General features: G+C 66.1%; 47 protein-coding genes (2 of these 47 running past the window's edge). 29 read left to right on the top strand and 18 right to left on the bottom strand.

Annotation, left to right across the window (positions count from 1 at the left end; genetic code table 11):
- Both WS61_RS30915 and WS61_RS30910 read right to left on the bottom strand, forming a co-directional pair.
- Positions 1-96, bottom strand: partial view of an aldose epimerase family protein gene (locus WS61_RS30915; RefSeq protein WP_059506267.1) — the 5' end (the start) only. The gene continues 993 nt to the left of window position 1, outside the view; 96 of the gene's 1,089 nt are visible here — the first part of the coding sequence; its start codon is at positions 94-96; its stop codon lies off the left edge, out of view.
- A gap of 27 nt (positions 97-123) precedes the next feature.
- On the bottom strand, positions 124-1,317 hold the full coding sequence (locus tag WS61_RS30910; protein ID WP_059506265.1) for a DNA-binding transcriptional regulator: 1,194 nt from the start codon (positions 1,315-1,317) through the stop codon (positions 124-126).
- A 264-nt stretch (positions 1,318-1,581) separates the two neighbouring features.
- Here WS61_RS30910 and xylA point away from each other — a divergent pair, with 264 nt between their 5' ends.
- From xylA to WS61_RS30855, 10 genes are all read left to right on the top strand, one after another.
- A complete protein-coding gene (gene xylA / locus WS61_RS30905) occupies positions 1,582-2,904 on the top strand; it encodes a xylose isomerase (protein WP_059506318.1) in 1,323 nt (440 codons plus the stop codon).
- 4 nt (positions 2,905-2,908) lie between these two features.
- Positions 2,909-4,387, top strand: coding sequence for a xylulokinase (gene xylB, locus WS61_RS30900; RefSeq protein WP_059506263.1), 1,479 nt, complete (start codon positions 2,909-2,911; stop codon positions 4,385-4,387).
- Positions 4,388-4,473: 86 nt separating this feature from the next.
- Positions 4,474-5,502 carry a D-xylose ABC transporter substrate-binding protein gene (gene xylF, locus WS61_RS30895; protein ID WP_059506261.1) on the top strand — a complete coding sequence of 343 codons (1,029 nt, stop codon included), beginning with the start codon at positions 4,474-4,476 and terminating at the stop codon, positions 5,500-5,502.
- A 65-nt stretch (positions 5,503-5,567) separates the two neighbouring features.
- Positions 5,568-7,127, top strand: coding sequence for a D-xylose ABC transporter ATP-binding protein (gene xylG, locus WS61_RS30890; protein WP_059506259.1), 1,560 nt, complete (start codon positions 5,568-5,570; stop codon positions 7,125-7,127).
- On the top strand, positions 7,124-8,335 hold the full coding sequence (locus WS61_RS30885; RefSeq protein WP_059506257.1) for a sugar ABC transporter permease: 1,212 nt from the start codon (positions 7,124-7,126) through the stop codon (positions 8,333-8,335). Before xylG ends, WS61_RS30885 begins: the two co-directional genes overlap by 4 nt.
- Positions 8,336-8,720: 385 nt before the next feature.
- A complete protein-coding gene (locus WS61_RS30880; protein WP_059506255.1) occupies positions 8,721-10,211 on the top strand; it encodes a PAS domain-containing sensor histidine kinase in 1,491 nt (496 codons plus the stop codon).
- Positions 10,193-11,569, top strand: a complete 1,377-nt coding sequence (locus tag WS61_RS30875; protein ID WP_059506253.1) for a sigma-54 dependent transcriptional regulator — start codon at positions 10,193-10,195, stop codon at positions 11,567-11,569. Before WS61_RS30880 ends, WS61_RS30875 begins: the two co-directional genes overlap by 19 nt.
- A 430-nt stretch (positions 11,570-11,999) precedes the next feature.
- Entirely contained in the window at positions 12,000-12,548 is a 549-nt protein-coding gene (locus WS61_RS30865) for a hypothetical protein (protein ID WP_059506249.1), read from the top strand.
- Between the two features lie 21 nt (positions 12,549-12,569).
- Entirely contained in the window at positions 12,570-13,832 is a 1,263-nt protein-coding gene (locus WS61_RS30860) for an MFS transporter (protein ID WP_059506316.1), read from the top strand.
- Between the two features lie 37 nt (positions 13,833-13,869).
- A complete protein-coding gene (locus WS61_RS30855; RefSeq protein WP_059506247.1) occupies positions 13,870-15,123 on the top strand; it encodes an arsenic transporter in 1,254 nt (417 codons plus the stop codon).
- 31 nt (positions 15,124-15,154) lie between these two features.
- Here the strand turns inward: WS61_RS30855 and WS61_RS30850 are convergent, their stop codons facing one another.
- Both WS61_RS30850 and WS61_RS30845 read right to left on the bottom strand, forming a co-directional pair.
- Positions 15,155-17,260, bottom strand: coding sequence for a TonB-dependent siderophore receptor (locus tag WS61_RS30850; protein ID WP_059506245.1), 2,106 nt, complete (start codon positions 17,258-17,260; stop codon positions 15,155-15,157).
- Positions 17,261-17,511: 251 nt separating this feature from the next.
- Complete coding sequence (locus WS61_RS30845) at positions 17,512-18,213, bottom strand: FadR/GntR family transcriptional regulator (RefSeq protein WP_034209092.1); 702 nt, start codon at positions 18,211-18,213, stop codon at positions 17,512-17,514.
- Between the two features lie 233 nt (positions 18,214-18,446).
- Between WS61_RS30845 and WS61_RS30840 the strand changes: the two genes are divergently transcribed.
- From WS61_RS30840 to WS61_RS30800, 9 genes are read left to right on the top strand one after another with little or no spacing between them, the layout of a single operon-like run.
- Positions 18,447-19,991: a sugar ABC transporter ATP-binding protein gene (locus tag WS61_RS30840; RefSeq protein WP_059506243.1), complete on the top strand. Its 1,545-nt coding sequence runs from the start codon at positions 18,447-18,449 to the stop codon at positions 19,989-19,991.
- The gene (locus WS61_RS30835) at positions 19,984-21,015 is read left to right on the top strand and encodes an ABC transporter permease (RefSeq protein ID WP_059506241.1); all 1,032 of its coding nucleotides are present in this window, start codon (positions 19,984-19,986) and stop codon (positions 21,013-21,015) included. The genes WS61_RS30840 and WS61_RS30835 overlap by 8 nt, the downstream gene beginning before the upstream one ends.
- Positions 21,016-21,057: 42 nt before the next feature.
- A complete protein-coding gene (locus WS61_RS30830; protein ID WP_059506239.1) occupies positions 21,058-22,005 on the top strand; it encodes an ABC transporter substrate-binding protein in 948 nt (315 codons plus the stop codon).
- Positions 22,006-22,041: 36 nt separating this feature from the next.
- Positions 22,042-23,058, top strand: a complete 1,017-nt coding sequence (locus WS61_RS30825; protein ID WP_059506237.1) for an aldo/keto reductase — start codon at positions 22,042-22,044, stop codon at positions 23,056-23,058.
- Entirely contained in the window at positions 23,055-23,930 is an 876-nt protein-coding gene (locus tag WS61_RS30820) for an amidohydrolase (protein WP_059506235.1), read from the top strand. Before WS61_RS30825 ends, WS61_RS30820 begins: the two co-directional genes overlap by 4 nt.
- A gap of 22 nt (positions 23,931-23,952) precedes the next feature.
- Positions 23,953-24,963, top strand: a complete 1,011-nt coding sequence (locus tag WS61_RS30815) for a zinc-binding alcohol dehydrogenase family protein (protein ID WP_059506233.1) — start codon at positions 23,953-23,955, stop codon at positions 24,961-24,963.
- Between the two features lie 31 nt (positions 24,964-24,994).
- Positions 24,995-26,173 carry a D-mannonate oxidoreductase gene (locus tag WS61_RS30810; RefSeq protein ID WP_059506231.1) on the top strand — a complete coding sequence of 393 codons (1,179 nt, stop codon included), beginning with the start codon at positions 24,995-24,997 and terminating at the stop codon, positions 26,171-26,173.
- Positions 26,170-27,693, top strand: a complete 1,524-nt coding sequence (locus WS61_RS30805; protein ID WP_059506230.1) for a UxaA family hydrolase — start codon at positions 26,170-26,172, stop codon at positions 27,691-27,693. The genes WS61_RS30810 and WS61_RS30805 overlap by 4 nt, the downstream gene beginning before the upstream one ends.
- 55 nt (positions 27,694-27,748) lie before the next feature.
- Positions 27,749-28,045, top strand: coding sequence for a hypothetical protein (locus WS61_RS30800; protein WP_059506228.1), 297 nt, complete (start codon positions 27,749-27,751; stop codon positions 28,043-28,045).
- On the opposite strand, the gene WS61_RS30795 is transcribed toward WS61_RS30800, so the two are convergent.
- Positions 28,026-29,987: a phosphatase PAP2 family protein gene (locus WS61_RS30795; protein WP_059506226.1), complete on the bottom strand. Its 1,962-nt coding sequence runs from the start codon at positions 29,985-29,987 to the stop codon at positions 28,026-28,028. The two genes, WS61_RS30800 and WS61_RS30795, sit on opposite strands and share 20 nt — an antisense overlap.
- A gap of 187 nt (positions 29,988-30,174) precedes the next feature.
- The gene (locus WS61_RS30790) at positions 30,175-31,761 is read right to left on the bottom strand and encodes a methyl-accepting chemotaxis protein (RefSeq protein WP_059506224.1); all 1,587 of its coding nucleotides are present in this window, start codon (positions 31,759-31,761) and stop codon (positions 30,175-30,177) included.
- Between the two features lie 253 nt (positions 31,762-32,014).
- On the opposite strand from WS61_RS30790, the gene WS61_RS30785 reads away from it, so the two are divergent.
- Positions 32,015-33,832 (top strand): methyl-accepting chemotaxis protein, encoded by a 1,818-nt coding sequence (locus tag WS61_RS30785; protein WP_059506222.1) that lies wholly within the window; start codon positions 32,015-32,017, stop codon positions 33,830-33,832.
- 86 nt (positions 33,833-33,918) lie between these two features.
- On the opposite strand, the gene WS61_RS30780 is transcribed toward WS61_RS30785, so the two are convergent.
- The 7 genes from WS61_RS30780 to WS61_RS30750 form a co-directional block, all read right to left on the bottom strand.
- The gene (locus WS61_RS30780) at positions 33,919-35,235 is read right to left on the bottom strand and encodes an MFS transporter (protein WP_059506220.1); all 1,317 of its coding nucleotides are present in this window, start codon (positions 35,233-35,235) and stop codon (positions 33,919-33,921) included.
- A 66-nt stretch (positions 35,236-35,301) separates the two neighbouring features.
- On the bottom strand, positions 35,302-36,504 hold the full coding sequence (tcuB, locus tag WS61_RS30775; protein WP_095211876.1) for a tricarballylate utilization 4Fe-4S protein TcuB: 1,203 nt from the start codon (positions 36,502-36,504) through the stop codon (positions 35,302-35,304).
- Entirely contained in the window at positions 36,491-37,897 is a 1,407-nt protein-coding gene (gene tcuA / locus WS61_RS30770; protein WP_059506217.1) for an FAD-dependent tricarballylate dehydrogenase TcuA, read from the bottom strand. Before tcuA ends, tcuB begins: the two co-directional genes overlap by 14 nt.
- 74 nt (positions 37,898-37,971) lie before the next feature.
- Positions 37,972-38,913: a LysR family transcriptional regulator gene (locus tag WS61_RS30765; RefSeq protein WP_059506215.1), complete on the bottom strand. Its 942-nt coding sequence runs from the start codon at positions 38,911-38,913 to the stop codon at positions 37,972-37,974.
- 284 nt (positions 38,914-39,197) lie between these two features.
- Positions 39,198-40,379 (bottom strand): fumarylacetoacetate hydrolase family protein, encoded by a 1,182-nt coding sequence (locus WS61_RS30760; protein WP_059506213.1) that lies wholly within the window; start codon positions 40,377-40,379, stop codon positions 39,198-39,200.
- Between the two features lie 32 nt (positions 40,380-40,411).
- Positions 40,412-42,193, bottom strand: coding sequence for an IlvD/Edd family dehydratase (locus tag WS61_RS30755; protein ID WP_059506212.1), 1,782 nt, complete (start codon positions 42,191-42,193; stop codon positions 40,412-40,414).
- Between the two features lie 189 nt (positions 42,194-42,382).
- Positions 42,383-43,420 carry a LacI family DNA-binding transcriptional regulator gene (locus WS61_RS30750; protein ID WP_082741971.1) on the bottom strand — a complete coding sequence of 346 codons (1,038 nt, stop codon included), beginning with the start codon at positions 43,418-43,420 and terminating at the stop codon, positions 42,383-42,385.
- A gap of 298 nt (positions 43,421-43,718) precedes the next feature.
- Here WS61_RS30750 and WS61_RS30745 point away from each other — a divergent pair, with 298 nt between their 5' ends.
- Positions 43,719-45,065, top strand: a complete 1,347-nt coding sequence (locus WS61_RS30745) for an MFS transporter (RefSeq protein ID WP_059506207.1) — start codon at positions 43,719-43,721, stop codon at positions 45,063-45,065.
- Between the two features lie 169 nt (positions 45,066-45,234).
- On the opposite strand, the gene WS61_RS30740 is transcribed toward WS61_RS30745, so the two are convergent.
- Positions 45,235-46,398, bottom strand: a complete 1,164-nt coding sequence (locus WS61_RS30740; protein ID WP_059506206.1) for a pyridoxal phosphate-dependent aminotransferase — start codon at positions 46,396-46,398, stop codon at positions 45,235-45,237.
- Between the two features lie 53 nt (positions 46,399-46,451).
- Here WS61_RS30740 and WS61_RS30735 point away from each other — a divergent pair, with 53 nt between their 5' ends.
- The 6 genes from WS61_RS30735 to WS61_RS30720 all read left to right on the top strand — a co-directional run bounded on the left by WS61_RS30735 (position 46,452) and on the right by WS61_RS30720 (position 52,058).
- Positions 46,452-47,102 carry a GntR family transcriptional regulator gene (locus tag WS61_RS30735; protein WP_257127384.1) on the top strand — a complete coding sequence of 217 codons (651 nt, stop codon included), beginning with the start codon at positions 46,452-46,454 and terminating at the stop codon, positions 47,100-47,102.
- Between the two features lie 217 nt (positions 47,103-47,319).
- Positions 47,320-48,147, top strand: a complete 828-nt coding sequence (locus tag WS61_RS30730) for a class I SAM-dependent methyltransferase (RefSeq protein WP_059506202.1) — start codon at positions 47,320-47,322, stop codon at positions 48,145-48,147.
- Positions 48,148-48,589: 442 nt separating this feature from the next.
- Complete coding sequence (locus WS61_RS30725; RefSeq protein ID WP_059506311.1) at positions 48,590-49,201, top strand: ATP phosphoribosyltransferase regulatory subunit; 612 nt, start codon at positions 48,590-48,592, stop codon at positions 49,199-49,201.
- A gap of 240 nt (positions 49,202-49,441) precedes the next feature.
- Positions 49,442-50,017 carry a GNAT family N-acetyltransferase gene (locus tag WS61_RS34525; protein ID WP_095211875.1) on the top strand — a complete coding sequence of 192 codons (576 nt, stop codon included), beginning with the start codon at positions 49,442-49,444 and terminating at the stop codon, positions 50,015-50,017.
- A 451-nt stretch (positions 50,018-50,468) separates the two neighbouring features.
- Positions 50,469-50,693, top strand: coding sequence for a hypothetical protein (locus WS61_RS35095; protein ID WP_157692796.1), 225 nt, complete (start codon positions 50,469-50,471; stop codon positions 50,691-50,693).
- A 354-nt stretch (positions 50,694-51,047) separates the two neighbouring features.
- On the top strand, positions 51,048-52,058 hold the full coding sequence (locus WS61_RS30720) for a hypothetical protein (protein ID WP_059506200.1): 1,011 nt from the start codon (positions 51,048-51,050) through the stop codon (positions 52,056-52,058).
- 194 nt (positions 52,059-52,252) lie between these two features.
- Here WS61_RS30720 and WS61_RS30715 read toward each other — a convergent pair whose 3' ends face one another.
- The 3 genes from WS61_RS30715 to WS61_RS30705 form a co-directional block, all read right to left on the bottom strand.
- Positions 52,253-53,494, bottom strand: coding sequence for a transporter (locus WS61_RS30715; protein ID WP_095211873.1), 1,242 nt, complete (start codon positions 53,492-53,494; stop codon positions 52,253-52,255).
- Positions 53,495-53,497: 3 nt separating this feature from the next.
- The gene (locus WS61_RS34515; protein ID WP_095211872.1) at positions 53,498-54,595 is read right to left on the bottom strand and encodes a DNA glycosylase AlkZ-like family protein; all 1,098 of its coding nucleotides are present in this window, start codon (positions 54,593-54,595) and stop codon (positions 53,498-53,500) included.
- A gap of 88 nt (positions 54,596-54,683) precedes the next feature.
- On the bottom strand, positions 54,684-55,736 hold the full coding sequence (locus tag WS61_RS30705; RefSeq protein WP_059506194.1) for a YncE family protein: 1,053 nt from the start codon (positions 55,734-55,736) through the stop codon (positions 54,684-54,686).
- 256 nt (positions 55,737-55,992) lie between these two features.
- Between WS61_RS30705 and WS61_RS35090 the strand changes: the two genes are divergently transcribed.
- Both WS61_RS35090 and WS61_RS30700 read left to right on the top strand, forming a co-directional pair.
- Positions 55,993-56,277, top strand: coding sequence for a hypothetical protein (locus WS61_RS35090; protein WP_157692795.1), 285 nt, complete (start codon positions 55,993-55,995; stop codon positions 56,275-56,277).
- A 347-nt stretch (positions 56,278-56,624) separates the two neighbouring features.
- Entirely contained in the window at positions 56,625-57,215 is a 591-nt protein-coding gene (locus WS61_RS30700) for a DUF4396 domain-containing protein (protein ID WP_257127383.1), read from the top strand.
- A 306-nt stretch (positions 57,216-57,521) separates the two neighbouring features.
- Here the strand turns inward: WS61_RS30700 and WS61_RS30695 are convergent, their stop codons facing one another.
- On the bottom strand, positions 57,522-57,671 hold the end of the coding sequence (locus tag WS61_RS30695; protein ID WP_059506191.1) for an NAD-dependent succinate-semialdehyde dehydrogenase. Its footprint extends 1,323 nt past the window's final position; 150 of the gene's 1,473 nt are visible here — the last part of the coding sequence; its start codon lies beyond the right edge, outside the window; its stop codon occupies positions 57,522-57,524.

Raw genomic sequence — 57,671 nt, 5'->3', positions numbered from 1 at the left:
CCGCACGGGCTCGCCGTCGGGCAACGCGCCCCACGGCTCGGCATGCACGCGCGCCACGCCGGGCGTCAGGTATGAGGAATCGGTATCGATATGCATGAGTGGATGTCGGATGGGCGGCGGGCGTCAGTTCGTGGCGGCCGCGCGTTCCTGATATTCGCGCGGCGTGCAGCCGAGTTCGCGCCTGAATACCGCGTACATGTACTGAAGCGACGTGAACCCGCAACGGATCGCGACTTCGGCACTCGACGCCTGCCGGCTGGCGAGCAGCGCCTGCGCGGCTTCGAGCTTGTGGCGCAGGATCTCCTGGTGCACGGTGCGCTGCAGTTCGCGCCGGAAGTGCTCCTCGAGCAGCGAGCGCGATACGCCGACATAGTCGGCGACCTGTTCGGTCTTGATGCCCTGGCACGCGTACTGGCGGATGAAATGCCGGGCACGCATCACGTGCGGGCTCGCGAGCGGCTGATGGCGCGTCGATTCGAGCACGTTGATGCCGACCGGCGGCACGAGAATGCGCTGCCCGGGAAAGCGCGCGCCGCGCAGCATCCGGTGCAGCAGGTGCGCGGCGGTGCGGCCCATTTCCTCGGTGCCCTGGATCACCGACGACAACGGAATGCGCGTCAGCGTGCGCGTGAGCGGATCGTTGTCGATACCGATGATCGCCACCTGTTCCGGCACCGCGATGCCGGCGATCAGGCACGCCTGCAGCAGGTGCCGCGCGCGCGCGTCGGTCACCGCGATCACGCCGACCGGCTTCGGCAGCGCATGCAGCCAGCCGACCAGTTGTTCGATCGCGTGATTCCAGCCCGACGCGCTCGTCGACAGCCCGCGGTAGATCGGCGCGTCGAGCCCGTCCGCACGCGCGAGCCGGTCGAACGCCAGTTCGCGCTGCTGCGCCCAGCGGTTCTCCTGCGCGACCGGCAGGCTGTACATCGCGAAATGCGCGAGTCCCGCCCCGATCAGATGCGTGTAGGCGAGCGACACGAGCTTCGGGTTGTCCGTCGCAATATATGGGACGCCGTCCGGGTATTGCGCCGGATCCTCGTACGACGATCCGATCGCGACGATCGGCAGCGGCGAACCGGCGAGCGCGTCGGCGACGGCGGGGTCGTCGAAGTCCGCGATGATGCCGTCGCCGTCGAAACGCTCGATCCCGGTGAGCCGGCAGCGGAAATCGTCTTCGAGGAACAGGTCCCACACGACGCGCGTCGTGTGCAGATACTGGCCGATGCCGCTGATGATCTCGCGGTCGTAGACCTTGTTCGCGTTGAACAGCAGCGCGATGCGGTGCGGTGTCTGGGCGGATGGGGCGCGTGTCATCTCGGTGTCGGGTGAGCGCATCGGGGCGCCGTGCCGTTGTCTCCGGGGCGCGCTCGCGGGGGCGGCGCGCGGTAGTTTGGTGTACGGCGATTGTAGGACGGAACGTGCGCCGCGCGAACGCGGCTGGCAAGAAACATCAAGCGTGCTGCGCAATTTCGCAATTGCCGGCCGGCAGGCGTGCGGGCACGATCCAGCCAACGAATTCGGCCGCGTGCGTCGTCCCGACGTGCGTTGCGCTGCAACAAGAACCTGCACGGAGACGCCATGTCGTATTTCGAACACATTCCCGCAATTCGCTACGAAGGGCCGCAGTCGGACAACCCGCTTGCCTATCACCATTACGACCCCGAGCGACGCGTGCTGGGCAAGACGCTCGCCGAGCATCTGCGCATCGCGGTCTGCTACTGGCACACGTTCGTGTGGCCGGGTCACGACATCTTCGGGCAGGGCGCGTTTCAACGGCCTTGGCAACAGCCCGGCGACGCGCTCGAACGCGCGCGGATGAAGGCCGACGCCGCATTCGAGTTCTTCACGAAGCTCGGCACGCCGTTCTATACGTTCCATGACACCGACGTCGCGCCGGAAGGCGACAGCCTGCGCGAATACGCGGCCAATTTCGCGCGGATGGTCGACTATCTCGCCGAGCGTCAGCAGGCAACCGGCGTGCGGCTGTTGTGGGGGACCGCGAACCTGTTTTCGCACCCGCGCTTCGCGGCCGGCGCCGCGACGAACCCGAACCCCGACGTGTTCGCGTGGGCCGCGACCCAGGTGCGCCATGCGCTCGACGCGACCCACCGGCTCGGCGGCGAGAACTACGTGCTGTGGGGCGGACGGGAAGGCTACGAGACGCTGCTCAATACCGACCTGAAGCGCGAGCGCGACCAGTTCGCCCGCTTCCTGTCGATGGTCGTCGAGCACAAGCACCGGATCGGCTTCAAGGGCGCGCTGCTGATCGAGCCGAAGCCGCAGGAGCCGACCAAGCATCAGTACGACTACGACGTGGCGACGGTGCACGGCTTCCTCGTGCAGTACGGGCTGCAGAACGAAATCCGCGTGAACATCGAGGCGAATCACGCGACGCTCGCGGGCCATTCGTTCCATCACGAGATCGCGAACGCATTCGCGCTCGGCGTGTTCGGCAGCGTCGACGCGAACCGCGGCGATCCGCAGAACGGCTGGGACACCGACCAGTTCCCGAACAGCGTCGAGGAACTGACGCTCGCGTTCTACGAGATTCTGCGCCACGGGGGCTTCACGACCGGCGGGATGAACTTCGACGCCAAGGTGCGGCGCCAGAGCATCGATCCGGAAGACCTGTTCTACGGCCACGTCGGCGCGATCGACGTGCTCGCGCTCGCGCTCGAACGCGCGGCGGTGCTGGTCGAGAACGACCGGCTCGACGCACTGCGCCGGCAGCGCTACGCGCAGTGGGACAGCGAGTTCGGCCGCAAGATCCTGTCGGGCGGCTATACGTTGGAGTCGCTGGCGGCCGACGCGCTCGCGCGGGGCGTGGACCCGCGGCATGCAAGCGGCGCGCAGGAGCGGCTCGAGAACATCGTGAACCAGGCGATCTACGGGCTGCGCTGACGCCATGTACATCGGACTCGATCTCGGCACGTCGGGCGTGAAGGCGGTGCTGCTCGACCGCGACGGTGCGGTGCGCGCGAGCGCGAGCCGCGCGCTCGCGGTGAGCCGGCCGCAGCCGCGCTGGTCCGAGCAGGCGCCGCGCGACTGGTGGGACGCCGCATGCGGCGCGCTCGCCGCACTCGTGTCGGATGCGCGCACTGCCGGCATCGACCCGCGCGACATCGATGCACTCGGCCTGACCGGACAGATGCACGGCGCGACGCTGCTCGATGCCCACGGCGACGTGCTGCGCCCCGCGATCTTGTGGAACGACGGCCGCGCGGATGCCGAGTGCGAGGAACTCGAACGGCTCGCGCCCGCGCTGCGCACGGTGGCCGGCAACATCGCGATGCCGGGCTTCACGGCGCCCAAGCTGCTGTGGGTGCGCCGTCACGAGCCCGACGTGTTCGCGCGCATCGCCTACGTGCTGCTGCCGAAGGATTATCTGCGCTACCGGCTGACCGGCGCGTTCGCGACCGATCCGTCGGACGCCGCCGGCACGCTGTGGCTCGACGTCGCGAAGCGCGACTACGACGACACGTTGCTCGCCGCCTGCGGGCTGTCGCGCGCGCAGATGCCGGCCGTATTCGAGGGCAATCGCATCACCGGCACGCTGCTGCCGGCCGTCGCACGGGCGCTCGGCCTGCGCGAGATCCCGGTGGTGGCCGGCGGCGGCGACAACGCGGCCGGCGCGGTGGGCGTCGGGATCGTGCGGCCCGGCGACGCGCTGCTGTCGCTCGGCACGTCGGGCGTGTATTTCGCGGTGTCGGACGGGTTCCGCGCGAATCCCGAATCGGCGGTGCACAGCTTCTGTCATGCGCTGCCGGGCACGTGGCATCTGATGTCCGTGATGCTGAACGCGGCCGGCTGCGTCGACTTCACCGCGCAACTGGCCGGTTACGACGGCGTCGCGGCGCTGCTCGACGATGCGGAAACGAACGCACGCGCGAGCCGGCCGTGGTTCCTGCCGTACCTGAGCGGCGAGCGCACGCCGCACAACGACGTGAACGCGAAGGGCGTGTTTTATGGGCTCACGCCCGACACGCGGCGCGCGGATCTCGCGAACGCGACGCTCGAAGGCGTCGGCTTCGCGCTGCTCGACGGCATCGACGCGCTGCATGCGGCCGGGCTCGCGCCCGACGGCATCACCGTGATCGGCGGCGGCTCGCGCAGTGCGTACTGGACGCAGATGCTCGCGGACCTGAGCGGCCGTGCGCTGACACTGCGCGCGGGCGGCGAGGTGGGGCCGGCGCTCGGCGCCGCGCGCCTCGCGCATCTCGCGCTCGAACCGGATGCGGCGCTCGCCGACGTGTGTCCGCAACCGCCGGTCGTCGCGGTGCGCGAGCCCGATCCCGCGCGGCACGCGTGGTATCGCGATGTGCGGCGGCCGACGTTTCGCGCGCTGTATCGTGCGCTCGAACCGGTGTTTGCGACGGGCGCGTGACGCACGTTGCCGTGACTCGATGCGGGCGGTGCAATCCGGCGGCCGCCCGCGGTTCGTGAGGTGGTTCCATAACAAGGAGTGGAGACATGAAATCCGTGACGCGTCGTACCGTATTGAGTTCGCTTGCCGGCGCCGCCGCGCTGGCAATGCTCGCGCTGGGCACGCCGCTCGCGCACGCGAGCAAGGACAAGCCCGAGATTGGCTTCTGCATCGACGATCTGCGCGTCGAGCGCTGGTCGCGCGATCGCGACTATTTCGTCGCGGCCGCGACGAAGCTCGGCGCGAAGGTGTCGGTGCAGTCGGCCGATGCAAGCGAGGAGCGGCAGATTTCGCAGATCGAGAACCTGATCTCGCGCGGCGTCGACGTGATCGTGATCGTGCCGTTCAACTCGAAGACGCTCGGCAACGTCGTCGCCGAAGCGCGCAAGGCCGGCATCAAGGTCGTGTCGTACGATCGCCTGATCCTCGACGCGGACGTCGACGCGTACATCTCGTTCGACAACGAGAAGGTCGGCGAGCTGCAGGCGCAGGGCGTGTTCGACGCGAAGCCGAAGGGCAATTATTTCCTGCTGGGCGGCGCGCCGACCGACAACAACGCGAAGATGCTGCGCGAAGGACAACTGAAGGTGCTCAAGCCCGCGATCGACCGCGGCGACATCAAGGTCGTCGGCCAGCAGTGGGTGCCCGAATGGAGCGCGTCGACCGCGTTGCGGATCGTCGAGGACGCACTGACCGCGAACAACAACAAGATCGACGCGATCGTCGCATCGAACGACGGCACGGCCGGCGGCGCGATCCAGGCGCTCGCCGCGCAGCATCTGGCCGGCAAGGTGCCGGTGTCCGGGCAGGATGCGGATCTGGCCGCGGTCAAGCGCGTGATCGCCGGCACGCAGACGATGACCGTCTACAAGCCGTTGAAGCTGATCGCGAGCGAAGCCGCGAAGCTCGCGGTCGATCTCGCGAAGGGCACGAAGCCCGCGTTCAACGCGCAATACGACAACGGCAAGAAGAAGGTCGATACGGTGCTGCTGCAGCCGACGCTGTTGACCAAGCGCAACGTCGACGTCGTCGTGAAGGACGGCTTCTATACCCAGGCCCAACTGGCGAGCCAGTAAGCGTACGACGGGCGCGACGCGCGGTCGCCGCGACGGCGGCCGCGCTTACTGCGAGGCATGAACGAATGACGGAACCCTTGCTGACGATGCGCGGCATCGTCAAGGCATTCGACGGCGTGAAGGCGCTCGACGGCATCGACCTGACCGTGCGGCCCGGCGAATGCGTCGGGCTGTGTGGCGAGAACGGCGCGGGCAAGTCGACGCTGATGAAGGTGCTGTCGGGCGTGTACCCGCACGGCACATGGGACGGCGAGATCCGCTGGGAAGGCGCGCCGCTCACGGCCTCCGGCGTGCGCGACACCGAGCGCGCGGGCATCGCGATCATCCATCAGGAGCTGATGCTCGTGCCCGAGCTGTCGGTGGCCGAGAACATCTTCCTCGGCAACGAGATCACGCTGCCGGGCGGGCGCATGAATTTCGCGGCGATGGTCCGGCGCGCCGAGGAGCTGCTGCACGAATTGCGGATCGACACGATCAACGTCGCGCAGCCGGTGATGAACTACGGCGGCGGCCACCAGCAGTTGATCGAGATCGCGAAGGCGCTGAACAAGCACGCGAAGCTGCTCATCCTCGACGAACCGTCGTCGTCGCTGAGCGCGTCGGAGACGCGCATCCTGCTCGACATCGTGCGCGACCTGAAGCGCCGCGGCGTCGCGTGCGTCTACATCTCGCACAAGCTCGACGAGGTGGCGGCCGTATGCGACACGGTCACCGTGATCCGCGATGGACGTCATGTCGCAACCGAGCCGATGGCCGCGCTGACCACCGACCGCATCATCGCGATGATGGTCGGCCGCGAGATCCGCGACCTGTATCCGCGCGAGCCGCACGAGATCGGCGACGTCGTGCTCGACGTGCGCCACGTGACGTGCTGCGACGTGACGAACGCGCGCCGCAAGCGCGTCGACGACGTGTCGTTCAGCGTGCGGCGCGGCGAGATTCTCGGCGTGGCCGGACTCGTCGGCGCTGGCCGCACCGAGTTGATGCAGGCGATTTTCGGCGCGTATCCGGGCGCGTGCACGGCGAGCGTGACGATGAACGGCCGGCCATTGTCGATCCGCTCGCCGGCCGACGCGATCCGCGCCGGCATCGCGATGGTGCCGGAGGACCGCAAGCGCCACGGCATCGTGCCGCAGCTCGGCGTCGGCCACAACATCACGCTGGCGGTGCTGCAGCGCTTCGCGGCGCGCGGGCGGATCGACGCGGCCGCCGAGCTCGACGCGATCCGCACCGAGATGCAGCGGCTGTCGGTGCGCGCCGCGCATCCGTTCCTGTCGATCGCGAGCCTGTCGGGCGGCAATCAGCAGAAGGCGGTGCTCGCGAAGATGCTGCTGACCGAGCCGCAGGTGCTGATCCTCGACGAGCCGACGCGCGGCGTCGACGTGGGCGCGAAGGCCGAGATCTACCGGCTCGTCTTCGCGCTGGCCAAGCGCGGCGTCGCGCTGATCGTCGTGTCGTCGGAACTGCCGGAGGTGCTCGGCCTGGCCGATCGCGTGCTGGTGATCGGCGAAGGCGAGTTGCGCGGCGATTTCGTCAACCAGGGCCTCACGCAGGAACAGATTCTCGGCGCCGCGCTGAAGCCCGCGCGGCTGCCCGCCGAACCCACCGCAGCGAGTGCGATATGAATTCCGAACTTTCTTCCTCGACCCCGGCGACGCCGGATGCGGACGCGCGGCGTCCGGACGGCCGCGCGCCGCGGCTGGCGTTGCGCCATGTCTTCACGCGCTACAAGGTGCTCGCGCTGCTGTTCGCGGTCGTCGCGATCTGGGCGTTCTTCTCGGTGCTGACGGACGGCGCGTTCGTCACGCCGCGCAACGTATCGAATCTGCTGCGGCAGATGTCGATCACCGGCATGCTCGCGTGCGGCATGGTGTTCGTCATCATCGCGGGCGAGATCGACCTGTCGGTCGGCTCGCTGCTCGGGCTGCTCGGCGGCGTCGCCGCGATCCTCGACGTCAACCGCCACTGGCCCGTTGCGGCGACGGTTCCGGCCGTGCTCGCGCTCGGCGTGCTGATCGGGCTTTTCAACGGCTGGTGGTCGACCTATCGGCGCGTGCCGTCGTTCATCGTCGGGCTCGGCGGGATGCTCGCGTTTCGCGGCATCCTGCTCGGCGTGACGGGCGGCTCGACGATCGCGCCCGTGTCGGACGGCTTCGTGTTCATCGGGCAGGGCTATCTGCCGCGCCTGGCCGGGGACGGCCTCGCGGTCCTGCTGTTCGCGGTCGCGACGCTGCTGGTGGTGCGGCAGCGCGGCACGCGGCGGCGCTACCGGCTCGCGGTCGCCCCGTTGTGGCAGGACGTCGCGAAGATCGTCGGCGCCGGGGCGGTGCTGTTCGCCTTCGTCGCGACGCTCGATCGTTACGGCGGTATTCCGGTGCCCGTGCTGCTGCTGCTCGTGTTGCTCGGCGTGTTCTCGTGGATCGCGACGCAGACCGTGTTCGGCCGGCGTATCTATGCGGTGGGTTCGAACCTGGAGGCGACGCGGCTGTCGGGCGTCGACACCGATCGCGTGAAGCTCGTGATCTTCGCGCTGATGGGGCTGATGTGCGCGTTTGCCGGCCTCGTCAACACGGCGCGGCTCGCGGCCGGGTCGCCGTCCGCCGGCTCGATGGGCGAACTCGACGCGATCGCCGCGTGCTTCATTGGCGGCACGTCGATGCGCGGCGGGTCGGGCACGGTCTACGGCGCGCTGATCGGCGCGCTCGTGATGGCGAGCCTCGACAACGGGATGTCGATGCTGGACGTCGACGCGTACTGGCAGATGATCGTCAAGGGCGCGGTGCTCGTGCTGGCGGTGTGGATCGACGTGGTGTCGCGGTCGAACCGGCGGTGACGAAGCCGTGTCGGCCGCGCATCGGCTTCACGTCGCGCGCATGGCCGGCGGGGTCGTCGTAGTAGCCGGGTGGGTCGATCGTCCGCACGGGGGCGGCACTTCGCATGCATGGCTGGCGGAGGCCGTGCCGACGAGTGTGCCGACGGCGAACGGGACGGCGGACAAGGTTCGAGCGGAACGGGCGCGCATGGGGGCTCGACGGGGAAGTGTCGGGCGGGACGCTGGACCGAGGGCAGTCTAGCGCCCGGGGCTTTCGCGCGGCTTTCCACGGCGAGCCGTTGCCGATCCGGCCCGGCTGGCCGTCGGTGCGATGCGTCGCAGCCGTGGCGGCTGCGCATGACAGGCAATACGCTATTCTGTCGTCCTCGACCGCCAGCCCGATCCGATGAAGCGTCCGTCGTTCTCCTCCCAACTCGTCATGCTCTGGGCACTCGTCGCGGCGCTGTGCGCGACGCTGGTCGCGGTCGTCTGGGTCACGGCGAGTTCCGCCGAGAGCCAGCAGGTGGCCAGCGCGAAGGCCGCCGGCGCGTCGGCCTGCGAAGCGGTGGCGTCGCGTTACGGCGCGTCTTTGGCGTCGGCGGGCGCCGGGCCTGCCCCGGAGCTGATGCACGCGATCCTCGACATCGTGCTCTCGCGTGCGCCCGATATGGAAGGCGGATTCTGGATGCCCGGCGCCGCCCCCGCGGCGAGCGGCTTTCTCGCGTATTCCTTTCCCACTTACCAGGGCAGCGGCGTCAAACGCGACGTTCCGGAAGCGGAAACGCCGCTGATCCTCCGCACGCTGCGTGCCGCGGCCGCGACCCATGCCGCGACGGCGAACGTCGTCGAAGGCGCGCAGGATGCCGTGATCGCGGCGGCCTGCCCGGTACGCGGCGGATCGGGGCTGTTCGTGTGGATGCTCACACGTGCGCGCCCGCCGCTGGGCCGGCACGGCGAGCTGCTGGCCACGGGCCTCGCGGCCGTGCTCGCCGTGATTCTGGCGATCGCGGCGGCGCTGGCCGTGGCGCTGCGCCGCTGGAAGCGTAATCTCGCGCGGATCGAGAGCGGGCTGGGGCCCGACGGTCGCGAGCATCACCTGCCGTACGTCGGCGAACCCGATCTCGACCGCGTCATCGATGCGTTCAACGAGCGGGCGCGGCGCGCGGACCTGCTGCAGCGGCAGGCCGACGAACTGCGCACGCGCCTCGCGCAGGCCGAGCGCTTCGGCATGCTGGGCAAGCTTGCCGCGCAGGTCGCGCACGAGATTCGCAATCCGATGGGCGCGATGCGGCTGAAGGCGGAAAACGCGCTGGCCGGCGACGGCCGGCGGCAGCAGGACGCGCTGCGCGTGATCCTCGCGCAGATCGAGCGCATCGATGCGCAATTGTCGAGCCTGCTCGCGCTGACGCAGCCGGTGCGCCCGCTTGCGACGCGTGTCGACGTCGACGCGTGGCTCGCGCAGGTCGTCGACGCGCACCGCGAGCTGGCGCAGCGGCAAGCGATCGACCTGACGCTGTCGCTCGCGACGCAGGGCGAACGGCTCGCGCGGCCGTCGGATTTTCCCGCTTTCGATCCCGACCAGATGCGGCGGGCGCTCGACAATCTGCTGCTCAATGCGCTGCACCATGCAGGCGACGGCGGCGCGGTCACGCTCGCCGCCGAGCGGCGCGCGTTCGCCGGGCGCGACTGGCTGCGCATCACCGTATCGGACAGCGGCCCCGGCGTGCCGGTCGCGCAGCGCGAGCGGATTTTCGAGCCTTTCGTGACAGGCCGCGCGGATGGCACGGGCCTCGGTCTTGCCGTCGTCCGCGAAGTGGCGGCGGCGCACGGCGGGCACGCGCGCCTCGACGGGGGCGCCGCATTCGTGATTGAAATTCCATGGCAAACATCCTCGTAGTCGACGACGACGCGGCCTTTCGCGACAGCCTCGCCGAAACGCTCGCCGATCTCGGTCATCGAGCCGTCGAGGCCGCATCCGGCCGGGCGGCACTGAGTGCGCTGCGCGACGGCGGCGACATCGAATGCGTCTTTCTGGATTTCCGCCTGCCGGATCTGGACGGATTGGCCGTGCTGGCGCAACTGCGCGACGATCCCGCGCTGGCCGCGATCCCGGTCGTTATGCTGACGGCCCATGCGACCAGCGACAACACGATCGAAGCGATGCGGCTCGGCGCATTCGATCACCTGACGAAGCCGATCGGGCGTCGCGACATCGCGCAACTGCTCGAACGCATCGTGTCGGCGCATCAGCCGCCCGCGCCGGCGCCATCCGGCGGCGGTTTCGCGGGCGAACCTGCAGCGGACCGACCGCGGTTGCTGGGCGTGAGCGCGGCGATGCGCGACGTGCAAAAGCAGATCGGCCGGGCCGCGATGAGCGACGCGACCGTGCTCCTGACCGGCGAGACGGGCACGGGCAAGGAAGTGGCGGCCCGCGTGCTGCATGCCGCATCGGCCCGGCATGCGGGGCCGTTCGTCGCCGTCAACTGCGCGGCCATCCCGGCCGATCTGCTCGAAAGCGAGTTGTTCGGGCATCGTCGCGGCGCGTTCACGGGGGCGCATGCCGATCGCGCGGGGCGCCTCGTCGAGGCCGACGGCGGGACGCTCTTTCTCGACGAGATCGGCGACATGCCCGCCGCGATGCAAGCCAAGCTGCTGCGTGCGCTGCAGGAGCGCCAAGTGGTGCCGCTGGGCGCGGATCGCGCGACGGCGATCGACATTCGCGTCGTGGCGGCGACGCACCGCGACCTCGCCGCGGCCGTCGCGAACGGCACGTTCCGCGAAGATCTCTTCTATCGGCTGAACGTCATTCCGCTGCACCTGCCGCCGCTCGCGGAGCGTGTGGCGGACATCCTGCCGCTGGCCGCGCATTTCCTGGGCAACGCGGCAGGCACGCGCTCGCTGCACCTGACGAACGACGCCCAGCGCGCACTGCTCGATCATCGCTGGCCGGGCAATGTTCGGGAACTGCGCAACGTGATGGAGCGGGCGGCCGCGCTCGCCCCCGGGCCGGCCGTCAGCGCGGCCGATCTCGGCCTGGCCGTCGTGCCGGCACGCCAGCCGGGCGCCGATGCGGTGCCGGCCCACCTGCTCGACATGCCGCTGCCCGAGGCGCTGGCGACCGTCGAGCGCGCGGCGATCGTGCATGCGCTCGAGCGCGCGAACGGCAATCGCGCGGAAGCCGCGAGGCAGCTCGGGATCGGCCGCCAGTCGCTCTATGCGCGCATGGCGAATCTCGGGATCGAGCGCGACGACTGATCGCGCGGTTTCGACTGTCGGGATCGGCGACATCCGGTGAGGCGACGTGTCGGGAAATCCGACAGGTTGGGTGTGTGTCGCCGTCCGGTGCACGGCCACGCGATGCTTCCCGGGTTGGCACGGGTGTTGCAAATATCGATGCATCGCAACCCGTCGCCGGAGCCGTCATGAAGCCCTGCCTGTCGTCCGAGCGCGGCCGCCGTGCCGCGCCGCCGCTCGCCGGTCGTATCGCACGCTCTACGCCGCCGCGCTCGTTGCCGTCGCAACGGTCAGTGTCGCGCAGGTGCCGCCGGCGCCGCGCGCGGATGATCGACGTGAATACCACCTGCGACTACCGGCGTGGCACGGCGGCCATGTCGTGAATCTTCATGACGATGTCGCGCGCTGATCGCGCGACGTTGTTCTCCCATCCATCGAAAGGAGTCCTGTCATGCACTGGATCGATCCCGCTTGTCTTCCCGAAACGCGCGGCCGCGTCACGCAGTTCCTGCTCGACCCGCACGGAGAAATCGACGGCCTGATCCTGAACGGCGACCTGCAGGTTCACGTGCCGCCGCATCTGGGCCGCGAACTGGCGCGCCATGTCGCGGTCGGCGACCGCATCCGCGTGCGGGGCGTCAAGCCGCGGCGCGCGGCGATGATCGCGGCCGTGCAACTGACCGGGCGCGACGGCGTCGACATCGTCGACGACGGGCCCGCGCACGCCGCGCCGCCGAAGCCGACGCACGCTGCACGGGAACCGATGGAAGCGAGCGGCGAAGTCGCGTTCGCGCTGCACGGCCCGAAAGGCGAGCTGAACGGCGCGGTGCTGACGAGCGGCGTCGCGCTGCGGGTGCCGCCGCATGCGACTGACGCCCTGCACGATTATCTGCGTCCCGGTATCCACGTGCAGGCGTGGGGGCACGGCGTCGTCACGCGGCACGGCACGACGCTCGACGTGAACGAGATCGCCGAACTCGTCGATGCGGACGCCGAATGAACGCGCGACGCTGAGGTGACCGTGAGGCCGGCACGCGCGCTCGAAGCGCTCAACTTCTTCCTGGCCGACGTGCAAGCCGGCATCGGCCCGTTCATCGGCGTCATCCTGCTGTCGCGCGGCTGGGGCGCCGATGCGATCGGCACGGTCATGACGCTGGCCGGGCTCGCCGCGATGGCCGCGACGCCGCTGGCCGGCGCGCTCGTCGACGCGGTGCGCGCCAAGCGGGCGCTGATCGTCGTCGCGGCCGCCGCGACGGCACTGGCGTCGCTGGCGCTGATGTTCGTCCGCGGCTATCCGGCGGTGGCGGCGTCGCAGATCCTGGCGGCGGTCAGCGGCGCGGTGCTGGCGCCGGCCGTCGCGGGCGTGACGCTCGGCATCGTGCGGCGGCAGGGGTTCGACCGGCAGTTCGGGCGCAACCAGATGGCGAACCACGCCGGCAACGTCGCCGGTGCTGCGCTCGCGGGATGGCTCGGCTGGCATGTCGGATTCGATGCGGTGTTTGCGCTCGTCGGCGTGTTTACGGTCCTCGCCATTGCGAGCACGTTGGCGATTCCCGGGCACGCGATCGATCATGCGAGCGCACGTGGTCTCGATCCTGCCGCCGCACCGGGAACGGATGCTGCGCATTCGCATGCGTTCGACGCGGCGTCGGCGTCGCGCGTCGGCGGCCTGCGCACGCTGGCGGGGAACCGGCCGCTGGTTCTGCTCGGTGCGTCGCTCGCGCTGTTTCATCTCGGCAACGCCGCGATGCTGCCGCTCTACGGGATGGGTGTCGTCGTCACGCAGCGCAGCAACCCGAGCGCGTTCACCGCACAGACCATCGTTATCGCGCAGTGCGTGATGATCGCGGCGGCCTGGCTCGCGCCCCGGCTGATTCGCTCGCACGGCTACTGGCGGGTGCTGCTGTTCTCGTACCTCGTGCTGCCGGTGCGCGGTGTCGTCGCCGCGGCGTGGATGAGCGAAGCGGGCGTGTGGCCGGTGCAGGTGCTCGACGGTATCGGCGCCGGCCTGCAAAGCGTCGTCGTGCCCGCGCTCGTGGTTCGCCTGCTGCATGGGTCCGGCCGCGTGAATGCCGGGCAGGGCGCCGTCGCGACCGCGCAGGGTATCGGCGCGGCGCTCAGCCCGGTGCTGGGCGGCGTGCTCGCGCAGCACTTCGGCTATCCGGCCGCGTTCGTCGTGCTGGGCGCCGTGTCGACGGGCTCGCTCGCGCTGTGGCTCGGTCATGCGCGCTCGTTGAGCAGCGTGTGCGGCAAACCCGCCGACTTGTCGGCGACGTCGTCTTGAAAGCCGTTTCGATTCTCATGCCGTTGTCGACTTGCCCATGAATCCTGTTTCGCTTGCCTGGCTGATTTCCGCGCTCGCCACCGCGGGCGTCATCACGCGTCCGTTCGGCTGGCCCGAGGCCATCTGGGCCGTGAGCGGCGCGCTGCTGCTGGTCGTGTTGAACCTGTTGCCCGTCGCGCAGGCGCTGGACGCCGTCGCGAAGGGCGGCGACGTGTACCTCTTTCTGACGGGCATGATGCTGCTGTCCGAGGCGGCCCGTCGCGAGGGGCTGTTCGACTGGGTCGCGACGCACGTCGTCAATCTCGCGCAGGGGTCGTCGCGGCGGTTGTTCGCGCTGATCTACGGGGTCGGCGTCGTCACCACGGCGTTCCTGTCGAACGATGCGACCGCCGTCGTGCTGACGCCCGCGGTCCTTGCCGCCGCGCGCCGCGCGAAGGCCGACCCGATGCCGCTGCTGTACAGCTGCGCGCTCGTCGCGAATGCCGCGAGTTTCGTGCTGCCGATTTCGAATCCGGCGAACTTGGTGCTGTACGGCGCGCACATGCCGTCGCTCGGCCCATGGCTCGCGCACTTCGCGGCGCCGTCCGTCGCATCGATCGCGTGCACGTTCGTCATGCTGCGGATCGTGCAGCGACGTGCGCTTTCCGGCGGTTGCGAGTCGGGGCTGCCGGTGCAGCCGCTGACGCGCGGCGGCCGCATCGCGCTGGCGGGCATCGCGGTAACGGCCGTCGCACTGATGGTGGTATCGGTCCTGGATTGCCCGCTTGGATTGCCGACCGCACTGGCGGGGGGCGTCACGGTCGCGTGCGTGGCGATGCGTGATCGTGCGGCATGCATGCCGATCGTTCGCGGAATTTCGTGGAGCATGCTGCCGCTCGTCGCGGGGTTGTTCGTCGTCGTCGAGACGCTCGACCGGACCGGCGCGGTGCGCGTCCTGACGGGGCTGCTGCACGCGCTGATGCAAAGCGGCGAGCACGTCGCCGCGGCGGCGGCGGGCGTCGCGGTCGCGCTGGTGTCGAACGGGGTCAATAATCTGCCCGCCGGGCTGATCGCGAGCTCGACGGTCCAGGCCGCGCACAGTCCGCGAACGGTGGTCGATGCGATCCTGATCGGCGTGGATCTCGGCCCGAACCTGTCGGTCACCGGTTCGCTCGCGACGATTCTGTGGCTGGCGGCGATCCGGCGCGAAGGGCTGCAGGTCGGTTTCCGTACGTTCCTCGCGGTCGGGGCGTGCGTGATGCCGCCGGCGCTGCTGCTCGCGCTGGGCGCGCGGTTCGTGGTTGGCGGCTGACGCGCGATGCCGGTCAGCCGCCACGCGCGACTCAGAACGAGTAGGCGAGCGACGCGAACAGGCTGCGCGGCGCGCCCGGCGTGACCCACAGGCTGTTGTACGAGCTGACGTAGGTCGTGCGATTGAACAGGTTGTTCAGCACGACCGACGCACGCAGGTGCTTGTTGACCTGAAGATAGCCGTTGAGTTGCACGGTCGCATAGGCCGGCAGCTCGAAGCCGTCCTGCGTGTTGGCGGTGTTGCCCGCGCGGCGCCCGACGTAGATCACGCCGGCACCGGCGCCGGCCTTGTCCGCGAACGGCAGGGTCGTCTCGTACATGAGCAGCGCGCTGCCGCTCAACCGCGGTACGTCGACGAGGCGCGAGCCGGGCGCCAGCACGGTATCGTGCGTGACCTCGGCGTCGACGTACGCGAAGTTGGCGATGCCGCGCAAGCCGTGACCGAGATCGCCGCTCCATTCGAATTCGACGCCGCGGCTGCGCACTTCGCCGGCCGCGCGCGAGAAGCCGGCATTGGCCGGATCGGCGGTGAGCACGTTGCGCTTGGTGACGTAGAACGCCGAGACGGTCGTGAGCCAGCGTGTGCCCGCCCATTTCGCGCCGGCTTCGTAGCCGCGGCCCTTTTCGGGATCGAACGCACGGCCGCCGACGTCGGCGCCGTTGTTTGGCCGGAACGAATACGCGGTGTTCGCATACAGCGACAATGCCGGGCTCATTTCGTACACGACGCCGAGACGCGGGCTCACCGCAGTCTGCAACTGGCTCGTCGTCACGCCTTTCAGGCGGTTGTCGATCGACTGGTGGAAGCGATCCCAGCGCAGCCCGGCCAGGATCTTCCAGTGCGGCCCGAACGCGAGCGTGTCCTGCGCGTAGACGCCTTGACCGTCGTCGCGTTCGAGCAGGTTGGTCGCGGTGCGCGGCGTCGGCGCGGGCTGGCCGTAGACCGGATCGAAGATGTCGATCGCATACGGCGCGGCGGCGGTCGGTGTGGAGCGGGTGACGAACTGGTCGTAGTTGAAGCGGTACGCATCGACGCCCATCACGAGCGTATGGCCGATGCCGCCCGTGCGGAACGAGCCGGCCGTCTCGAGGCGGCCTTGCAGGTCGTTCGAGTGAAACGCGACTTGCCGGTAGCGGCGCCACAGCGTGCGGCCGTCCTTCTGCAATGCGAAGGCTTCGGACGAGCGCCCCGACAGGTCGGTGTTGCGTTGCGCGACGCCGGCATTGATCGACCAGCTGGAATCAATGCGATGCTCGAGCGTGAACTGGTGGCCCGTGTTGCGCACGTCGTAGTCGCCGTCGCGCGGCTCGCCGAGGAAGCGCGACGCGGGGATCGCGCCAAGCTGCCCGTTGACCGCGAGCACGCCGCGATCGAGCGGCGCGCGCTGACGCGCACTCTCGAACTCGTAGTGGAGCGTCGTGTCGGCGCCGATGTCCCAGGTGAACGATGGCGAGAACAGGTAGCGCTTGCTCGACACCGTGTCGCGAAAGCTGCCGTTGTTCTCGTTCATCGCGACGAAGCGGTACGCCAGCGATTTCGTGACGGGGCCGGTCGAATCGAGCGTCTGGCGCAATGCGCCGTAGCTGCCGGCCGACACGCCGATGGTGTTCGCGCGTGCGAATTGCGGCTGCTTCGTCGTGTAGCTGATGATCCCGCCCGGATCGCCGCGGCCATACAGCGCGGACGCCGGCCCCTTGAGCACTTCCATGCGCTCGAGGTTGACGGTGTCGCGCGGCACGCTCATCCCGCGATTCCACGAGAAGCCGTTGACCAGATAGTCGGTGCCGGACGTGTTGCCGTCGCCGGCGAAGCCGCGCACCGCGTAGTTGTCCCACAGGCCGCCGAAGTTGTTCTGGCGCGAGACGCCCGCGACCCAGTCGTAAAGATCGTCGCCGCGCGTGGCGGCCACCGTCTGGATCAGCTTCGTATCGACGCTGCTGACCGCGAACGGAATCTCCATCACGTCCGCCTCGCTACGCGTCGCACTCGTCGATTCGCGCGTGCGAAACGGCGCCGTCGCGCGTTGCGCGGACACCTCGATGGTCGGCAGCGCCGCTTCCTGCGCGTCGGCGGCGCCCATGCCGGCCGTGCCGACGACGATGGCCATCGGTGCGGCCGCCCAGTTCCTCCTGCTCATACTCCTCCCTTTTTGGTGTGTTTCGCGTTCGGGCACGGCGGGCGGCCTCGCGCCGACATCGGTGTTCCAAACAGTACATTTGCGCGGCAATTTAATGCAAATGAGAGGCATTTGCAATCGTAATTTGGAGATAAGGCGGGGGAAGGGAAGCGGAGTGTTACCAGCCGTTCAATGAGGGGAAGGCAGGGACGGAAGTCAGGCCGGCCTCGCGTGACGACGCGCTCGCCGACGCGTGCGGCGAGCGCGTGCGCTCAATCCGGATCGGCTTTGAGCCCGCCTTCGATCCACCGCGCTTCTGACGCACGAAGATGCGCGCGGATCGCCGTCTGCGCGGCGATCGGATCGCCGGCCTGCAACGCGAGGAGCACGTCCTCGTGCTCGCGCACGGCGGCGGTCCAGGTCTGAGGATTCTCCGCGTGGCCGCGCATGGCCGTCGCGATCGGGTCGTGGCGGCTGTCGAACAGCTCGCCGACGAAGCGGGTGAGCACCGAATTGCCGGCGGCTTCCGCGATCAGCATGTGGAACTGCCGGTCGGCTTCGACCGGGGATTTGCCGGCCTCCGCGAGCCGCTTCATGCGCTGCACCGTGCGGCGCAGGCGCTCGAGCATCGCGGCCGTCATCCGCGCGGCGGCCAATGCGGCGACGCTGCCTTCGACGGCCGCGCGGGCCTGCATCAATTCCGACGGGCTGTCGCCGAGCGTGGCCATCGGGCCGACCGCATCGGCCGCCGTGTCGCGCACATACACGCCGGAGCCCATCCGGATCTCGATCTGGCCGCCGATTTCCAGTGCGATCAGCGCCTCGCGAAGCGACGGGCGCGAGACGCCGAGCGTCAGCGCCAGCTCGCGTTCCGGCGGCAGACGCTCGCCGATCGCGAACTCGCCCTGGCGAATCAACGCGACGATCTGGGCCGCGACCGATTGGTAAAGCCGCTTGGGTTCTGTCGATTTCATCCGATGCAGTGGGATCAATGCGCTTTCGGCGCAAGCGCGTGTCGCGGAGTCTATCACGCGCGCCGCTTCGCCCAGTGTGGCGGCCCGTCGATCCCGATGTCCGGGTTTTCACCATTGGTAAGATCGGATGTGAATAGTTAAATTGGCTTGACCAAAATTGGTTTGATTGCTGTAATTCGTCTAAATTGGACTGACCAGAGGATGCCGAGGTCGATCCACCCCAAGGAGACGCAATGGCATTGCCTCGCAATCTGCCCGATCAGGTCGTCCAGGACGAAGCGGACCGGGAGATCCTGTGCCTGGAAGGGATTCGCAAGCGCTTTCCGGGCGTGCTGGCGCTCGACGGCATTCGCCTCGACCTGCGCCGCGGCGAAGTGCATGCGGTGTGCGGCGAAAACGGTGCGGGCAAATCCACGTTGATGAAGATCATCAGCGGTCAGTACCTCCCCGACGAGGGCGTCGTTCGCTATCGCGGCGCGCCGGTGCGCTTTCGTTCGGCCTCCGAAGCGCAGGCGGCCGGCATCGCGATCATTCACCAGGAGCTCAATCTCGTCCCGCACCTGAGCGTGGCGGAGAACCTGTTCCTCGCACGCGAGCCGCGGCGCGGGCCGTTCGTCGATACGACGCGCATGAACGCGGAGGCGGCGCGCTGCATCGCGCGAATCGGCCTGAACGTCGCGCCGACGACGAAGGTCGGCGTGCTGTCCATCGCGCAGCAGCAAATGGTCGAGATCGCGAAGGCGCTGTCGCTCGATGCGCGCGTGCTGATCATGGACGAACCCACGTCGTCGCTGACGGAAGCGGAAACGGTGCAGCTCTTTCGCATCATCGAGGAACTGCGCGCCGACGGCGTGGCGATTCTGTATATCTCGCACCGGCTCGACGAAATGGCGCAGATCGTCGATCGCGTGACGGTGTTGCGCGACGGGCGCCATATCTCGACGGACGATTTCGCCGACGTGAGCATCGACGACATCGTCGCGCGCATGGTCGGACGCTCGCTCGACGACGCCTATCCGTCGCGGCAGTCGGCGCCGACGGACGACGTGCTGCTCGACGTGCGGGACCTGCGCCGCGACGGCGTGTTCGGGCCGGTGTCGTTCGTATTGCGCCGCGGCGAGATCCTGGGTTTCGCGGGATTGATGGGCGCCGGGCGCACCGAGATCGCGCGCGCGATCTTCGGTGCGGACCGTCCCGACGGCGGCACGATCGCGCTGCACGGCCGGCCCGTGACGATCCGCTCGCCGCGCGAGGCGATCCGGCACGGCATCGCGTATCTGTCGGAGGACCGCAAGACGGAGGGGCTCGCGCTGTCGATGCCCGTCGCGGCGAATCTCACGCTCGCGAACGTGCGCGGCATCGCGTCGCGTCTCGGGTTCCTGCGCTTCGACGACGAATTGAACGTGGCGCGCCGCTACGTGCAGGACCTCGCGATTCGCACGCCGTCCGTGCATCAGCGCGTGCGCAACCTGTCCGGCGGCAACCAGCAGAAGGTCGTCATCGGCAAATGGCTTTACCGCGGCTCGAAGATCCTGTTCTTCGACGAGCCGACGCGCGGCATCGACGTCGGCGCGAAATTCGCGATCTACGGGCTGATGGACCGGCTCGCCGCCGACGGCGTCGGCGTGGTGCTGATCAGTTCGGAACTGCCGGAGCTGCTCGGCATGACCGACCGGATCGCCGTTTTTCACGAAGGTCGATTGACCGCATTGCTCGACACGAAACACACCAGTCAGGAGGAGATCATGCACTACGCGTCGGGGCGTTCCCATGCTTGAAATGACATCCGATCGAAGCCAGGCCGACGAACGGGCGGCGCGACAGCGGCGGCGCGACCTGATCCAGAAGTTCGCGGCGCTGGGCAGTCTCGTCGTGCTCGTGTTCGCGTTCTCGATCTCCAGCGCGGCGTTCTTCTCGGTCGACAACCTGATGACGGTCGGCCTGCAGGTCACGTCGATCGCCTATCTGGGCGTGGCCGCCACCTGCGTGATCATCACGGGCGGCATCGACCTGTCGGTCGGCTCGGTGCTCGCGCTGGCCGGCGTGTGCGCGGCGCTGCTGGTCAAGGCCGGCGTGCCGGTGCCCGCCGCGATGGCGGCCGGCATCCTGGTCGGCGCGCTGTGCGGGCTCGTCAACGGCATCTGCGTGACGCAGATGGGCCTGCCGCCGTTCATCGCGACACTCGGCATGATGCTGGTCGCGCGCGGCATCGCGCTGCAGATCACGGGCGCGCGGCCGGTATCGGATCTCGGCGACGCGTTCGGCGCGCTCGGCAACGGCTCGCTGTTGCGGATTTCGCGCATCGGCGCGGACGGGTTCCCCGACACGACCTTTCCCGGCATTCCGTATCCGGTCGTGATCATGGTCGTGCTGTTCGTCGTGGTGTCCGTCCTGCTGTCGAGAACGGCGCTCGGCCGTCATATCTACGCGGTCGGGTCGAACGCGGAGGCGGCCCGGCTGTCGGGCGTGAACGTGCAGGGCGTGAAGCTGTTCACCTACGTGCTGTCCGGCGCGCTCGCGGGCGTGACCGGCTGCGTGCTGATGTCGCGGCTCGTCACCGGGCAGCCGAACGAGGGCGTGATGTACGAGCTCGACGCGATCGCCAGCTCGGTGATCGGCGGCACGTCGCTGATGGGCGGAGTCGGCACGATTTCCGGCACGGCGATCGGCGCGTTCGTGATCGGCGTGCTGCGCAACGGCCTGAACATGAACGGCGTGTCGAGCTTCATCCAGCAGATCATCATCGGCGTCGTGATCCTGGGCACGGTGTGGATCGACCAGTTGCGCAATCGCCGGCCCTGACCGGCAGCAAGCAGTCCCTACCAACGAGAAGCGGAGCGAGACATGAACAAATCCATCCTGCTGGCGGCATCGGCGTGCGTGTTCGCGGTATGCAGCAGCGGCGCGCAGGCGGCGGGCGGCGAGATCGCCGTGATCGTCAAGACGGTCAATTCGAATTATTGGCAGAACGTGCAGAAAGGCGCGAAGGCGGCGCTCGACGGAGCCAAGGGCTACACGATGACGTTCCAGGGGCCGGCGGCCGAGTCGGACATCAGCGGGCAGGTCAACATGGTCGACAACGCGGTCACGCGTCATGTGGCGGGCATCGTGCTCGCGCCGTCCGACCCCGATGCACTCGTCCCCGCGATCAAGAAGGCGTGGGAAGCGCACATTCCCGTCGTGCTGATCGACTCGGCCATCGCGGACGCCGGCAAGCCGTATTACCAGGCGTTCCTGTCGACCGACAACGAGAAGGCGGGCGCGCTGTGCGCGAAGGCGCTGATCGACCGCGTCGGGCAATCCGGCAAGATCGCGATCATGTCGTACGTGCCGGGCGCGGGCTCCGAGGTCAGCCGCGTCGGCGGGTTCCGCAAATATATCGAGAGCCATTCGAAGCTGCAGATCGTCGGTCCGTACTACTCGCAATCGCAAATGGCGACCGCGCTGAACCAGACGACCGACGTGCTGTCGGCGAACCCGGACCTGAAGGGCATCTTCGGTGCGAACGAGCCGACCGCGGTCGGGATGGGCCGCGCACTGAAGCAGTCGGGCAAGGCGGGCAAGGTGGTGGCGATCGGGTTCGACGGCAACGAGGATCTGCAGGGCTTCGTGCGCGACGGCACCGTGCAGGCGATCGCCGTGCAGGGATCCTGGCAGATGGGGAACCAGGGCGTGCGCACGGCGCTCGACGTCATCGCGCGCAAGCCCGCGCCGAAGGTGATCGATACCGGTGTCGTGATGGTCGACAAGCAGAACCTCGATTCGCAGGCGGCGAAGAATGTCCTGTACTGACCGGCCGTGCCGCTTTCCCGTATCGAGTCGCGACTCATGAACGCAAACGACACGCGCAGCTTGCCGCGCAGCGGGATGACGATGTCGGCCCTCGGTCTCGGCTGCTCGCAGCTGGGCGGCCTTTATCGCCCGATGTCGGCCGTCGATGCCGCCGCGCTCGTCGACGCCGCGTGGGCGGCCGGCCTGCGCTATTTCGATACCGCGCCGTTTTACGGCTACACGCTGTCCGAGCGGCGCGTGGGGGCGGCGCTCGCCTCGCGCGAGCGCGGCGCCTTCACGCTCAGCACGAAGGTCGGGCGGCTGATGCGCGCCGACGCGAGCGTGCGGCCGGGCGACGACGGCTGGGCCGAGCCTTTGCCGTTCCGGCCGGTCTACGACTACAGCTACGACGGGATCATGCGCTCGCACGACGACAGCCGGCAACGGCTCGGGCTTGCGCGAATCGACATGCTGTACGTGCACGACATCGGCGCGATGACGCACGGCGATCGTCACGCGCACTATTGGGAACAGTTGACTCGCGGCGGCGGGTTTCGCGCGCTGGAGGCGCTGCGCTCGGGCGGCGAGATCGGCGGGTTCGGTCTCGGCGTGAACGAATGGGAGGTCGCAGCCGATGCGCTGAACGAAGCGGCGCTCGACGCCGTGCTGCTGGCCGGACGCTACACGCTGCTCGAACAGACGGCGCTTGAACCGCTGCTCGACGCGTGCGCCCGTGAAGGGACGGGCATCGTGATCGGCGGCGTGTTCAACTCCGGCCTGCTCGCCGGCAACGGCAAGTTCAACTATGCGGACGCGAGCGCCGACGTGATCGACAAGGCCACGCGGCTCGGCACGCTGTGCAACCGCTTCGACGTGCCGCTTCCCGCCGCTGCGTTGCAGTTTCCGTTCGGCCATCCGGCCGTCGTGTCGTGCGTGGTCGGCGCGCGCAGCGTGGCCCAGTTGAAGCAGAACATCGCATGGTTCGAGCGCCCCGCACCGGCCGAACTATGGGATGCGCTGCGCGACGAAGGCCTCATCGCTACGCACGCACCGGCTCCGGGAGCACGCGCATGACCGTTCGCATCGACGCCCATCAGCACTACTGGCGAATCGGCGCGCGAGCCGGCTGCTGGCCGCCGGCCGAACTCGACGCGATTCACCGGGATTTCGGCCCCGCCGATCTGGCGCCGCTGCTCGATGCCGCGCGCATCGACACCACCGTCCTCGTGCAATCGCTGCCGAGCGAAGCCGACACGCGCTTTCTGCTCGATCTCGCGGCCGCCACGCCGAGCGTCGGCGCCGTGGTCGGCTGGGTCGACATGAAGGCCGACGACGCGCCGGCGCGGATCGCCGCGTTCGCCTCCGCGCCGAAGGCGCGCGGCTTGCGGCCGATGCTGCAGGATCTGCCCGACGACGCGTGGATCGACGATCCGCAACTGGATCGCGCGGTCGCCGCGATGCTCGAGCATCGGCTAGGTTTCGATGCGCTGGTGATGCCGCGCCATCTCGATGCGCTGCATGCATTCGCGCGACGCCATCCGGATCTACCGATCGTGATCGACCACGGCGCGAAGCCTTTCATCGAGCGCGGCGTGCTGCAGCCGTGGCTGTCGGCGATGCGCAGGCTCGCGAGCCTGCCGAACCTGCATTGCAAGCTGTCCGGCCTGTGGACGGAGGCCGGGCCGTCGGCCGGCCCGGATGCCGTGCGCGCGCGCACGCGGCCGTATGTCGATGCGCTGGCCGAGCTGTTCGGGCCGACGCGCCTGATGTGGGGCAGCGACTGGCCGGTGTTGCGGCTGGCGTCGGCGTGCGGCGGCTACGGCGAATGGTTGGCTGCATGCGAGGACGACTGCGCGCGGCTGCTCGGCTCCGCTGCGCTGGCCGACCTCTTCGGCGGCAACGCGCGCCGCTTTTACCGGATCGACACCGCACGCCACGACGAATGAACCATAACGAAAGGAACCCGACATGCTCAGCGTGATTTGCGAATCCCCCGGCGTGCTGCGCGTACAGCAGCGCGAGCTGCCCGTGCGCGGCAGCGGCGAAGTGCTGCTGCGCGTGCAGCGCGTCGGCATCTGCGGCACCGATCTGCACATCTTCACCGGCAACCAGCCGTATCTCGACTATCCGCGCGTGATGGGGCACGAGCTTTCCGCGGTCGTCGTGGAGGCGGAACCCGAGTCGGGGCTCGGCGCCGGCGACGTGGTGTACGTGATGCCGTATCTGTCATGCGGACACTGCGTCGCATGCCGTCACGGCAACACGAACTGCTGCGTGAACATCAAGGTGCTCGGCGTGCATCGCGACGGCGCGCTGGCCGAATACCTCAGCGTCCCTGCGCAATTCGTCCACAAGGCCGACGGCATTTCGCTCGACCAGGCGGCGATGCTGGAATTTCTCGCGATCGGCGCGCATGCGGTGCGGCGCGCCGACGTCCGTGCCGGGCAGCGGGCGCTGGTCGTCGGCGCCGGGCCGATCGGCATGGCCGCAATGATTTTCGCGAAGCTGCGCGGCGCCGACGTCACGTGCCTCGACACGCGGGTCGACCGGCTGGCATTTTGCCGCCGGCACCTGGCGGTCGATGCGGCGGTGGAGGTGGGGGAAGACGATGCGGCGCGCCTCGCGTCGTTGACGAACGGCGAGTATTTCGATGCGGTATTCGACGCGACGGGCAACCTCGATGCGATGAATCGCGGCTTCGAATTCGTCGCGCACGGCGGCAAATACACGTTGATCTCGATCGTGCGCGGGCACGTCGCGTTTTCGGATCCCGAATTCCACAAGCGGGAAACCACGCTGCTCGCGAGCCGCAATGCCACCGCCGAGGATTTCGCGACGGTGCTCGACGCGATGCGCGCGGGGCGCATTCCGGATCGCGCGCTGAACACGCACCGGATGCGGCTCGAAGAGGTGCCGGACGCGTTTCCGCGTCTGCTGGAAGCGGGACAGACCGTCGTGAAGGCGCTCGTCGAATGCTGAGCGACCGAATCCGGCACGCGGAGCGCACGCGATGACACCGCCGATCCTGCAATTCGGCACGAGCCGCTTCCTGCTGGCGCACGTCGACCTGTTCGTGTCCCAGGCGCTGGACGACGGCAACGCGATGGGCGGCATCGGTATCGTGCAGACGACCGGCAATCCGGCCAGCCGCGCCCGCATCGACGCGCTGCGCGCCACCGGTCGCTATCCGGTGCGGATTCGCGGGCGCGACCGCGGCGGCATCGTCGACGAAGTCGTCGAATGCCGCGCCGTGCAGCGCGCGTGGGATGCCGAGCGCGACTGGGCCGAGATACGCCGTGCCGCGGTCGAGACGGTGCGCGTCATCGTGTCGAACACCGGCGACGCAGGCTATCGCGCCGATCCGCGCGACGCCGCGGACTTGCTGGACCGGCCGGAGCAAACCCCGCGCGGCTTTCCGGCAAAGCTGCTCGCGCTGCTGCATGCGCGCTGGCAGGTGCGGCCCGACGACGGCATCTCCGTCCTGCCTTGCGAATTGGTGACCAACAACGGCGACACGCTGCGCGACATCGTGCTGGACCTCGCGCGCCGGTGGCGGCTGCCCGACGCGTTCGCCGACTATCTGTGCAACCGCTGCGTGTGGGTCAACTCGCTCGTTGACCGCATCGTGTCCGAGCCGCTGCATCCGGTCGGCGCGATCGCGGAGCCCTATGCGCTGTGGGCGATCGAACGGCGTGCCGGCATGGCGCTGCCGTGCCGGCACGCGCAGATCGTCGTCACCGACGATTTGCGCAGCCACGAGCGCCTGAAGCTGTTCTTCCTCAATCTCGGGCACAGCTGGCTCGCGGAGCAGTGGCTCGCGGCGGGGCGCGACGCATCGGAAACCGTGCTGGACGCGATGCACGATGCGCGGCTGCGCGACGGCCTCGAGGCGGTGTGGCGCGATGAAGTCGCGCCGGTATTCGTCGCGCTGGGCTTGCGCGAAACGGCGGAACGGTACGTCGACAGCGTGCGCGAGCGTTTTCTCAATCCGTTTCTCGCGCATCGCATCGCCGATATCGCGGTCAACCATCGCGAGAAGGTGGCGCGGCGGATCGAGCCGTTGCTCGCGCTCGCGGATTCGCTGACGCTGACGGCCGAACAACCCCGGTTGCGGCAACTCGTCGCCCGCCATGACCCGGCGGCCGGCGATCCGGCGGCCGGCGCAACGACAGGGAGACATGCATCGTGAAGCAACCGGCAATCGTGATCCTTCACGGCGACGACAACGTCGCCGTCGCACTCGACGCACTGGCGCCGGACGTGCCGATCGACGTGCGCGGCGCGCCGTTGCGGCCGGCGGCCGCGGTGCCGGCCGGCCACAAGATCGCCACGGCGCCGATCGCGCGCGGCGACGCGATCGTCAAATGCGGGCAGCCGATCGGCATCGCGCTGCGAGACATCGACGCGGGCGAGCACGTGCACGTGCACAACGTCGGGATGCCCGAGCGACATGCGCATGACGACGCGCGTGCCGGCGACGCGCACGAGGTTCCGGCCGATCGCGCCGATACCTTCGACGGATTCGTGCGGCCCGACGGCAGCGTGGGAACCCGCAACTACGTTGGCGTGATCGCGAGCGTCAACTGTTCGGCGAGCGTCTGTCATGCGATCGCCGATGCATACCGGCACGGCGCGCTCGATGCGTTCGGTCATGTCGACGGCGTCGTCGCGATCACCCATCAGAGCGGCTGCGGCATGTCGGCAACCGGGGACGGCATCGAACTGCTGCGGCGCACGCTCGTCGGCTATGCACGGAACCCGAACTTCGCCGGCGTGTTGCTCGTCGGCCTCGGGTGCGAGGTCAACCAGGTCGGGGCGCTCGCGCAACGGCTCGATGCGGCCGCGCCGGGCACCGTGCGCACGCTGGTCATCCAGGACGAGGGCGGGGTGCGCGATACCGTGGCCCGCGGCGTGTCGATCGTGCGCGAATTGGTGGAGGCGGCCGACGGCGCGCGTCGCAGCGCGGTGCCGGCCTCGCGGCTGAAGGTCGGCCTGCAATGCGGCGGGTCCGACGGCTACTCGGGCATCACGGCGAACCCGGCGCTCGGCGCGGCCGTGGATCTGCTGGTCCGCAACGGCGGCACCGCGATTCTGTCCGAGACGCCCGAGATCTACGGCGCGGAGCATCTGCTGATCGCGCGGGCGGCCTCGCGCGACGTGGCCGAGCGTCTGCGCGGCAGGTTGCAGTGGTGGGAGCGCTACGTTGCCGATCACGGCGGCGAAATGAACAACAACCCGTCGCCCGGCAACCTCGCCGGCGGCATCACGACGATTCTCGAGAAGTCGCTCGGCGCGGTGTCGAAGGGCGGGCGCTCGCCGCTGCGCGCGGTCTACGATTATGCGGAGCCGGTGCGGCAAGCCGGGCTCGTGTTCATGGATACGCCCGGTTACGACCCGGTGTCGGCCACCGGGCAGATCGCCGGCGGCGCGAATCTCGTGTGCTTCACGACGGGCCGCGGTTCGGTGTTCGGCTCGAAGCCGGTGCCGACGATCAAGATCGCGACGACGACCGGCCTGTTCGAGCGGATGCGATCGGACATGGATTTCGACAGCGGCGGGATCGTCGCCGGTTCGCTCACGGTCGACGAAGCAGGCGCGCGGCTGTTTCGGCTGATGCTCGACGTCGCCTCCGGACGACGCTCCCGCAGCGAGGACAACGGCATCGGCGAACGCGAGTTCGTGCCGTGGCTGCGCGGCGCGGTCATGTGACGCGAAAGGCGATGTGCGACCGCGTGCGCAATCGGACAGCGAAGGAGAAGCCGCGATGGAAACCCGCATGAGCGAGCCGGCGATCGGCGAAACCGGCCACGGCGGCTCGCTGTCGGAACTGGAGAAGGGATTGCTCGATGAGGCGCTGCGGCTGCTCGCCGAGACGCGCGCGCGTGCGCTGGAACTCTGTGTCGAGGTCAGCCGGCGGCAGGGCGGCGCCGCGCCGGATGTTCACGATTTCAACCTGCCGACGATCATCGAACTGCAACGGCGCTTCGGTACGCGGTCTTGCCCGTGGGCGGCGCCGTTGCAGGATCGATCTTCGCGGCCGGCTACGCCGCCGACAGCGTGATCGACACGCCCGTCGCGGTGTAGACCGGCGTGGCCTTGAAGCCGTCGACCGTCACCGTCGAGAACTTCGCGGCAGCCGCCGCGCCGTCGATCAGCGCGATGGTGTCGCCGGCCTTCGGCGCGTAGCCGTTCACGAACTTCACGTGCAGCGTGCCGCCCGCGATGGTGAGCGGGCCGCCCACGCGAAGCCGCCCGCCGCCGTTGCCATCGATGTCGAGTTCGAGCGTCGCGTTGTCGAGCTGCGTGTAGCGGGCGGCGATCGTCACCGGCGCGGCGGCCGCGATGCGCACGCTGCCGCCCGGGCCGACGTACACGTCTCCTTTGCCGAACGCCGTCGTCGACGCGGCTGCCAGCGTGCCGCCGCTCACCTGCGTGCCGCCCGTGTAGCCGTTGTTGCCCGCCAGCGTCAGCGTGCCGCTGCCCTGCAGCGTCAGCTTGCCGGCGCCCGCGACGTCGTTGCGCCACAGGTCGGCGGCATTGAAGCCGCCCTGCGACGCATCCATCGACACGATCACGTTGCCGTTGAACGCGCCGTAGCCGTCGGCCGCGGCGAACAGGTTCAGGCGGCCCCAGCCTTCCGCGTCGTCCATGACCGGATAGCCGGACGGCAGCTCGGTCGTTTTCAGCACGACGCGCCGCTGGTCGGCGCTCAGATACGGAAAACGCGTCTGCAGCAGAATCTCCGCGCCTTTCGGTACGACCGGCGGTGCGTTCGTCGATTCGAGCGCGCCGAAGCCGAACGTCATGCGGCGCAGGAACGCGGCGCGGTTCGCCGTGTAGTCGGCGAACCGGTCGGTGGCCGTCGTGCCGGAATGCGCGAATGCGGAGAACGTCGTGGCGCTCGTTCCCGTCAGTTGCTGCAGCGTCTGATGGGCTTGCGTGTAGGCGGCCTGCGCGTCGCCGGCGTACGCGGTCAGGTTCGCCGCGCTGACGGCCAGGGCGAGCATGCGGCCGCCGATCACGTCGAGCGGCGAATGCATGCCGGCCAGAATCCGGTTCTCGCCGAGCTCGAGGCCGCGGCTGACCATTTCCTGGAAGCGTTCCGGCACGAGCCACGCCATCGTCGTCGCATCGCGCACCGCCTCGGCCGTGTGGCCGCTGATGAAGCCGCCGTCGGTCGCGGGCGTCGCGCTTTCGGCCGGCACGAGCGTCGGCGCGACGATCACGCTCGTGCTCCAGCGGTACGGACGCGCGTATTTGAAGAAGCGCTTGGACGGTTCGGTCGACGCGTTGTTGCCCATTTCGTTGAGCAGGTCGACGACCTTGCCGAAGCTGGCGTTGCCGCCGCTGCTGCCGACGCCGACGTTGTTGCCGGCGTCGTTGTACAGCACGGTCGTCGCATCGGCGGGCACGCTGGTGATGCTGGTCGTCTGCTGGGCCGCGGTGCGCCACGCGGCGGTGAGCGGGCCCATGCCGTCGGTCACGCTGTATCCCTTGCCGCGCCGGTCGTCGTAGTACGCGGCATCGGCCTGTTGCGGCGTGCGCGCGGTCGTCGCGTCGATCACGTACTGCACGTTGGCCGACAGCACCGCATCGTTCAGGATCGTGCCGCACGGCACGCCGCTGTTCGGCAGCCCGGAGCAGGTTGACGGCGAGACGGCCGGGAACGCGCCGTTCGCCGGCGCGGACACGCCCGCGTCGACCAGCATCGTCGACGGTTGCCAGAGATCGAGAAAACGGCTCAACACGCGTACCGCGGCGTTGGTCGACAGCGTCGCATAGCGCGCATCGCCGCGCTGGTTGGTCGCGACGTTGTCGACGAAAGCGGGCGCGCTCGGGATCGGCGCGCTGTCGACGAAGCCGGGGTCGGCGGGCGGCGCGGGCACGGCCGCGGCGATCGTGCCGGTCGACGCGACGTCGTCGCCGCCGCCGCAGGCAGCCAGTACGATCGCACTCGACAATGCCGCGACGTGCAGCGGGAAACGGCTTCGTGACGCAAACATGCAAGACTCCATCCTGATGGTCGAAGAGGGAGGATTGTGGTGAGCGATCGTTACGCGGCCGTTACGGAATTGTTTCGCGTCGTCGTCGATACGCGACATTCCCACTATCTGGTTAATTTCCGCTACTTAACATGACGGGTGCGCGAACGCGTGCACCCGTCACCGATACGGGGCGGCGGACGCCGGCCTACGCGCCGGTCGCACGCGCGTCGAGCCGGAACAGCGATACGGCCTCGGCAAGCCGGCTGCCCTGTTCCTCGAGCGACTTCGATGCGGCGGCGGCCTGCTCGACGAGTGCCGCATTCTGCTGCGTGACTTCGTCCATTTGCGTGATGGCCAGATTGACCTGCTCGATGCCGCGGCTCTGCTCGCTCGATGCCGCGGCAATCTCGCCCATGATGTCGGTCACGCGCGAGATCGCATGCGTGACCTCGCTCATCGTCTCGCCCGCATTGTTCGCGATATGCGAGCCGTCCTGGATTTTCCGGACCGATTGCGAGATCAGCTCGCGAATTTCCTTCGCGGCGCTCGACGAACGCTGCGCAAGACTCCTGACTTCGCTGGCCACCACCGCGAAGCCGCGACCCTGCTCGCCGGCGCGGGCGGCCTCCACGGCTGCGTTGAGCGCGAGAATGTTGGTCTGGAACGCGATGCCTTCGATGATGCCGGTGATCTCGGCGATCTTGGTGGAGCTCGTGCTGATGTCCGTCATCGTGTCGACCATCAGGCCGACCGCCGCGCTGCCGCGCTGGGCGACCTCCGATGCGTTGTTGGCCAGGCCGCTCGCCTGCTGCGCATTGTCGGCGTTCAGGCGCACGGTGGATGTCAGCTGCTCCATGCTCGACGCAGTTTCCTGCAACGATGCGGCCTGCTGCTCGGTGCGGGAGGACAGGTCCTGGTTGCCGGACGCGATTTCGCCGGCGCCTGTCGCGACGTTGCCCGATGCGGTACGGACTTCCGAGATCAGGCGGATCAGGTTCGCCTGCATGTCGCGCATGGAAGCCAGGACGCTGCCGGGCGGCGCGGCGCCGGTCGTGGATTCGGCGCCGAGGTTGCCGGCGGCGATATGGCCGGCGATCTCGCTGAGCGCGGCAGGCTCCGTGCCCAGCGCGCGCAGCAGGCCGCGGGTGATGAAGAGGCCCGAGATTGCCGCCGCCGCCGCCGCCGCGATGCAGATGGCGATCAGCATCAGTCGTCGCGAGGTATAGCGGTCGTTCGATTCCGTCACCAGTTGGGCGGCCCGCGAGCGCGTGTACGTCGCATACGCGTCGGTGGCCGCGACGAGTTGGGCCAGCAGCGGGCGGCACTGTTCGTTGATCATCGTGATCGCCTGATCGCGCCGGTTGTTGGCCGCCGCATCGACGATGGCGCGTGCCACGGGGCCGTACTGCGCCTCGACCGCCGCGATTTGCCGAACCAGTTCGCGCGATTTGTCGGACGCGCCGCTTCCCTCGCGGACCGCGTTCGTCAGCTCGCCCAGCAGCGCACCGACGTCGCGGTCGGCCTGCAGTGCCGCTTCCTTCTCGACGTCCGCATCGCGCGGCCCGGTCGCCAGGACCTGGTTGCGGGCGGCGATCGCGCGCCGGTCGACCGCGACGCGAACCCTGTCCGCCAGCATTGCGCGGGCGTTGGTGCCGTTGACGTAATTCTCGAATGTCGCGTTCGCGTCGCCGAGCGACACGATGCCGAGGAGGGAGACGAGCACAACCGTGCACGTAAGCAGTCCGAAAGCGATGATCAGCTTCGTGCGAACCGTTAACCGTCGATCGTTCATGGGGGAATTCCAGTCGTGAGTATCAAATAGCTTTCCTTATTATCGGAATGGTGAATGAACAATTTAGGACCGCCGCCCGCGGCAATCGTTTGCGCGTGCCCGATCATCGCAAAAAATTCGGGCCGCGCGCCGCGCGCATCACGCCGTCGTTCCGACATCGCTCAACTTCCTGCCTCCGGTGCCGTTAAATGGATCAGGATCGGCCTGTTCACCGATCCAGTTCAATTACGCGGTAACGGAGACCCAAGTCATCATGCTGTCATCAATTCGCGCCCGGATACTGGCGACGTGCGTCGCCATCGTAGTGACGGCGCTGGCCGTAACCGGGGGGCTCGTCTATTACGTCGTCAAGACCCACAACGACGAGGCCATCGACCAGAATCACAAGTCGATCCTCGCCGGCCACGCACTCGCGATCGACGAATGGGTGGCGAGCCGGGCGCGCGAAACCCAGGCGCTCGCGGGCACGATCGCGATCGGCGAGGGCGATCCGGTGCCGGCGTTGAAGCTGCTCGGCAAGTCGGGCGGCTTCGAGGTGCTGACGCTCGGCCTGCCGGACAAGACGGCGTTCTCGAACGTGCCGCTCGCACCCGGCTATGATCCGACCGCCCGGCCCTGGTACAAGCAGGCCGTCGGCGCGGGCCGTCTGGTCGTGACGGCGCTTTACCGCGATGCGACGAGCGGCAAGCCGGCCGTGGCGTTCGCGGTGCCCGTGGTGCGCGACGGCGCGGTGAAAGGCGTGCTGGCAGCCAGCCTGTTCATGGAGAACGTGAGCTCGATCGTGACTTCCGTTCACCCGACCCCGGCGAGCTTCGCGTTTCTGGTCGACAAGAGCGGGCGCGTGATCGCGTCGGCCAGGACCGACCTGATCATGAAGCCGGCCACCGGTCTGTCGCCGGAACTCGATGCCGATCGCCTCGGTGCACTGCAGACGGCGTCCGCGCCCGTCGCGGTCGACATCGACGGCGCCGTCAAGCTGATGCGCGCGCAACCGATCGTCGGCACCGATTGGTCGCTGGTGCTCGCGCTCGACAAGGGCGACGTGACGGCCGGCATGCGGGCGGTCGCGACGACGACGCTGCTGGCGATCGCGATCGTCGCCGTCGTCGCGGCCGCGCTCGTCGGCGCGATGACGAACGCGGCCTTCAAGCGCATCCTGATGGTGCGCGATGCGCTCACGGACGTATCGAGCGGCAGCGGCGACCTGACGAAGCGCTTGCCCGCCGACGGCGCGGACGAAGCCGCGCAGATCGCGCGAGCGTTCAACGCCTTCGCCGAGAAGATCAGTGCGATTCTGCTGCAGATCCGCGAGTTTAGCACGTCCGTCAACCTCGCAAGTGCCGAGATCGCGCAGGGCAACCAGGATCTGTCGGCCCGCACCGAACACGCGGCGTCGAGCTTGCAGGAAACGGCCGCCGCGCTCGAGGAGATCGCGGGCACGGCCCGCAATTCGGCCGATGCGGCGAGCCAGGTGAACCGTCTGGCGGAATCGGCGTCGGATGTCGCGCTGCGCGGCGGCACGGTCGTGCGCGAGGTCGTCTCGACGATGAACGACATCACGCAGGCATCGGGAGAGATCGCCAACATCGTCGGCGTGATCGACGGCATCGCATTCCAGACCAACATTCTCGCGTTGAACGCCGCCGTCGAGGCGGCACGTGCGAACGAGCATGGCCGCGGCTTCGCGGTCGTCGCCGGCGAGGTGCGTGCGCTCGCGCAGCGCAGCGCGCAGGCCGCGCGGGAAATCAAGCAACTGATCCACGCGTCGGTCGAGAAGATCGAGGGCGGCTCCGGGCTCGTCCAGACGGCCGGCGCGACGATGGACGAAATCGTCGACGGCGTGCGCAACATCACGAGCGTGATCGCCGAAATCAGCGTCGCCGCGAAGGAGCAGAGCACGGGGCTCGAGCAGGTGAATCAGGCGGTGTCGCAGCTCGACGATACGACGCAGCAGAACGCGGCGCTCGTCGAGCAATCGGCGGCTGCCGCGACGTCGCTGCGCGAGCAGGCGGCCCGGCTCGCGCAGACGGTCGGCGAGTTCAAGCTCGCGGAGCGGCCGGTGGCGGCCTGACGGGGTCGGCGGGCCCGGTTTGACAGGACGCACTGGCGCGGGATGGCGGCGCCGCGAAGCCGATCCGTTCAGGCGAGTACCGCGGCTCACGCAGGCGACGCCGAACGCCGCACCGTCCCGCCTTTGCGATACAGCGACAGCGTCGCGAGCAGCCCGCAGCACGCGGCGAAGCTGAGCCAGTAGCCGGGCGCGGCCTTGTCGCCCGTCACCTCGATCAGATAGGTCGACACCGCGGGCGTGAAGCCGCCGAAAACCGCGGTCGCGAGGCTGAACGCGAGCGAGAAACCGGCCACGCGAACACTGGCGGGCATGATTTCGGTCAGCGCCGCGACCATCGCGCCGTTGTACATGCCGAAGAAGAAGGAGAGCCACAACAGCACGGCCAGCATGTGCCCGAAGCTGGGCGCGGATGAAAGCCACGCGAGCGCGGGATACGACGTCACGATGGCCGCCACGGCGATGGCCACGAGGATCGGCTTGCGTCCGACGCGGTCCGACAGCGCACCGCCGACAGGCAGCCAGAAGAAATTCGACACCCCCACGCACAGCGTAACGATCAGGCTGTCCGCCGTGGACAGTTTCAGTACGGCCCTGCCGAACGTCGGCGTATAGACCGTAATGAGGTAGAACGTCGTCGTGGTCATCGCGACGAGCAGCATGCCGGCAAACACGATGCGCCAGTTCCCCAGCATCGTCGCGAACACCTCGCGTGCACGCGGACGATGGGTGCGCGCCTTGAATTCGTCCGTTTCCTGCAGCGTTCGGCGAAGCAGGAAAATGACCGGCACGATTGCGCAACCGATGAAGAACGGGATGCGCCAGCCCCACGCGCCGATTTCCTGGCTCGTCAGCAAATGATTCAGCAGATAGCCCAGGGCCGCCGCGATGACGATCGCCACCTGCTGGCTTGCCGACTGCCAGCTCGTATAGAAGCCCTTGTGCCCGGGCGTGGCCATTTCCGCGAGATAGACCGACACGCCGCCCAGCTCGGCACCGGCCGAGAAGCCTTGAAGCAGGCGCCCAAGCAACACCAGCGCCGGTGCGGCGAGCCCGATAGTCGCGTACCCCGGCACGCACGCGATCAGGATTGTGCCGCTCGCCATGATCGAGAGCGTCACGATCAGGCCTTTGCGTCTCCCCACTTCGTCGATGTAGGCGCCGAGCACGATCGCGCCGAGCGGGCGCATCAGGAAGCCGGCGCCGAACACGGCAAACGTGAGGAGCAGCGACGCGAACTCGCTTGCCGCCGGAAAGAAGACTCGCGAGATGCTGGTCGCATAGAAGCCGAACAGGAAAAAATCGAACTGCTCGAGAAAATTGCCGCTGGTCACGCGCAGGACCGCGCCGAGCCTCGACGTGCCTGCGGCCGCGCCGTCCGGCGCGGTTGACGGTGAGGGATGCATGGGGTGTCTCCGTTGAATGTATTGTGCGAAGCGGCCCGAACGCCGGACCGCTTCGATGGGATCGGTTCAGTCCGAGCCGAGTTGCAGGCGGTCGGCCTGGCGCTTGTCTATCGACGACTTGAGCAGCGCCGCGCAGCGAAAGATGCCGTGCGCGAATTTCCCGTACGGCAACGTTGCGAAAAGCGCCATCACGATGCCGAGATGAACCGCGAGCAGCGTCGCCATCGCGCGGGTGTCGCGCCACGCCAGCAAAGCCAGTCCCGACATGCTCACGAGCATCAGCAGCGCAATGAAGCCGCGGTCCATCGGGCGTTGTGCCGGATCGGTTCGCGCGGGGTCGCGACGCAGGTTGAGCCACAAGAGGCCGGCAGGCCCGATCAGCAGGCCGATTCCGCCGGCGGTGCCGAGCAGCACGGGCAGGCTCAGGAACGCGTACGGTGCGTGCAGGTCCAGCGCGTAGTGATAGAAGGTCGCGACGAGCGTGGCGGCAAAACACAGCATGAAGCCGTAGAACGTGAAGTGGTGAAACCGGCGCCGCGCGAGCGTGAACGCGTCGTCCGATTCGTTGCAGCCGTCACCGTGGCCGCCGTCGAGATAGGTGAGCGCGAGCGCGTGTTTCGCCGCTTCGGCGATGGCGGGCATGCTTGCGGTACCCGACGACACGTCGCGCCAGAAGCGCGTCACGCCCACCCCGAGCGCCAGCACGGCGAGGCCGAACACCGAGCCGAACATCGCGGCGAGCAGGTTGTGCGGAAAGATCGCATAGAAACGGCCGCCCGACGGGCCATTCAGCAGCGAGCCGTGCATTGCGATGCCGAGCATCAGGAAAAGCGCCAGCCCGATCGCGAGGGCGAGCGCGACGGTCAGGCCGTTGCGCTTGTAAAGCTGTCCCATCGCAGCGGGCCACGCATATTCGACATACGTATCGACCCGGACCTGCGCCATCGCCTTCGGCACGTTCACCGCGAATTCGTGCGGCGGCGCATATTGGCATGCGTGGTAGCACGCGCCGCAGTTGTGGCACAGGTTGGCCAGGTAGTTGACGTCCGCCTTCGCGAACTCGAGCCGGCGCGTCATCGCCGGAAAGACCGCGCAAAATCCTTCGCAGTAGCGGCACGCATTGCAGATCTGCATCTGGCGCGCGACTTCCGCTTCGCTGTCGGTGACGGGCACGATGCGAATCACGGCGGCGCCGCTCGAGCGTGCCGACGTCTGGCCGGCGGGCGCGAGCGCCTGCGCGTCGCGAACGTGTTCTTCAATATCGTGCACGTTGAACTCCAGTCGTTTGCGCGGCCTTCGCCGCCTCGGTGCCCGCGATACGGCCGAACGCGGTGCCGATCGACATTCCGACGCCGGCCGTGTAGCCCTTGCCCAGCACGTTTCCGGCCATCATCTCGCCGGCAACGAACAGGTTGTCGCTCGGCCGTCCGCCGAAGTGGACTTGCGCGCGCTCGTTGACCTTGAGCCCGAGATACGTAAACGTGATGCCCGGACGCAACGCGTAGCCGAAGAAGGGCGGCGTATCGATCGGTCGTGCCCAGTGGGTTTTCGCGGGGCCGATGCCTTCGGTGCGACAGTCGTCGAGCACGGTGTGATCGAACGTGCCTGCCCGGCATGCGGCGTTGTACGCGCGCAGGGTCTCCACGAATGCGCGTTCTGGCAGGTTCAGCAGGCGCGCGAGTTCCGGCAACGAATCGGCGCGGACACCCGGAAATACCGGCGGCATGAAGCGTCCGACGGCCTTGGCATCGATGATCGAGTAGGCTGTCTGCTCCGGTTGCTGCGCGACGAGGCGGCCCCAGATCGCATAACGCTTCGGCCAGAAGTCCTCGCCTTCGTCGTAGAAGCGCTGCGCATCGCGGTTGACGACGATGCCGAGCGATACGCAATCGATCCGCGTGCAGATGCCGCCGTCGTAGAGCGGCGCACGCGCGTCGATCGCGACGCAATGCGACTGCGACGGGTCGCCGATCGCATCCGCGCCGGCGGCGAGCATCGCCTTGAGCAGGACGCCCTGGTTGAACCGCGTGCCGCGGATGAGGAAATTATCGGCGGGCCACTCGCCGCGCTCGTTTTGTCCCCACGCCTCGCGCAGCCATGCGCGGTTCGATTCGAAGCCGCCCGCCGCGAGCACGCAGCTGCGTGCCTCGAAGCGCCGGTTTCCGCTATGCGCGGCGACGAAGCGTTCGCCGTCGAGTTCGATAGCGTCGACGGGCGTGTCGTAGCGAATCTGTACGCCCAGCGCTTCGGCGCTGCGGTAATACGCGTTCACCAGCGCTTTGCCGCCGCCCATGAAGAATGCATTGGTACGCGCCACGTGCAGTGCGCCGGACAACGGCGGCTGAAACCGCACGCCATGTGCGCGCATCCATGGGCGACAGTGCGCCGACGCGCGGATAGCGAGCCGGGCCAACGCCTCGTTCGTGATGCCGCCCGTGACCTTCAGCAGGTCCTGCCAGTACTCTTCTTCCGGATAGGCGCCGACCAGCACGTCCTGCGGGCCGTCGTGCATGCAACGCAGGTTGCGGGTGTGCTGGGAGTTTCCGCCGCGCCACGCCCGCGGTGCCGCTTCGAGCAGCAGCACCGACGCGCCGGCTTCGCGCGCCATCAAGGCGGCGCACAGCGCCGCGTTGCCGCCGCCGATTACGAGAACATCGACCATCTGAGTTGTCTCCTTTGAGACGCACTCTACGGATCGGCCTCGCCTGCCGCCATCAGGGAGCCGGCAACACGTCTTCAGTTTTTGTGAAGAGGCGGCTCGCGCAGCGTGGCGCCGGGCCACCCGCCTGCCGCGACGATCTCGCGCGCCACGTCGGCGAGGACGACCCGCGCCGCGAGCCCGGCGGGCGACAACTCGTCGTCGGAGACGCTTGCGATCAGGTTCGGCCGCGTCGCCTGGGCGTCCGCGACCGGGACGCTCGCGAGCGCCGCGTTCTCGAACCGCGCGAGCGCCGCGCCCGGTTGAATGGTCGCACCGAGCCCGCCGCGCACCGCATCCATCAACATCGCGAGGCCGTCGACTTCGGCGGCAATGCGCGGGATGAAGCCGGTGCGGGCGAAGGCGACATCCAGCAACGCGCGCAGGCCGTGCGGACCGCTCGGCAGGATCAGCGGCACGGCGCCGAGGTTCGCCAGGTGCACGTGCGGCCCGCCGGGCATGCCCGGCAGGCCGGGCGCGCCGATCACGAACAGATGCTCGTCGAGCAACGGCATCACGCTCCAGCGCTGCGCGGGTTCTTCACGAAACAGGATCGCCAGGTCGATTTGCCGCGCACTCAGCATCGCGCCGAGATAGCCCGACAGGCTCTCGACCATGCGCAGCCGGACATCCGGATAGCGCTGTCGCATCGCCTGCATGAACGCGAGACCGAGTACGCCGGTCGTACTGGGCGCAAGCCCGACGCTGACGTGCCCCGACAGGCGCGCCTGACGCGCGGCCAGCGCCGCATCGTCGACGTGGCGCAACGCGAGTTGCGCTTGTCTCCAGAATGCAAGACCGGCGTCCGTCGGAACGACGCCCGTTGAGGTGCGTTGCAGCAGGCGCGTGGACAGCTCGCTCTCGAGCCGGCTGATCTGCTGGCTCAGTGCGGACGTCACCACGCCCAGTTCGAGCGCGGCCTTGCCCATGCTGCCGTGTTCCACGACGCAGACGAAATAGCGCAGTTGCCTCAGTTCCATCGACACCTCGAATTGACTCAGCCGCGGTATTGTCGCAGCCGACGAGGCGCTGGTGGGACGAATCGTGCCCTCCGAACCCGCTGATCGCCGCCGGAAAGACCATGGGGTTGCGGAATCGGCTGGCGGCCCCGCTTGCGGCGGCCGTTCCGGCTCGGCGAGTGTTCAGGTCGCGCAGTGAAGGCCGGCTGCGTGCGTGCCTGCGCGAACGACCACTTCATATCGCTTCGCCTACGATCAGTCGATGTCGTTCGCGCAGGGGCTTCATGTCGCCGCGTGTCCCACTTTCACTCGGCAAGCAGCCCGCGCGCGGCCAGATTCGCATACAGCGCGCGCACGCCGAAGGTCCACGGCGCGATCTCCGTGCAAAGCCGCACGGTGTTGACGAGTGCGCCGAGCGCGGGCGTGGAGATGGTGACGCGATCGCCGAGGTGATGCGTGAATCCGCCGCCCGGCGCGTCGCGATCCTGGATCGGCGAGAACATCGTGCCGAGGAACAGCATGAAGCCGTCCGGATACTGGTGATGCGCGCCGCAGGTCTGCGCGACGAGGTCCGCCGGGTCGCGGCTGATCTCGCGCATGTGGCTGATGCCGTCGAGGACGAAGCCGTCGTCCGCGCCTTCGACACGCAGCGACACGCTGCATTCCCGCACGCTGTCGAGCGTGAAGCCGTCGTCGAACAGCCGCACGAACGGGCCGATCGCGCACGAGCCGTTGTTGTCCTTGCATTTGCCGAGCAGCAGCGCCGAACGGCCTTCGACGTCGCGCAGGTTCACGTCGTTGCCGAGCGTCGCGCCCACCGGCCGGCCGTCGCTGGCGACCGCCAGCACGATTTCCGGCTCCGGGTTGTTCCATGCCGACACGGGCAGCAGCCCCACGTCCGCGCCGAAGCCGACCGCGGACATCGGCTGCGACTTGGAGAACACCTCGGCATCCGGGCCGATGCCCACTTCCATGTATTGCGACCACGCGCCGCGGCGCTCGAGTTCCGCCTTCAGGCGCAGCGCGGCTTCCGAGCCCGGCACGATCTTCGACAGATCGGTGCCGATGGTCGAGGCGATGGTGTCGCGTACCTCGGCCGCTTTGGCCGGATCGCCGCCGGCCTGTTCCTCGATCACGCGCTCGATCAGGCTGACCGCAAAGGTGACGCCGCACGCCTTGATGGCCTGCACGTCGCACGGCGCGAGCAGGTGCGTGGCGCCGGGTGTGCCGTCCAGCGCCGCCTGCAACAGCGGCTCGACGCGGCCGAGCGATTCGCCGGACGCGGTGCGCGCGATGGCGAGCGCATCGCGGCGGTCGAACAGGTCCGCGGTGGTCGGCACGGTGCGCGTGATGTCGAACACTTCGCCGCCGCGCACGGCGACGACGCTCGGGCCCGCGTGGGCGCCGTCGTGCCGCCAGACGCGGCCGATCAGCAGCGCGTGGGCGAGGTCGTGCGGCAGGCAGTCGGAAACGGAAGGAGTACGCATGGTCAGCTCGGCAAGAGTCGGGGGCGGTGGAGTCAGTGCGAATGGCGCGGGTTGCCGCGCTGCTCGATGACCTTCAGGTACAGCGTGGCCGGTTCGAGGCAGCCGCCGGTGGACAACTGGCCGACGAACCGGCGATAGAGTTCCTGCCACGGCGTTTGCGCCTGCGGCACGGTGAAGCTTGCGGTCTCGCGACGGCGCGCGAGTTCGTCCTCGTCGACGAGCACGTCGACGCTGCGGCGATTCAGGTCCACGCGCACGCGGTCGTTCGTGCGCAGCAGCGCGAGGCCGCCGCCCACCGCGGCTTCCGGCGACATGTTCAGGATCGACGGGCTGGCCGACGTGCCGCTCTGGCGTCCGTCGCCCATGCACGGCAACGACGTGACGCCGCGCTTCACCAGCTCGGCGGGCGGCGCCATGTTCACGACTTCCGAACTGCCCGGGTAGCCGACCGTGCCGCAGCCGCGGATCACGAGGATGCAGCGCTCGTCGATGTTCAGCGCGGGATCGTCGATGCGCGCGTGGTAGTCCTCGGGGCCGTCGAACACGATCGCGCGCGCCTCGAACGTATTCTCCGCGCCCGGTTCGGCAAGGTAGGTCCGGCGGAACGCGTCACCCACCACCGACATCTTCATGATGGCGCTGTCGAAGAAGTTGCCCGACAGCACCATGAAGCCGGCGCCGTGCTTGAGCGGCGCGTCGGGCGTACGGATCACGTCGCGGTCGGCGTCCTGCGCGGTGTCGGCGATCTCGCCGATCGCGCGGCCCGATACGGTCAGGCAGTCGCGCCGCAGCAGCCCCGCCGCATCGAGTTGGCGCAGCACGGCCGGCACCCCGCCGGCGCGGTGGAAGCTCTCCCCGAGGTATTCGCCGGCCGGCATGCAGTTCACGAGCAGCGGCACGGCTTCACCGAAGCGCTGCCAGTCGTCCAGGCTCAGCTCGACGCCCATGTGGCGTGCGATGGCGATCAGATGCGGCGGGCAGTTGGTCGACGCGCCGAGCGCCGACGCGACGACGATCGCATTCTCGAACGCCGCGCGCGTCATGATCGCCGACGGGCGCAGGTCTTCGCGAACGAGTTCGACCGCGCGCTTGCCGGTGGCGTAAGCCATCTGACCGCGCTCGCGATAGGCGGCGGGAATGCTCGCGCAACCGGGCAGCGACATGCCCAGCGCCTCGGCCAGACTGTTCATCGACAGCGCGGTGCCCATGGTATTGCAGTGGCCGATCGACGGCGACGAAGCCGTGGTCAGCTGCATGAAGCCTTCGTAGTCGATCTCGCCCGCGGCGAGCAGGTTGCGCGCATGCCAGATCACCGTGCCGGAGCCGACCCGCTTGCCCTCGTGCCAGCCGTCGAGCATCGGGCCGCCCGACAGCACGATCGCTGGCATGTCGACGGTCGCGGCCGCCATCAGGCAGGCCGGCGTGGTCTTGTCGCAGCCGGTCGTCAGCACCACACCGTCCAGCGGAAAACCGTGCAGCACTTCCACCAGCCCGAGGTAGGCGAGATTGCGATCGAGCGCGGCCGTGGGCCGGCGGCTCTGCTCGGCCAGCGGGTGCACGGGGAACTCCATCGGAATGCCGCCCGCGTCGCGAATGCCGGCCTTGGTGCGTTCGGCCAGCTCGATGTGATGGCGGTTGCACGGCGCGAGATCGCTGCCCGTCTGCGCGATGCCGATGACAGGGCGGCCCGACTGCAGTTCCTCGCGCGTCAACCCGTAGTTCATGAAGCGCTCGACATAGAGCGCGGTCATGTCGGCGTGCGCGGGATCGTCGAACCATTCCTGGCTGCGCAAGCGGCGAGGGATTTGTGACATGGCAGGCTGTCTCCTAAGGGGCCTTTCTCATTTTGCGTGCCGGATGGTACCGGTAACATCGCCTGGATGTTAGCACGGGTTTTTTGCATAGCGGAAGGGATTTCGTGCGCGCGTGGCGAAGGAGTGGGGCAGGGGGCCGGTACGAAGCCGCGCGCGTCGCGCGTTGGGGTGCGCGCGGCCGTCGGCTGGTCAGGCGCTTTCCCGCGGGATGATCGTGTAGTCGATACGGATGCTTTTCGCGTCGGTCCGCTCGCCGCCGTCGCGCGCCTGGAGCGCCGCCAGCAATGCTTCGCCGGTGCGCAGCCCGATGCCGTACGCGTCGACCGACACGGTGGTGATGGTCGGGTGGCAGCATGTCGCCACTTCGAAGTTCCCGAAGCCGGCCACGGCGATGTCGGCGGGCACGGCGAGCCCGCGCCGGTGGCACTCCATGATCGCGCCGAATGCCGACATGTCGCTCACGCACATCACCGCGTCGGTATCCGGCCATTGCTCCAGCAGCGCTGCCATTGCGGGGCCGCCATGGCTCATCGTGATCGGCGATTCGCCGAGCCGCACGACGCGCGGTTCGCCCAGGCCCAGCGCCTTGATCTCCGCCTGGTAGCCCTTGAGCCGGTCCAGGCCGCGGCGATCCAGTTCGCTCGCGCCGACCAGAAAGCCGATGCGTCGATAGCCACGCTCGGCCAGGTGGCGCACCATCGCACGGGCGGCGCGCACGTTCGAGAAGCCGACGGCGGTGTCGATCGGGCGCGTGGGCAGGTCCCACATCTCGACCACCGGGATTGCCGAGCGCTCCAATACCTTGCGTGTCGCCTCGGTGTGCTGCGACCCCGTCAGCGCAATGCAGCGCGGCTGGTGTCGCAGCATCGACCGGACGAGCCGTTCTTCGCGTTCCAGGTCGTAGTCGGTGTCGCCGAGCAGCAACTGGAGGCCGTGCGGCTCGAGCGCATCGGTCAGCCCGCGCACGGTGTCCGAGAAGTTGGAGCTCGACAGCGACGGCACCAGCACCGCGACGAATTCCGATCGCCCCGACGACAGCGCACCGGCGGCAGCATCCGCCACGTAGCCGAGCTGCTCGATGGCCTCGCAAACCCGTGCGCGCGTCTCGGCGGCCACGCTGTGGCCAGCGAGCACGCGCGACACCGTCATCTTCGATACGCCGGCGAGGCGCGCTACGTCGGACATGCGGGGCGGCCCGGCGGGCCGGACGGCGGTGGGACTGGGCATCGGAATCGCGATCGGGAGAAAGCCGGAAAGGCTACATCATACCGGGGCGGCGTACCGTGCAGGCTGGCCGCGGCGTGCTCGTCGCGGTGAGGTCCGTACTAGGGAAACCACGCGTTCGGCGGCACTTGTACGCGCGTATCGCAGCGTGCTACCTTCAGTCTTTGTTACCGGTATCAACTTGCCGATCGCTCCCGTCGCCTCGTCGGCTTTTTTTTGCGACCGGATGTTATCGGTAACATCGATGCGCAAGGCGCACGCGACGGTACGAAGAAGACCTACACAATCAGGAGACAGACCGATGCCATCCATTACGCAGGCCGCTGCCGCACCGGCCGCGGCCGACTCGTCCGAAGACGCCCTTTACCGCAAGGTCATGCGGCGCATCCTGCCGTTGCTGCTGCTCTGCTACGTCGTGGCTTACCTGGACCGCGTCAACGTGGGCTTCGCGAAGCTGCAGATGCTGGACGACCTGAACCTGAGCGACGGCGTCTATGCGCTCGGCGCCAGCATCTTCTTCTGGGGCTATTTCCTGTTCGAGATGCCCAGCAACCTGCTGCTGCACCGCTACGGCGCACGCTTCTGGATCGCGCGGATCATGATCACGTGGGGCATCGTGTCGTCGTCGATGGCGTTCATCGTGCCGCTCGCGCAGTTCTTCCACGTGCAGACGACCACGATGTTCTACACGCTGCGCTTCCTGCTGGGGCTGTGCGAAGCGGGTTTTTTCCCGGGCGTCATCCTTTATATGAACTACTGGTTCCCGGCGCGCCGCCAGAGCGTGGCGATGTCGGGCTTTCTGGTCGCGATCCCGCTGAGCCTGACGCTCGGCAGCGTGGTGTCCGGCTGGCTGATGGAGCAGACGCACGGCCTGTCGGGCATGAGCGGCTGGCAATGGATGCTGCTGCTCGAAGGGCTGCCGTCGATCGTGGTGGCGTTCGTCGTGCTGGCCTGCCTCGGCGACGGCCCGCAGTCGGCGAAGTGGCTGTCCGCCGACGAAAAGGCGGTGCTGTCGCGCAACCTCGAATCCGAGGCCGCTCACAAGTCGCACAGCATCGGCGCCGCGCTGCGCAGCCCGCGCGTGTGGCTGCTCACCTTCATCCTGCTCACGTTCAATACCGGCTTCTACGGGCTGGCTTTCTGGCTGCCGTCGATCATTCGCGCGTCGGGCGTGCACAGCCCGCTGCACATCGGCGTGCTGACGGCCATTCCGTACCTGACGGCGATCTTCGCGATGGTGTGGAACGCGTCGCACTCGCGCAAGACCGGCGAACGCCGCCTGCATGCGGCGATTCCCGCGCTGATCGGCGGCGTCTTCCTGATCCTGAGCGCGGCGTTTGCGCAGAACGTGGCGCTGTCGATCGTATTCCTGACCATTGCCACGTGCGGCATTCTCGCGCTGATGCCGATCTACTGGACCTTCCCGGGGCAGATCCTGTCCGGTACGGCCGCGGCCGCCGGCATCGCGTTGATCAATTCGGTGGGCAACCTGTCCGGCTTCACGGGCTCGATGATCACCGGCGTCGCCAAGCAGATGACCGGCGACATCAACAACGGGACCTATGCGCTGGGCGCTTGTCTGCTGATCAGCTGCGTGCTGATCGTGTCGATTCCGCGCGATATTCTGCGGCCGCCGGCGGGGCGGTAGAGCGTTCGCGCGACGTTACGTCCGGCCGGGGCTGCGATATCGTGCCGCCCCGGCGCCGGATGCGTCACGCGACGTGGATTGATCTCTCGTTCGACCATCACGGACGGAATGCCGGATGCCTCCAACCGGCGAGGCCTTGCACGCGACTCGGCTTTCTCGTGGGCGGCCGTCAACCTTCCAGTGCGAAGCGCACCTTGTCCCCGAGCGTGCGTAACCGCTCGACCGGTTCATTCGAGAACACGAATCGGACGTACTGCTCGCCGTGTGCAACGCCCCATCCGGTCATGGCCGTCGCACACACGCCGTGGTTCAGCAACCGCTCCGACATCTGCGATCCGGTCAGGCCGAAATCGGACACGCGCAGCAGCATCGACCAGCCGCCCGCCGGCATGCCGAACGGGAGCCCCGACAGTTCGGCGGCGACGGTATCCCGCCGCCTCTCGAGTTCGCTCACGTAGCCAGGCAGATCGGATGCGGAATGCTCGAGCGCAACCGCCGCGGCCTCCTGAGCTATGCCGACCGGCACCACGACATTGGCGAGCGACACGGCCACAAGATCCGGAATCAGCCATTCCGGCGCGACGATCCAGCCGACTCGCCAGCCAATCATGCGCAGCTCCTTCGACGCGGCGCCCACCGTGACCGTACGCTCGGCCATGCCGGGCAGGCCGGCGGGATGGATGACCGTGCGTCCATCGAAGAGCAGCCGTTCCATCGCGCTGTCGAGGATCAGCAGCAGATCGTTCTGCACACACAAGCTCGCGATCAGTTGCCAGTCGGACGCATCGAAGAAGCCGCCCGACGGCATCGACGGAGACATCAGCAGCATGGCCCGCGTTTTCGGACCGATCGCTGCCCGCAGCGCGGCCCGGTCCAGCTTCCATTCGCCGCCCGGCGTGAAGGCGAACGGGACTTGCCGGGGCACACCGCCCGCAAGGCGGACGCGGTTCAGCAGACCCGCGTACGTCGGATCGGTGACGATGACTTCGTCGCCGGCCTCGACGGTGGCGAGCAGCGTATTCAGAATGCCGGAGAGTCCGCCCGCCGACACCACCACCTGGTCGGCCGTGAAGCGCTGCCCCGAAAGCGCCGACACGTGGGCGGCAGCGCTTGCGCGTAGCCGATCCTGGCCGACGAAGGGCAAATATGAATTGGCCGAGTCCCGCTGGATTGCGTCCCGGGTGAAGGCGAGCGCTTCCGAAGTGGGTGGGATGTCGGTATCGAGATTTTCGAGTCGCAGGAGGTCGACGTCGGCACGATCGGCGATCGAACCCATGCGATCGACGCCGATGCCGGCAATGTGCTGCAGACGCACAGGACGGTGGTGGCGCATCGAGCCTCCGATATTGTTACAATTTAATAGATAATATATGCATGGTGGTCGGCATGAAGGTTGAAGTCAAGGACGATCGCTCGCTGGCCGATCGGATCGCTGCCGCATTGGCGGACCGCATCATCTCGGGCGTCATCGCGCCGGGGGAGTGGCTGCGTCAGGACCACATCGCGGCAGAGTTCGGCGCGAGCCATGTGCCGGTGCGCGAGGCGTTCAGACGGCTGGAAGCGCAGGGGTTGGCGGTGGTGGAACCGCGACGAGGCGTGCGGGCGGCGCCGCTCGAGCCGGCGGACGTGCTTGAGATGGCAAAGATGCGTGCCGCTTTCGAGGCGCTGGCGCTGCGCGAGGCGATGCCCGCTCTCGACGCACGTGCGCTGGAGGAACTCGATGCGATCCTCGATCAGGAGGCGGCGGCGCGTGGCATAGCCGTGCTGGGTACGCTGAATCTGAGGTTTCATCGCGCATTGACCGCGCGGTGCGGGATGCCGCGGCTCGTCGCTGCGATTGGCGACATGCATCGGGCCAGCGCACGGCATTTGTATGCGACGTGGCAGCAACTGGACTGGCAGGATCGCTCGAACGACGAGCATCGGGATATCGTTCGTGCAATACGTGATGGGGATGTGGACGCAGCGTGTGCGGCTCTGTCCGCGCATATTCTGGCTGCGGGGGACGCGCTGGCTCAGGCGTTGTGCAGGCGGTAGGGAGGAAGGTCGAGCCGGGGGCGTCAAGCGGTCTCAAAGCCGGTTTCGGGAATGGCTCGCGTCTTCTGTGCGGGACGGTTATAGCTAAACGCGTCGGGCGGCATGCGGCCATTTTGGAACGTTCGACATCGTGGTCTGGTTCGTCGACAATCCGCCTGGAGTTCAGGCTCCAGAGTCACGAGTGCTCCCAACTAGCGAACAATCGAATGGCGCAAGAATGACCTCGTATGCAGAAATATATTTGAAAGATTTTCACCGCCGCCGGGCAGGAGCAACGCGTCGAGCCTACGGTAATCGACCTGCACGATCTGCGCAGGCAGCATATCCCTCTTCCTATCACGCACTGGCGAATCGTGTACCGAATGAAGCGATGTCGCGGACTGTGCTCGATCTGGCATGTGGTGATGGGCCATTGCTGCAAATTCTGAACGACAGGGGACACGCAGCAACGAAGCTAATTGGCATAGACATCAGCGATGGCGAGTTAAGCGTGGCCCGGGGATTATTGCCGCACGAAATACGGTTGCTCAACGAGCGTGCACAAGAAATGTCGCTCGATAGCGGCTCGGTAGACTACGTGCTGTCGCACATGGCTCTCATGTTGATGGACGATATCGAACAAGTTGTTCGAGAGATTCGCCGGGTATTGTGTAACGGCGGCAGCTTTTCTGCTATCGTCGGGCGGAGCTTTTTGACTGGCAAGGTCGGCGAAGTCTTTTTGGACATCTTCAAGCCAATCGCGAAGGCTCAGCTCACGGAGCTGCGACTCGGTGACGCGCGCACACGCAGTGAAGCGGGTTGGCAAGAACTACTAAAGTCCGATTTTGTTGATGTGGCTTTTGAAGACATCGAAATCGACTGGACGCCTACACCCGAGCAGCTGTGGTTGGACATGCTGGATACCTACGATGCCGATCGGATGTCGGAAGCGGCGCGCGCGCAGTTCAAAAGTGAACTGTTGTCGGCGTTCGCGCCCATGCAAAGCGAAGACGGTACGTTGCAAACTGGATGGAGCCTGCGTCTTGTTCAGGCCACTGCCGCCTAGAGGCGAGCTTGAAGGACGGCTCAGGGTAGCACCGAGCCAGTCGCCTGTAGATGCTCGCGCGGCCAGCGATACAAAACGCATGATTCTGTTGTTGGCCAGAACCGGTCGGTCGGCAACAGAGGATAGACTGTCGACGATCTTTAGCCACGTGACTCGTTTGGGTCCTTGAGATCACGTCGGGGCCTCCGAGGCATGTGGATCGGTTCACTAATCAAAATTAATGTGCCAATATGGACCGTATGGAACTCCGTAACGTCCCGAACCAATCTCATCATTCTCACGGTCGTCACTCGATGCGCCGTGGTTCGTTACGTCCATAGCAGGACATCCGGGATTGCAGTTTCCCCTTCCTGTACAAACGACCAAGGCGCCTACGGCGCCTTTTTTATTTTTTACCCCGAGGAGACTCTCATGACCATGATTCGCGGAACACGCTTCATTGTTGGCAAGGAAGCTGCACAAATTCGCGCTTTGGAGACCCAATTCCGGAGCTATCTTCATTAACGCTGGAGCGGAGGAGGCGATTGTCCCGGCGTTGTGGTCGCAAGATACATTCATTCAAAAAGCAGGGGGTAGCGAGATCATCGGCCAGATGTGGGCCTTTCCCGATAAGAAGGGACGCGCTTGCTGCCTGATTCCTGAGGCAACGGCGCTGTTCCAGGAGCGATGCAGCGAGCTGCTGGGCCGACAACGGGAACGGATGTTGTTTTATATCGCTCGATGCTACCGCTATGAACGACCTCAAGCCGGTCGCTACCGCGAATTCACCCAACTAGGATTTGAGTATCTATGCCCCAACCCGGAATCCGCCCTCAAACGCAGTCGGGAGGTGGCGCTCGGCTTTTTCGATTCACTCGGCCTTCGCTATGAAATCGACGATTCGGCCCGCAGAGGCCTCAGCTACTATCTGAACGGTCGGGGCTTCGAAATACGCTGTACCGAACTCGGCGCACAACAGCAAGTCGTTGGTGGCGGTGCCTATCAGGAGGGAGCCGGTTTCGGCATCGGCGCTGAACGACTATTGTTAGCGATGACCACCCAGGGACTTGCGTAGTGAGGTCCAATGCCGACGCGGCTTGCGGCCCGGGACAGTCGCAGGCTCCATATCGCTGGCTACACGTAGTAAAGTGATGGCACGAACGTCGGCTTTCCGCAATCGCGACTATCCCTTGTGGGTCGGATACAGCCCACCGCTTCGGGTTGAATCCGCAGCCAACACCGGACATTGGATCGGCGGGACTGAATCGACGACAATCTATTGAAACCAAGTGAAACATCGACATAGGGGGCGCATGTGCCCATCAATGGAAGCGAAACGGAACGCACGTTTCCAACACTGACAACTTCCCGGTTGTCACTGCGGGAGCTTTTGCCCAGCGACGTACCGTCGCTGTTCGCGGTGCATGGCGACGCTGAGGGTACGCGCTGGTTCGGTACCGATCCGATGACCGATATAGGAGAGGCCGACAAGTTGATTCGGGCATTTGCCGACTGGCGGCGCAGTGGCTCTGGCGTCCGCTGGGCCGTCGAGAGACTTTCGGACGGCCTGTTCCTTGGTACGTGCGGCCTTTTCCGATGGAATCGAAATTGGCGAAGCTGCGCCGTTGGCTATGAGCTAGCTACGTTTGCTCGTGGCAAGGGATACATGAACGAAGCGCTTTCGGCCGCGATCGATTACGGTTTCGACATGATGCAGATAAACCGCATCGAAGCCCAGGTTCACCCTCAGAACGCATCCTCTATACAAGTGCTGGAGACACTAGGCTTTGTCCGTGAAGGGTATCAACGTCAAGCGGGGTACTGGCGTGGTGCCTATCACGATCTCCTGCAGTTTTCGTTGTTGCGTTCTGATTGCCTACGTCGTGGCTAACGAGCGGGTCAATGCCTTCGGCTGCGAAAATAATCCCTGGTTTCACCACTACGATCGTCTGCGCGAGTTCATGCTTTGCACGACGCATGGCCTTGACAGCGGCACGAATCGTAATCAGAGCATCGCGGGCGCATTGAGAATCGTTTGAAAGCTTTGAGTAATGTGGCATTCTTGGTGAGTACGGGACCCATATGTTCACACCGGAATTTGTAAACGAAGAATTAAGCCAGTTTGTCCTGGTAGCCAACCATAGCTTGGAATCGGCAGAGGCCGCTTGTCTAAGCATCGAGTACAACCGAGCGCGCATCGTGCACGGTCGACCGCACCTGCCGTCGGGTCCCTGGAAATGTCAACTTGTCTATGATGTTCGGGGTCAATCGGTGAGCGAAGTGACGATTGACCAAGTCAGGGCAGCGCTCTACGACGTAGCTACCGTGGAGTTCAAGCGCTGATGGGCATTCAAGTCATAGTTGCCGCTGGGAGTCGAGCAGAGGTGGTTGAGAAATTGGGAAATGCGGCTCCATTCGCGGAGATCTTTCCATTGTCGGAAGGCAATTTCGGCATTTCCATCCCGTTCAAAGTTGTCGACGATATTGGCGAACAGGTCGTGCTCGGCCGCATCTCGGCTCTCAAGTATTTTGATCTCTGGGCGGGCGAGTGGAAGCCATCGCGTTAGATGCCTACGCCCGCTTGCGAAAGAACAGCAATAGCTCGTAAGCCACATCTCGAGGCGTCGCTTTCGGGTACCAAAACGGACGTCGGCATTCTTGTTATTGAACGGCAGCAACGGGTGGCGGATTCAACCGAACGCGTGGGGCTGCATGCGGTCAAAAAGCGTCTTCCCCCGGCCCATCTGGGAACGACCGCTAATGAACGTGGACCAGCCCTCAACGCGATCGCGGCGAAATATTCTCGTCCGGTTGTATCAAGCTTCCCCGATCTCATGCCGTTATTTTTAGCTTGGGCACATGCTTTCTTACCTGCGTAGTGTGGCGCAACTTGCATGGCCATATCAACAAGAGGAGAGGGAATGTTTTCACTACTGGAGGCGAAAACGGAAGTTGCCACGGCACAGCGCAAGCTGGAAACCACGTTCCTGCGTGACTTTCCTCGAAGGGCTGTCAAAAACATTGGCTATCCAGGTGGGACGACCTTCGATGCCAAGGTGTTCAACAATGGGCGCTATTGGTTTTGGTCCGCCGACCACAATGACGCGAACGCGCCAAACCCTCGGCGCCTGAATTGGTTTGGTCTCTTCGAGGAGGACGGGGGCCTTCAAATCTCCGTCGAGATCAATACTGCATATGAAAGTCGTAATGATCAAGTCGCCGGCTTCTTCGCCCGTGACAATGACACGGGGACGGTCTACCTGCTGCACTCGGGTCGCGTCGGCGGTGGTACAAAGGGCGTTAGCAAATCATCACTTCTCGCGTGGAGCAATCAACCCCTGATTGAGGTCGTGGATTCTTCCGGCGGCATCCGAGACGGCGTGCTTGTGATGCCGGTCGAAGGCTTGGGTGCAAGTAGGTCTGCCATCCGTTACATCGATACCATTGCGCGTTTCAAACAGGCTGTGCGGGACGGCGATATTGACTCCCCCGAGTTCCAGCGCAAACAGCGGGAACTGGAAGACTTCTACGCTGAGGCACGGGGGCGGCGTAAGGGACGGCGGTCGAGCAAGATCGACTACGTCTCGCGTCACGGTGAAGTGGTCGATGCACTGTACGAGTGGCGAACTTCTAGCCCAATGCCTAAGCGGGCCCGACTCGTAAAGAACGTTCTCATCGACTTGGGCGTCGCTGTAGGGCGTCGGTTGGTAGAGGTCTTCGAAGTCAAAACCACAACGGCACGCCAAGATGTCTATTCGGCCATTGGGCAACTGATGGTCCACGGGACTGTCGATGACTGCCGGAGAGTGATGGTGCTTCCCCACAGGGAGCCCATCGCCAATGATCTCTATGAGGCGCTGCAACGCCTAGACATTGAGCTACTGCGGTTTAGCCTGGACGAAGAGAAAGCGGTGATTATGGACGCCTCCTGATACACAATTACGTCCGCTGTTGGCCGTTGACGTTTAGTAGAAACGTAGCGTCATACAGTCAGGCGGTCTACCACGCGTTAGCCGGTCCGTCTTTATGCTGCAATGGACAGCTTGGCCGCAAGGTGAGATTGATTACTAGAAAGCTCGAACGCACGAGATCCGACTATGAGCATACCCGCAACCGTTGTCCCAGCCTATTCGTGCAGTGCTTCTTCGACAGGCTGGTCACCTGACTTTGAAATCATCGCGCCGACGAATGATGCCACTATCGGCACGAAAACCGAACAGGCGAACGCCGTGCGAAACTGGCCGTGCTGGATGATCGCCCCGGCGAGAAGCGAACCAAGTCCCGATCCGATATTGTACGCAGCGCCAATCGATGCGTTCGCCTCGTTAAAGTGCCGCTTGCCGAACGTCAAGGGCACGCGAACGTATGCCGCGATAAACATGGGCGTCATAACCAGGCCGCTGACGAGCGCGACACATCCCGCAATCGTTGCTGATGTCGTTAGCAGCATGGGCACTGTGCAAAGACCTACGAAAGCGGGCATCGTAAAATAAAGTCTTGATGCCGTCGAATCCGAAATTTTTGCCTTGCCGTAGACCAGACCGCCGACGAGCCCGCCAGCCGAACTGAGCGATGCGAATATCCCGGTCAACGATGTAGTGTAGTGAGCACTGGACCAGGCGGCATAGGCGATAGTCCCAATTCCCATAGTGAGGGCGAAGGCGAACATTGGAATTGCGATAGACAGCCCTGGACGGGTGAAGATGACAGGCGCTTTCATTTTCGCGAGATTTGAACTCGTGCTGCGCACTCCGTGCTTTTCATCAAACAGAGCATCGACGCCCGCGATTTTGCCAAACCAGAACAGCAAAAACGTCCCCGCGCCGATTGAGCAGCAGGCCAACAGAATCGCCCAGTCGGGTCCTGCGAAAAACCAGATGACCGACACCATGAGCGGGGTCAGCATGTAAATGCCTTCTTCGAGCAATGAATCCAACGCATGCAGCGCCTTGCGTTGCGCCTCGTCAGGAGCGACCCGCGACCAGATCGACCGGAGGACGACGCTGTTTATTGGAGTGAGGCTCGCGCCGACCGATACGATAGCAGCGCCCGCTAGTTTGATTTGCGAATAGTGGATGACTGCGAAGCCGGTTGCGATCAGAACAATCGACGCGATTGAAAAGAAAGGGAGCGTTCGCCTCGCACCGTGACGGTCGATATAACGCCCGCGCCAAGGGGCGGTTATTGACGTAACGAACATAAAACACACGGCCACGACGCCTGCTGCAAGGTAGGATGCGCCCTGCACGAACAAAGCGGCAAGTCCGAAGGGCAGTAGACCGGACGTAAGGCGTCCGACCGATACCGCCAGAAGAAGCCCCGCAAATCCGCGTTTCGCCAGAAGTGCGCGATAGGATGTGTTGCTCATTTATCATTCCGCTGAGAGGGCCGTGAACAGCGTAGCTTCGCTCCACTCGTTCAAAGTCTGAAATGCCAGATCAATGATGGTGGGGTCTAGCTGCATATCGAACTCGCATGCTTCAATCGAAACGTGATGCTTTTTGCGGCGGGGCGCGATGCGGCCTACTATTTCATTGCCGCACAGAACTGGCATAAAATAGTGACCAAAAACGCGCTCATCAGCTTTTTTGTACGCTTCGAACTTGTACGTTTTGCCGAAGAGCCTTTGCAGTCGTGGCCGATACCAGACGAGCGAATCAAAGGGCGAGAGCGGGGCAACGCAATCATCCAGTTTTGTCCCGACTAGCGATTCGGCGCGCCGTGAGAACCAGACAGGTTCGCTCCATCCTTCAACGATGCCGCGTGGACAACCGGTCGCGGTCAGCGCGCGCTCAACCACTTCCTTGCGCAAACGGAAATAGTCTGCAATGTCATCCAAAGTTGCGATGCCTAGCGCGTTGATTGCCGCGCCGACGAGGTATTCAAAGCATTCGTCATCTGATGGCTCAGCGCTTATCAATGGTTCGGGAATCACGTTTGTCGATAACGCATATTCGCGATAGCTTCCGTTGCGAGTTGTCGAAACGGCTTCACCAGTCCACAACAACCATTCGGCTGCAATTCGCCATAGCGACGAACGATTCCATCCGGTGCCGGTGCCCTTGGCAAAATCCTTCACGGTTATTGTGCGGCGTTCCTGTAGCAGCGCGCGGACGCAACGGATCGCTTCATCATCAACTTCGGGGCCGCGCCATCCTTTCGAAAGCATCCGCCGACGACTGAATGCGAACCACGGCCAGAAGGACGCAGGCAGCAGTGCCATTGCGTGCGCAGGATACGCGAATACCTGTATGGATGAGCGCGACGTTATAAGCGATTTGGCCTCTACGAGCGGTACGCCACGTGATAAACAGACGATTTCGTGCGATTCTCGTACCGCCTTCAATGGGTCGATCTGCAAGCAACATACTTGTGAGTAGACCTGCTCCAGGGTCGGACGATTAAGCCCGAAACCCTGACTTGAGACGGCGATTGTCCGTGCCTCATCGAGTGAAAATGCTACTGCCACTTGTCTTGTAGTTCCTTTTATGGCGGTTGCCGGAGAGCGGCATAAACAGGCGCAGGCGTTGTATCGACCGCCTGTGCCTGTCAGGGCGTCACGCGGAGACAGCCAGATCGCTAGTTATGTCGATACGACCGACCGCTTTTTCCGGGTCGAACATAGATACGCTGCAAGGGCCGTGGCCGACGCGAACCTGTTTGTAGATATCGTTCGGAACCGCAGCCGTTAAATCGACGCCGTTCAGATCAACGAATGTCACCGAATGCGGAATCAGCTTCATGGTTGACGGCATCGGAGCACTGCCACCGCTGCGCGAAAAATTGGAAATGACAAGCACGTCGCGATCTTGAATGATACCTCGCGGCGCGGAGCCGACCTGTATGTATCGGATGACGGACATACTGTCCAGTGAAATCGCAACGACCGCGTTCGTGCGCTCCAAGGTGACAAACGCTTTTGTGCCGTCTGCGGAAAAAGCGACAGCGCGCGCACCGCAGGCACCCTCGTCGCAATCGACGGAAATCCGGTGAGCTACTTCATCGGATTCCAGATCGATAACGGGAATATGATCCGTCGCGTTACATGCGACGAAGGCAAAACGCCCGCTCGCATCGATGTTCAAACTATACGGATTGGAGTTTTCGCCAAGGCTGATAGACGCTACCTGACGAATGCCGTCCACGTTGCCGCTTTCGAGACTTGAAATGTCAAGTTTCGCAATATGTCCACCGCCCCAAATGCTGACGTAGGCCGATTTGCCGTCCTTTGTAATCGCCATGTGCCTCGGATCGGCACCTACCGGGATTTGCGCGACTTCCTTACGCGCATTCAGATCGACCACCGACACCGTGTCGGAGCCCGAGTTGGACACCAGGACAAAACGCTCACCCGGTACGATTCCCATACCTCGCGGACCAAGACCGACCGTGATACGACCTACTTCCTTGTGCTCGAACGCATCGAGTTCGGAAATGGTGTTGCCGCTCGTATTTGAGACGAAACCACGTCCGTTTTTCGTGAATTTCACAGAGCCACGCGGCGCATTGCCGACGCGGATTTGCTTGATGACTTCGTAGCCGGTTCCTTCCTGGCGGATGACCGAAATAGTTCCTTGATCGGTATCTGTGGAATAGTATTCGACGCTCATGAATGATCTTCCTTTTTAAGTTTGAAAGATAAACAGCGGACGACTGGACGGCAGAAAATTTGTTCTCGATTGGCCTCGGTTTATTGAAGGCAATAGATATCCCTCAGTCGTGTTTCGGACCGGTCTTTGATTGCTCGCGTAAGAAATTTGCTGCCGTGGTCGTAGGCGACTAGACAGCGGAATCAATCGTATTAAGAAAAAAAATTAAACGCAATCGAAAAAAGTTTGATCGCGTCCGAGCGTCGATTGCACTACTATGACGCTCGCCGTCAAGCCGTCAATCGTGCGTTCACAGACCGCTGTACCGCGTGCAAAAGCCGCAGGGCAAGCAGTTGCCGCGTTCGCTCAAGCGCACCCCGCACCGAAAAATGGTCGCGTTAGGTTCCCGAAGCTGGAACGCTCGTGCTCGGTGAAGGGAAAGGATGGCAAGGAAATTGGGACGATCATTGTGAGCGTCGCTGATGCCGTGTTTTGCGCTGACAACTCTGAGCATGAGGAGGTCGCGAAGGTAACCGACGACAGGCCTTCAGTGACGCTTTAGTAGTGCCCGGCCATGTCGCCCCTTGCCTGCCACCCGAGCGTCCGCTTATGAGAAAGTCAGATGACCGTTCAGGGTCGGCTACAGCCGACCACGTCCGACAGCAGTCGGCCAAGAGACGACACTCGGCCAAGCGAATCGGCCGCCCTAACGACGGAAAACTTCCCCCTGTGAACGGAACGTGCCTTGCTGCGTGTCTGGCATTTGACTCGCCAGCAGGAATATCGATGATTTACGGAGCCTTTCCACCTTGGCTGCATACGCTATCGGCTACCTGGATCATTTTGGGTGCGGTCTGTGCCGTTGCAATCGTCGCTGACGAAGTTCGGCATCCTCAGAAGATGTGGATCATGAACGTCGTCTGGCCCCTGACGGCGTTGTTCGGGACGGTCTTATGGGTTGCCGCCTACTACGTGTGGGGACGGAATGTCGCTGACGCGGGACACGACGCCGACGAACAGCCGTTCGTCGCGATGGTGATGAAGGGTACGAGTCACTGCGGCGCGGGCTGTACGCTCGGAGACATCATTGTCGAGTGGTCGGCTTTTGCCTTCCCCGCCTTGGCAATCTGGTTCGGTTGGCACACGGTATTTAATGAAAAAACGTTTGCCGTCTGGATCCCCGATTTCATCGCCGCCTTTCTGTTCGGCATCGTTTTTCAGTACTTCACGATCAAACCGATGCGCGGGCTTTCGGTAGGTGCAGGTTTGATTGCGGCCGTCAGAGCCGATATCGCGTCGATTACTGCCTGGCAGGTAGGCATGTACGGCTTTATGGCCATCATCCAGTTCCTGTGGTTCAAGCCGGCTTACGGGGGTATCGCGAAAGTTGCGAGCCCCGAATTCTGGTTCGCCATGCAGCTCGCGATGCTGGCAGGGTTCGCCACCAGCTATCCCGTTAACTGGTGGCTGATCAATTCGGGTATGAAGGAAAAAATGTAATGGCCTTGACCGCCAGCACGGCGAACGCGACCCGTGGCGCGACATCTTCGGCAGCGGAGCGGAATGCATGGCGAGCGGGGCGGTGGACGAAGCGTCCGCCGACGATGCGCACACAAATTCCGGTGGGCAATGCGTTTTTACCCGGGGTAGCGAATGCGGGGCCGCCGCGCGCGACGGGACGGCGCGTCGGGCACGCATGATTCGGCATGACGCCCGCGCCGCCCGCTTCGCGGCGCCCGCACCCGCAAGGACAGGCCGGCGGGTGCGGAAAGCGCAACGGGAAATCGAACGTGCGGTGACGCCGGTTCAGTCGAGCCCGCCCTGACACAGATACTTGATCGACAGATAATCGTCGAGCCCATAGCGCGAGCCTTCGCGACCATAGCCCGATTCCTTCACGCCGCCGAACGGCGCGGCCTCGCTCGCGAGCGCGCCTTCGTTGATCCCGACGATGCC

This window comes from Burkholderia sp. ABCPW 11, from assembly GCF_001523445.1.
In the GTDB taxonomy this organism is placed as follows: domain Bacteria; phylum Pseudomonadota; class Gammaproteobacteria; order Burkholderiales; family Burkholderiaceae; genus Burkholderia.
This window is presented reverse-complemented; position numbering and strand designations above follow the sequence as displayed.

Excerpts from the sequence above, each read along its gene's own strand:
- WS61_RS30910 (WP_059506265.1), bottom strand. The coding sequence starts at position 1,317 with ATGACACGCGCCCCATCCGCCCAGACACCGCACCGCATCGCGCTGCTG.
- xylA (WP_059506318.1), top strand. The coding sequence starts at position 1,582 with ATGTCGTATTTCGAACACATTCCCGCAATTCGCTACGAAGGGCCGCAG.
- xylB (WP_059506263.1), top strand. The coding sequence starts at position 2,909 with ATGTACATCGGACTCGATCTCGGCACGTCGGGCGTGAAGGCGGTGCTG.
- xylF (WP_059506261.1), top strand. The coding sequence starts at position 4,474 with ATGAAATCCGTGACGCGTCGTACCGTATTGAGTTCGCTTGCCGGCGCC.
- xylG (WP_059506259.1), top strand. The coding sequence starts at position 5,568 with ATGACGGAACCCTTGCTGACGATGCGCGGCATCGTCAAGGCATTCGAC.
- WS61_RS30885 (WP_059506257.1), top strand. The coding sequence starts at position 7,124 with ATGAATTCCGAACTTTCTTCCTCGACCCCGGCGACGCCGGATGCGGAC.
- WS61_RS30880 (WP_059506255.1), top strand. The coding sequence starts at position 8,721 with ATGAAGCGTCCGTCGTTCTCCTCCCAACTCGTCATGCTCTGGGCACTC.
- WS61_RS30875 (WP_059506253.1), top strand. The coding sequence starts at position 10,193 with ATGGCAAACATCCTCGTAGTCGACGACGACGCGGCCTTTCGCGACAGC.
- WS61_RS30865 (WP_059506249.1), top strand. The coding sequence starts at position 12,000 with ATGCACTGGATCGATCCCGCTTGTCTTCCCGAAACGCGCGGCCGCGTC.
- WS61_RS30855 (WP_059506247.1), top strand. The coding sequence starts at position 13,870 with ATGAATCCTGTTTCGCTTGCCTGGCTGATTTCCGCGCTCGCCACCGCG.
- WS61_RS30850 (WP_059506245.1), bottom strand. The coding sequence starts at position 17,260 with ATGAGCAGGAGGAACTGGGCGGCCGCACCGATGGCCATCGTCGTCGGC.
- WS61_RS30845 (WP_034209092.1), bottom strand. The coding sequence starts at position 18,213 with ATGAAATCGACAGAACCCAAGCGGCTTTACCAATCGGTCGCGGCCCAG.
- WS61_RS30840 (WP_059506243.1), top strand. The coding sequence starts at position 18,447 with ATGGCATTGCCTCGCAATCTGCCCGATCAGGTCGTCCAGGACGAAGCG.
- WS61_RS30835 (WP_059506241.1), top strand. The coding sequence starts at position 19,984 with ATGCTTGAAATGACATCCGATCGAAGCCAGGCCGACGAACGGGCGGCG.
- WS61_RS30830 (WP_059506239.1), top strand. The coding sequence starts at position 21,058 with ATGAACAAATCCATCCTGCTGGCGGCATCGGCGTGCGTGTTCGCGGTA.
- WS61_RS30825 (WP_059506237.1), top strand. The coding sequence starts at position 22,042 with ATGAACGCAAACGACACGCGCAGCTTGCCGCGCAGCGGGATGACGATG.
- WS61_RS30820 (WP_059506235.1), top strand. The coding sequence starts at position 23,055 with ATGACCGTTCGCATCGACGCCCATCAGCACTACTGGCGAATCGGCGCG.
- WS61_RS30815 (WP_059506233.1), top strand. The coding sequence starts at position 23,953 with ATGCTCAGCGTGATTTGCGAATCCCCCGGCGTGCTGCGCGTACAGCAG.
- WS61_RS30810 (WP_059506231.1), top strand. The coding sequence starts at position 24,995 with ATGACACCGCCGATCCTGCAATTCGGCACGAGCCGCTTCCTGCTGGCG.
- WS61_RS30800 (WP_059506228.1), top strand. The coding sequence starts at position 27,749 with ATGGAAACCCGCATGAGCGAGCCGGCGATCGGCGAAACCGGCCACGGC.
- WS61_RS30795 (WP_059506226.1), bottom strand. The coding sequence starts at position 29,987 with ATGTTTGCGTCACGAAGCCGTTTCCCGCTGCACGTCGCGGCATTGTCG.
- WS61_RS30790 (WP_059506224.1), bottom strand. The coding sequence starts at position 31,761 with ATGAACGATCGACGGTTAACGGTTCGCACGAAGCTGATCATCGCTTTC.
- WS61_RS30785 (WP_059506222.1), top strand. The coding sequence starts at position 32,015 with ATGCTGTCATCAATTCGCGCCCGGATACTGGCGACGTGCGTCGCCATC.
- WS61_RS30780 (WP_059506220.1), bottom strand. The coding sequence starts at position 35,235 with ATGCATCCCTCACCGTCAACCGCGCCGGACGGCGCGGCCGCAGGCACG.
- tcuA (WP_059506217.1), bottom strand. The coding sequence starts at position 37,897 with ATGGTCGATGTTCTCGTAATCGGCGGCGGCAACGCGGCGCTGTGCGCC.
- WS61_RS30765 (WP_059506215.1), bottom strand. The coding sequence starts at position 38,913 with ATGGAACTGAGGCAACTGCGCTATTTCGTCTGCGTCGTGGAACACGGC.
- WS61_RS30760 (WP_059506213.1), bottom strand. The coding sequence starts at position 40,379 with ATGCGTACTCCTTCCGTTTCCGACTGCCTGCCGCACGACCTCGCCCAC.
- WS61_RS30755 (WP_059506212.1), bottom strand. The coding sequence starts at position 42,193 with ATGTCACAAATCCCTCGCCGCTTGCGCAGCCAGGAATGGTTCGACGAT.
- WS61_RS30750 (WP_082741971.1), bottom strand. The coding sequence starts at position 43,420 with ATGCCCAGTCCCACCGCCGTCCGGCCCGCCGGGCCGCCCCGCATGTCC.
- WS61_RS30745 (WP_059506207.1), top strand. The coding sequence starts at position 43,719 with ATGCCATCCATTACGCAGGCCGCTGCCGCACCGGCCGCGGCCGACTCG.
- WS61_RS30740 (WP_059506206.1), bottom strand. The coding sequence starts at position 46,398 with ATGCGCCACCACCGTCCTGTGCGTCTGCAGCACATTGCCGGCATCGGC.
- WS61_RS30735 (WP_257127384.1), top strand. The coding sequence starts at position 46,452 with ATGAAGGTTGAAGTCAAGGACGATCGCTCGCTGGCCGATCGGATCGCT.
- WS61_RS30730 (WP_059506202.1), top strand. The coding sequence starts at position 47,320 with ATGACCTCGTATGCAGAAATATATTTGAAAGATTTTCACCGCCGCCGG.
- WS61_RS35095 (WP_157692796.1), top strand. The coding sequence starts at position 50,469 with ATGGGCATTCAAGTCATAGTTGCCGCTGGGAGTCGAGCAGAGGTGGTT.
- WS61_RS30720 (WP_059506200.1), top strand. The coding sequence starts at position 51,048 with ATGTTTTCACTACTGGAGGCGAAAACGGAAGTTGCCACGGCACAGCGC.
- WS61_RS30715 (WP_095211873.1), bottom strand. The coding sequence starts at position 53,494 with ATGAGCAACACATCCTATCGCGCACTTCTGGCGAAACGCGGATTTGCG.
- WS61_RS30705 (WP_059506194.1), bottom strand. The coding sequence starts at position 55,736 with ATGAGCGTCGAATACTATTCCACAGATACCGATCAAGGAACTATTTCG.
- WS61_RS35090 (WP_157692795.1), top strand. The coding sequence starts at position 55,993 with ATGACGCTCGCCGTCAAGCCGTCAATCGTGCGTTCACAGACCGCTGTA.
- WS61_RS30700 (WP_257127383.1), top strand. The coding sequence starts at position 56,625 with ATGAACGTCGTCTGGCCCCTGACGGCGTTGTTCGGGACGGTCTTATGG.